Annotated in this window: 48 protein-coding genes, 2 tRNA genes and 1 pseudogene (2 of these 51 only partly in view); 16 read left to right on the top strand and 35 right to left on the bottom strand. The window is 56.4% G+C overall.

All coding sequences use genetic code 11. The features are described from left to right. On the top strand, positions 1-635 hold the 3' portion of the coding sequence (locus FMN52_RS00680) for a cupin domain-containing protein (RefSeq protein ID WP_148606803.1). The gene continues 25 nt to the left of window position 1, outside the view; only the last 635 of its 660 coding nucleotides appear in the window; its start codon lies beyond the left edge, outside the window; it ends in the stop codon at positions 633-635. Positions 636-663: 28 nt separating this feature from the next. Here the strand turns inward: FMN52_RS00680 and FMN52_RS00675 are convergent, their stop codons facing one another. From FMN52_RS00675 to FMN52_RS00650, 6 genes are all read right to left on the bottom strand, one after another. After that, the gene (locus tag FMN52_RS00675; RefSeq protein WP_148606802.1) at positions 664-1,029 is read right to left on the bottom strand and encodes a hypothetical protein; all 366 of its coding nucleotides are present in this window, start codon (positions 1,027-1,029) and stop codon (positions 664-666) included. Between the two features lie 110 nt (positions 1,030-1,139). Next, on the bottom strand, positions 1,140-2,039 hold the full coding sequence (locus tag FMN52_RS00670) for a LysR family transcriptional regulator (RefSeq protein ID WP_148606801.1): 900 nt from the start codon (positions 2,037-2,039) through the stop codon (positions 1,140-1,142). A 20-nt stretch (positions 2,040-2,059) separates the two neighbouring features. Beyond that, positions 2,060-2,677, bottom strand: a complete 618-nt coding sequence (locus FMN52_RS00665) for a flavin reductase family protein (protein ID WP_148606800.1) — start codon at positions 2,675-2,677, stop codon at positions 2,060-2,062. Further along, positions 2,677-3,873, bottom strand: a complete 1,197-nt coding sequence (locus FMN52_RS00660) for an MFS transporter (RefSeq protein ID WP_148606799.1) — start codon at positions 3,871-3,873, stop codon at positions 2,677-2,679. The genes FMN52_RS00665 and FMN52_RS00660 overlap by 1 nt, the downstream gene beginning before the upstream one ends. A gap of 3 nt (positions 3,874-3,876) precedes the next feature. Then, on the bottom strand, positions 3,877-4,704 hold the full coding sequence (locus FMN52_RS00655; protein ID WP_148606798.1) for a protein-glutamate O-methyltransferase CheR: 828 nt from the start codon (positions 4,702-4,704) through the stop codon (positions 3,877-3,879). A 37-nt stretch (positions 4,705-4,741) separates the two neighbouring features. Next, positions 4,742-5,671 (bottom strand): chemotaxis protein CheV, encoded by a 930-nt coding sequence (locus FMN52_RS00650; RefSeq protein WP_148606797.1) that lies wholly within the window; start codon positions 5,669-5,671, stop codon positions 4,742-4,744. A gap of 188 nt (positions 5,672-5,859) precedes the next feature. On the opposite strand from FMN52_RS00650, the gene flgA reads away from it, so the two are divergent. The 3 genes from flgA (at position 5,860) to FMN52_RS00635 (ending at position 7,541) form a co-directional block, all read left to right on the top strand. After that, positions 5,860-6,561, top strand: coding sequence for a flagellar basal body P-ring formation chaperone FlgA (gene flgA / locus FMN52_RS00645; RefSeq protein ID WP_148606796.1), 702 nt, complete (start codon positions 5,860-5,862; stop codon positions 6,559-6,561). A gap of 175 nt (positions 6,562-6,736) precedes the next feature. Further along, a complete protein-coding gene (gene flgM / locus FMN52_RS00640) occupies positions 6,737-7,063 on the top strand; it encodes a flagellar biosynthesis anti-sigma factor FlgM (protein WP_148606795.1) in 327 nt (108 codons plus the stop codon). 7 nt (positions 7,064-7,070) lie between these two features. Further along, complete coding sequence (locus tag FMN52_RS00635; RefSeq protein ID WP_148606794.1) at positions 7,071-7,541, top strand: flagellar protein FlgN; 471 nt, start codon at positions 7,071-7,073, stop codon at positions 7,539-7,541. 30 nt (positions 7,542-7,571) lie between these two features. On the opposite strand, the gene FMN52_RS00630 is transcribed toward FMN52_RS00635, so the two are convergent. Then, positions 7,572-8,303 (bottom strand): pilus assembly protein PilB, encoded by a 732-nt coding sequence (locus FMN52_RS00630; protein ID WP_148606793.1) that lies wholly within the window; start codon positions 8,301-8,303, stop codon positions 7,572-7,574. A gap of 266 nt (positions 8,304-8,569) precedes the next feature. On the opposite strand from FMN52_RS00630, the gene FMN52_RS00625 reads away from it, so the two are divergent. The 3 genes from FMN52_RS00625 to FMN52_RS00615 all read left to right on the top strand — a co-directional run bounded on the left by FMN52_RS00625 (position 8,570) and on the right by FMN52_RS00615 (position 11,736). Further along, entirely contained in the window at positions 8,570-9,142 is a 573-nt protein-coding gene (locus tag FMN52_RS00625) for a peptidylprolyl isomerase (RefSeq protein WP_275898158.1), read from the top strand. 4 nt (positions 9,143-9,146) lie between these two features. Then, the gene (mnmC, locus tag FMN52_RS00620; protein WP_148606791.1) at positions 9,147-11,030 is read left to right on the top strand and encodes a bifunctional tRNA (5-methylaminomethyl-2-thiouridine)(34)-methyltransferase MnmD/FAD-dependent 5-carboxymethylaminomethyl-2-thiouridine(34) oxidoreductase MnmC; all 1,884 of its coding nucleotides are present in this window, start codon (positions 9,147-9,149) and stop codon (positions 11,028-11,030) included. Between the two features lie 73 nt (positions 11,031-11,103). Continuing rightward, on the top strand, positions 11,104-11,736 hold the full coding sequence (locus FMN52_RS00615) for a CBS domain-containing protein (RefSeq protein ID WP_148606790.1): 633 nt from the start codon (positions 11,104-11,106) through the stop codon (positions 11,734-11,736). Between the two features lie 12 nt (positions 11,737-11,748). On the opposite strand, the gene FMN52_RS00610 is transcribed toward FMN52_RS00615, so the two are convergent. The 5 genes from FMN52_RS00610 to FMN52_RS00590 form a co-directional block, all read right to left on the bottom strand. Then, entirely contained in the window at positions 11,749-14,499 is a 2,751-nt protein-coding gene (locus FMN52_RS00610) for a hypothetical protein (RefSeq protein ID WP_148606789.1), read from the bottom strand. Between the two features lie 144 nt (positions 14,500-14,643). Then, entirely contained in the window at positions 14,644-16,680 is a 2,037-nt protein-coding gene (gene ligA / locus FMN52_RS00605) for an NAD-dependent DNA ligase LigA (RefSeq protein WP_148606788.1), read from the bottom strand. A gap of 73 nt (positions 16,681-16,753) precedes the next feature. Then, a complete protein-coding gene (zipA, locus tag FMN52_RS00600; protein WP_148606787.1) occupies positions 16,754-17,761 on the bottom strand; it encodes a cell division protein ZipA in 1,008 nt (335 codons plus the stop codon). 122 nt (positions 17,762-17,883) lie between these two features. After that, positions 17,884-21,378 (bottom strand): chromosome segregation protein SMC, encoded by a 3,495-nt coding sequence (smc, locus tag FMN52_RS00595; RefSeq protein ID WP_148606786.1) that lies wholly within the window; start codon positions 21,376-21,378, stop codon positions 17,884-17,886. A 1-nt stretch (position 21,379) separates the two neighbouring features. Then, positions 21,380-22,063, bottom strand: coding sequence for a GntR family transcriptional regulator (locus FMN52_RS00590; RefSeq protein ID WP_148606785.1), 684 nt, complete (start codon positions 22,061-22,063; stop codon positions 21,380-21,382). A gap of 286 nt (positions 22,064-22,349) precedes the next feature. Here FMN52_RS00590 and FMN52_RS00585 point away from each other — a divergent pair, with 286 nt between their 5' ends. Next, positions 22,350-23,276, top strand: a complete 927-nt coding sequence (locus FMN52_RS00585) for a GGDEF domain-containing protein (protein WP_148606784.1) — start codon at positions 22,350-22,352, stop codon at positions 23,274-23,276. 5 nt (positions 23,277-23,281) lie between these two features. Here the strand turns inward: FMN52_RS00585 and rluB are convergent, their stop codons facing one another. From rluB to sdhC, 13 genes are all read right to left on the bottom strand, one after another. Continuing rightward, complete coding sequence (gene rluB, locus FMN52_RS00580) at positions 23,282-24,265, bottom strand: 23S rRNA pseudouridine(2605) synthase RluB (protein ID WP_148606783.1); 984 nt, start codon at positions 24,263-24,265, stop codon at positions 23,282-23,284. A gap of 39 nt (positions 24,266-24,304) precedes the next feature. Then, entirely contained in the window at positions 24,305-24,943 is a 639-nt protein-coding gene (scpB, locus tag FMN52_RS00575) for an SMC-Scp complex subunit ScpB (protein ID WP_148606782.1), read from the bottom strand. Between the two features lie 42 nt (positions 24,944-24,985). Next, a complete protein-coding gene (locus tag FMN52_RS00570) occupies positions 24,986-25,819 on the bottom strand; it encodes a ScpA family protein (RefSeq protein ID WP_148606781.1) in 834 nt (277 codons plus the stop codon). Positions 25,820-25,879: 60 nt separating this feature from the next. Next, a complete protein-coding gene (locus tag FMN52_RS00565) occupies positions 25,880-27,094 on the bottom strand; it encodes a tryptophan--tRNA ligase (RefSeq protein WP_081449827.1) in 1,215 nt (404 codons plus the stop codon). Positions 27,095-27,214: 120 nt separating this feature from the next. Then, positions 27,215-28,087, bottom strand: a complete 873-nt coding sequence (gene sucD, locus FMN52_RS00560) for a succinate--CoA ligase subunit alpha (protein WP_008174394.1) — start codon at positions 28,085-28,087, stop codon at positions 27,215-27,217. Next, positions 28,087-29,253 carry an ADP-forming succinate--CoA ligase subunit beta gene (sucC, locus tag FMN52_RS00555; RefSeq protein ID WP_148606780.1) on the bottom strand — a complete coding sequence of 389 codons (1,167 nt, stop codon included), beginning with the start codon at positions 29,251-29,253 and terminating at the stop codon, positions 28,087-28,089. Before sucC ends, sucD begins: the two co-directional genes overlap by 1 nt. Positions 29,254-29,289: 36 nt before the next feature. Continuing rightward, a complete protein-coding gene (gene lpdA / locus FMN52_RS00550) occupies positions 29,290-30,732 on the bottom strand; it encodes a dihydrolipoyl dehydrogenase (RefSeq protein ID WP_148606779.1) in 1,443 nt (480 codons plus the stop codon). 36 nt (positions 30,733-30,768) lie between these two features. Continuing rightward, positions 30,769-31,995 (bottom strand): 2-oxoglutarate dehydrogenase complex dihydrolipoyllysine-residue succinyltransferase, encoded by a 1,227-nt coding sequence (gene odhB / locus FMN52_RS00545; protein ID WP_148606778.1) that lies wholly within the window; start codon positions 31,993-31,995, stop codon positions 30,769-30,771. 25 nt (positions 31,996-32,020) lie between these two features. Beyond that, positions 32,021-34,858 carry a 2-oxoglutarate dehydrogenase E1 component gene (locus FMN52_RS00540; RefSeq protein ID WP_148606777.1) on the bottom strand — a complete coding sequence of 946 codons (2,838 nt, stop codon included), beginning with the start codon at positions 34,856-34,858 and terminating at the stop codon, positions 32,021-32,023. A gap of 312 nt (positions 34,859-35,170) precedes the next feature. Next, positions 35,171-35,875 carry a succinate dehydrogenase iron-sulfur subunit gene (locus FMN52_RS00535; protein WP_148606776.1) on the bottom strand — a complete coding sequence of 235 codons (705 nt, stop codon included), beginning with the start codon at positions 35,873-35,875 and terminating at the stop codon, positions 35,171-35,173. 14 nt (positions 35,876-35,889) lie between these two features. Next, positions 35,890-37,662 carry a succinate dehydrogenase flavoprotein subunit gene (gene sdhA / locus FMN52_RS00530; RefSeq protein ID WP_148606775.1) on the bottom strand — a complete coding sequence of 591 codons (1,773 nt, stop codon included), beginning with the start codon at positions 37,660-37,662 and terminating at the stop codon, positions 35,890-35,892. Positions 37,663-37,665: 3 nt separating this feature from the next. After that, complete coding sequence (sdhD, locus tag FMN52_RS00525) at positions 37,666-38,010, bottom strand: succinate dehydrogenase, hydrophobic membrane anchor protein (protein WP_008174380.1); 345 nt, start codon at positions 38,008-38,010, stop codon at positions 37,666-37,668. Then, positions 38,004-38,378, bottom strand: coding sequence for a succinate dehydrogenase, cytochrome b556 subunit (gene sdhC / locus FMN52_RS00520; RefSeq protein ID WP_148606774.1), 375 nt, complete (start codon positions 38,376-38,378; stop codon positions 38,004-38,006). Before sdhC ends, sdhD begins: the two co-directional genes overlap by 7 nt. Positions 38,379-38,855: 477 nt before the next feature. Between sdhC and gltA the strand changes: the two genes are divergently transcribed. Both gltA and FMN52_RS00510 read left to right on the top strand, forming a co-directional pair. Continuing rightward, a complete protein-coding gene (gltA, locus tag FMN52_RS00515; RefSeq protein WP_148606773.1) occupies positions 38,856-40,130 on the top strand; it encodes a citrate synthase in 1,275 nt (424 codons plus the stop codon). Positions 40,131-40,246: 116 nt separating this feature from the next. After that, positions 40,247-41,119, top strand: a complete 873-nt coding sequence (locus FMN52_RS00510) for an NAD(P)-dependent oxidoreductase (RefSeq protein WP_148606772.1) — start codon at positions 40,247-40,249, stop codon at positions 41,117-41,119. Positions 41,120-41,175: 56 nt separating this feature from the next. Here FMN52_RS00510 and topA read toward each other — a convergent pair whose 3' ends face one another. The 3 genes from topA to fadB form a co-directional block, all read right to left on the bottom strand. Then, positions 41,176-43,818, bottom strand: coding sequence for a type I DNA topoisomerase (gene topA, locus FMN52_RS00505; protein ID WP_148606771.1), 2,643 nt, complete (start codon positions 43,816-43,818; stop codon positions 41,176-41,178). Positions 43,819-44,088: 270 nt separating this feature from the next. Next, positions 44,089-45,264: an acetyl-CoA C-acyltransferase FadA gene (gene fadA, locus FMN52_RS00500; protein WP_148606770.1), complete on the bottom strand. Its 1,176-nt coding sequence runs from the start codon at positions 45,262-45,264 to the stop codon at positions 44,089-44,091. A 33-nt stretch (positions 45,265-45,297) separates the two neighbouring features. Then, positions 45,298-47,445 (bottom strand): fatty acid oxidation complex subunit alpha FadB, encoded by a 2,148-nt coding sequence (fadB, locus tag FMN52_RS00495; RefSeq protein ID WP_148606769.1) that lies wholly within the window; start codon positions 47,443-47,445, stop codon positions 45,298-45,300. Positions 47,446-47,881: 436 nt separating this feature from the next. Between fadB and FMN52_RS00490 the strand changes: the two genes are divergently transcribed. Next, positions 47,882-48,700, top strand: a complete 819-nt coding sequence (locus FMN52_RS00490; RefSeq protein WP_148606768.1) for a hypothetical protein — start codon at positions 47,882-47,884, stop codon at positions 48,698-48,700. A gap of 155 nt (positions 48,701-48,855) precedes the next feature. Further along, complete coding sequence (locus FMN52_RS00485) at positions 48,856-49,287, top strand: universal stress protein (RefSeq protein WP_148606767.1); 432 nt, start codon at positions 48,856-48,858, stop codon at positions 49,285-49,287. Positions 49,288-49,345: 58 nt separating this feature from the next. Here the strand turns inward: FMN52_RS00485 and FMN52_RS00480 are convergent, their stop codons facing one another. The 6 genes from FMN52_RS00480 to FMN52_RS00455 all read right to left on the bottom strand — a co-directional run bounded on the left by FMN52_RS00480 (position 49,346) and on the right by FMN52_RS00455 (position 54,500). Continuing rightward, complete coding sequence (locus FMN52_RS00480; RefSeq protein WP_148606766.1) at positions 49,346-50,014, bottom strand: hypothetical protein; 669 nt, start codon at positions 50,012-50,014, stop codon at positions 49,346-49,348. Next, positions 50,011-51,963 (bottom strand): ATP-binding cassette domain-containing protein, encoded by a 1,953-nt coding sequence (locus tag FMN52_RS00475; protein WP_148606765.1) that lies wholly within the window; start codon positions 51,961-51,963, stop codon positions 50,011-50,013. Before FMN52_RS00475 ends, FMN52_RS00480 begins: the two co-directional genes overlap by 4 nt. 8 nt (positions 51,964-51,971) lie before the next feature. Beyond that, a complete protein-coding gene (locus FMN52_RS00470) occupies positions 51,972-52,766 on the bottom strand; it encodes an MOSC N-terminal beta barrel domain-containing protein (RefSeq protein WP_148606764.1) in 795 nt (264 codons plus the stop codon). 135 nt (positions 52,767-52,901) lie between these two features. Next, positions 52,902-52,977: transfer RNA gene (locus FMN52_RS00465), tRNA-Gly, on the bottom strand. Between the two features lie 58 nt (positions 52,978-53,035). Further along, complete coding sequence (locus tag FMN52_RS00460; protein ID WP_148606763.1) at positions 53,036-53,752, bottom strand: murein L,D-transpeptidase catalytic domain family protein; 717 nt, start codon at positions 53,750-53,752, stop codon at positions 53,036-53,038. 145 nt (positions 53,753-53,897) lie between these two features. Beyond that, on the bottom strand, positions 53,898-54,500 hold the full coding sequence (locus FMN52_RS00455) for a DUF924 family protein (RefSeq protein WP_148606762.1): 603 nt from the start codon (positions 54,498-54,500) through the stop codon (positions 53,898-53,900). Positions 54,501-54,602: 102 nt separating this feature from the next. Between FMN52_RS00455 and FMN52_RS00450 the strand changes: the two genes are divergently transcribed. From FMN52_RS00450 to FMN52_RS00440, 3 genes are all read left to right on the top strand, one after another. Then, positions 54,603-54,977: a CbiX/SirB N-terminal domain-containing protein gene (locus tag FMN52_RS00450; protein WP_148606761.1), complete on the top strand. Its 375-nt coding sequence runs from the start codon at positions 54,603-54,605 to the stop codon at positions 54,975-54,977. A gap of 53 nt (positions 54,978-55,030) precedes the next feature. Then, a complete protein-coding gene (locus tag FMN52_RS00445) occupies positions 55,031-55,948 on the top strand; it encodes a TIGR01777 family oxidoreductase (protein ID WP_148606760.1) in 918 nt (305 codons plus the stop codon). A gap of 139 nt (positions 55,949-56,087) precedes the next feature. After that, positions 56,088-56,163: transfer RNA gene (locus FMN52_RS00440), tRNA-Glu, on the top strand. Between the two features lie 109 nt (positions 56,164-56,272). On the opposite strand, the pseudogene ccoM reads toward FMN52_RS00440, so the two are convergent. Continuing rightward, positions 56,273-56,365: pseudogene (gene ccoM / locus FMN52_RS20135) on the bottom strand (cytochrome c oxidase subunit CcoM); the annotation flags it as partial. 238 nt (positions 56,366-56,603) lie between these two features. On the opposite strand from ccoM, the gene FMN52_RS00435 reads away from it, so the two are divergent. After that, positions 56,604-57,671, top strand: partial view of an EAL domain-containing protein gene (locus FMN52_RS00435; RefSeq protein WP_148606759.1) — the beginning only. Its footprint extends 1,344 nt past the window's final position; the window shows 1,068 of its 2,412 coding nt (coding positions 1-1,068); the start codon lies at positions 56,604-56,606; its stop codon lies off the right edge, out of view.

Here is a 57,671-nt window from a genome sequence, read left to right as displayed (position 1 = left end):
AAGTCATCATCCGCACCGAAGAGCAGGATTGGGTGCCCAGCCCTGCCGGTGGAGTTCTGAGGAAGCCTCTAGCCCGCGAGGAAGCGGAGCGTGGTCATGCGACCAGTGTGGTCCGGTACGAGCCTGGCGCCTCCTTCAACCGACATGAGCACCCCCTGGGAGAAGAAATCCTCGTTCTGGATGGGGTGTTTTCCGACGAGACCGGCAACTACCCGGCCGGTACTTATCTACGGAACCCGCCAGGCAGTGGACACGCCCCTTTCAGCAAGGAAGGCTGCACTCTGCTGGTGAAGCTGCATCAGTTCGACGAACGCGATCTGTCAACGGTGCGCATAGATACCCTCAACACGCCCTGGCTGCCCGGTATCGGCGGACTTGAGGTCATGCCTTTGCACGAATTCGAGCACGAGCATGTGGCCCTGGTGAAATGGCCGGCGAGCGAGGTTTTTCAGCCCCATCGGCACTTCGGGGGAGAAGAGATTTTCGTCCTGTCCGGAGAATTCTGCGACGAGCATGGCCGTTACCCCGCAGGAACCTGGATTCGAAGCCCCCATTTGAGCCAACATCATCCGTTCGTAGACAAAGAGACCGTCATCTGGGTAAAAACCGGCCATCTACCGATCGAATCGCAATAAAAAAGGGCCCCGAAGGGCCCTGAAGTGGCTAGGAGGTAGCCGTGTGTTGCCAGTTGTGCCTGCTGTAAGCGTCGTTACTCGCTCCCTCTGAGACCGGTCCGAAGAATGTTTCCTCTTCCGCGGGAACGGCGAACACGTGGTACGCCTCAGGGCCAAATGGATCCAATGCCGTATCAAGGTACTCGAAGCTGTCGGGCACGGGTTCTCCCGAGAAAGCGACTCGAAACTGCCGCTCAAGGGTTGATGTGGTGACGTTCAGGGGCTGCTCCACCCAAAGGTAAACGGCCTTGTGGGGCACAATGTATTCGCTGCGCACCACCCTGTAACCCTCTTTGAGCGTGAGCGTGGTCGGCTCTTTGCCCGGTTCCAGACGGAATTTGTGGATGGTTTTCATAGCTGCTGCTCCTCTTTGGGTTGCTGCCTTTCACAACGCCATAATGGACAGGAACAGAGCTCGATAAAATAAGCTTTTGTGAGCTTTTACCATCGGTAATTTCGATGTTTTCAGGCTTGCTCGTTGACGGCGTGAGCTTGAATAATCGAGCGGACGCCTTCATGGGCGGTTTTTCGTCCCCGGGTAATGGCAAACAGCTCATCCATTACATCATCGATTGAGGCAATCTGCTCAACCTCATACTGACGACAGACCTCCTCGCGAATTGATGTCGGGGCGGCGAAAACGCCGTAGCCCTGGCTGCCAAATACTTTTATCAGGGCGCTGTCGTCCACCCGCGCAACGAGCTTCATACGAACCCCATTCAAGGAAAACCAGTTCATCAGTCGCTCGAAATAAGGCGCATCGGTGGCGTTGGCCAGCAGCGGCTGACCATTCAGGGATTCCGGAAAACCCTTTTTCAGTTTTTTCGCCAGCTCTGGCGCAGCAAACAGACTCATGCTGGATCCCGCCAGTGGGTGTACCGTCAGATTGCCCTCTTCCTGCAACTTGGGCATGCGGTCCGTCAGCACCAGGTCCAGCTCCTTGCGTTTCAGGCTCAGCACCAGATCTTCCGTACGGCCCGTCTGACACTCGAGCTGGATCGAGCGCTCGCCCGCCATGGCCGGCTGCAGCAGGTAGTAGGCAATCAGTTTGTGGATGGAAGCGGATACGCCGGCGCGCAGCGTCAGCGGGCGCTCGGAAGGATCAAGCCGAAGGGTTTCAGCAAGCTCCCCGGTCAGGGCGAAAATGTCGTCAGCGTAGCCGAGGATCAGCCGCCCGAGGTCCGTTAGAATCAGCTTTCGCCTTTCACGGGAAAACAGGCGCCCACCCACGGAGGCTTCAAACGTGGCCAATTGGCCGCTGAGGGTCTGAGGTGCCAGTTCGAGAACCTCGCTGGCGCGGGCAATAGAACCTTCCCGGCTGATCACCCAGAAATAGTAAAGATGGCGTAGATTAAGCTGTTCCATTGCCTTGCCCTACCACCGATTCAGGATGGCCGCGGGATCTTGAGAATCTCACCGAAGGTGACATATTCGCTTCCGCCCAGACGGCCAATCGGATCAATGGCAGCGCCATCAAAGGTCAGACGATTCTTGTCATCGTACTGGGCTGCCGCATCCGATACCCAGACCCGGGTGACTTTTCCGAAGACCAGCGACTGTGGCCCAGCACCAATTTCCTTGATGTCGTAAAGCTCACAGGCAAAGGCCACGTGGCAGTCCTTGAGGCGCGGTAGACTGAAACCCTCGAAATCCACCAGTTCCAGGTCAAGATTCTTCAGTTCGGATTCGCCATGGGGCAGAGTTCGGGAGGATTCGGTGACCGCGGCAGCGAGATCCCGATGAGCGATATGAACGACAAAACGCTTCCTCGCCTCAATGTTAACCCGGGTATCCTTGGATACGCCCTCGGCCGGCTTTTTGCCGACGGAAATCATCAGCAACGGCGGATTACTGGTGATGGGTGTAAAAAACGAGAACGGCGCCAGGTTGAAGTCGCCGTCGGGGTTTTCACTCAACACCCAGGCCACGGGCCGAGGAATAACCGTCTGGGTCAGGATGTGGTAGGCATCCTTCGGATCCATACCCTCGAAATCTATAAGCACTATTCTCTCCCGTTAACTGCAGTTTCGGGCGCTCGCTCCCGCAACAGCCACAAAATCATCAGCAGAGCGTGAAGTATGAGGAACGGCACGGCGACCATGACCAATCCGCCCCAGCCCAACCAACTCAGAATGGCACCAGCAGAGAGCGCGGCGGTGGCCTGGGAGCCAAAAACCATGATGTCGTTCAGGCCCTGGACACGAAAACGTTCCGCATCCCGATAGCCCTGAGGCAACAGCGTTGTACCGCCAACAAAAAGGAAATTCCAGCCAACACCGAGCAACAGTAGGGCGGAAAGATAATGGTGAAAACTCACGCCACTGGCCGCCAGGGCAATACAGCCAAGATACGCCAGTAATCCTGCTGCCATCATCACGGGAATACCTATAACACGGGTGAGCCAACCGCTGATTAGCGACGGAAGGTACATGGCCATAATGTGAAGCTGGATCACGCGCTTGGCATCATCAAGGTCATGCCCGGCCATCTCGGTCATGCTCAGTGGCGTTGCCGTCATAATAAAACTCATCACCGCATAGCCAATGGCCGCAGCACTGATAGCCGCCCACACCACCGGATTCGCCAGGATTTCCCGCAGCGGACGCCCGCCCCCCGCGCGTGATTCCTGTACCCGCTCAGCCCCAGCCCGGTAGCCGGCGCCGAGTATCAGCAAGGCTACGCCCTGAATCACCGCCAAACCGATCCAGCTGATCAGAAACGGGTATTGCTCCGCAGCGCCACTGCCCAGACCGGCCACTTCCGGCCCGAGCCAGGCCGCGACCAACCCGCCCAACAACACGCGTGCAGCGGCAGAGCCAGCCATACCCGGAGCCACGGACTCCATGGCAGCAAACCGATATTGGTGAACCACGGCAAGACCGGTGCCACCCACCACAGCCGCCAGACACAACAACGAAAACAGACCGGTCCATGACGCGAGCGCTCCCAGAAGGCCCGCCACAACGCCCATAACCGCGCCCAGCAGCATCACACGCTTGCGCCCGATGCGCTCCATCAACCAGGTTGCCGGCTTTATGGCCAGCACGGTACCGACCACCACCAGGCCAACAGGGAGCGTTGCGTACTCGGGCGCCGAGGCGAGCATTCGGCCCTGAATGCTGCCGATGAAAACAATAAAAGGCGCTGTACACATGGCCAGCGCCTGGGCGGCAACCAGGACCCAGACATTGAGGGGCATGGGTTACTTTTTCCTGTAGATGATACCGGGATGGCACTGAACCATCTCGTAAAGGTGGGGCAAACCGTTGAGCGACTCGGAAGCACCCAGAACAAGGTAGCCACCAGGGTTCAGGGTAGCGTGCATCCGTGTCAGGATATCCTTCTTCAGATCCGCCGAGAAATAGATCAGAACATTCCGGCACATCACAATATCGAATTTACCAAGCATGTAGCGCTCGAGCAGATTCAATTCCTTGAACTCTACCATGCTCTTGATTTGCGGCTTGATCTGCCAGCCCCCGTTCAGGGAAGGCGTGAAAAACTGCTTCTGCCGCTCCGGTGACAAGCCACGACCAATGGCGAGCATTTCGTACTCGCCCTTGCGGGCCACATCGAGGACGCTTTTGGAAATATCCGTGGCGGTGATTCGCACGTCACGAAGCTTGCCGGGTCTTGCCCGCCGAAACTCCTCCACTATCATGGCGATCGAGTATGGTTCCTGGCCGGTTGAACAGGCTGCAGACCAAATGCGGAGTGGCTGCCCCGAAGCTCGCTCAGCGAATTCAGGAAGCAGTTTTTCCTGGAGAATCCGGAAAGGGTGATTGTCACGGAACCACAGAGTTTCGTTAGTTGTCATCGCATCGATGACGACCTCTTTGAGGCCGCCTCGTCCGGGACGCTTGAGGCGCTCAAGGAGCTCACCCAGGGTGTTCAGGCTGTTCTCTTCAAGAATCCTGCGTAACCTGCTTTTTACCAGGTATTGTTTATTTTCGCCCAGTAAAATCCCACAGGCATCCTGCAGGAACGATTTGAAGGCTTCATATTCCTGTGGCGTTATTTCCGCTTTCATTGGATCTCTGTTCTAAGTGAATCTTTGAGCGGCTCCATCAACCCTGGTCGATGATTTCCATCACCCGCTCTGCCAGCTCGTCCGGACTGAACTTTGCCATAAAGTCGTCGGCCCCGACCTTCTTCACCATAGCCTGATTGAAGACACCACTGAGTGAGGTGTGAAGCATAACAAACATATCAGACAGGGCTGGATCACCTTTTACTTTGGTGACGAGGGTGTAACCATCCATTTCCGGCATCTCGACATCAGAGATGATCAATGAGAAGTGATCTTTGGCCCGGGAACCGTCCCCCGTTATTTCTTTCAGATATTCGAATGCCTGCTTGCCGTCATTTTTCAGCACTACTTCCATGCCAATCGCGGTGAGACACCGCTGTATCTGGCGTCGGGCTACAGAAGAATCGTCCACGACCAGTACTGGAAGGTGTCCTGGCACTCGCTCCGCGCTTTTGCTCAGTACGGCCTCGGTTACGTCCTCACCCAGCGGAGAAACTTCCGAAAGAACCTTTTCTACATCTATGATTTCTATAAGCTTATCATCTATCTTCGTAACAGCGGTAAGATAGACATCCTTGCCTGCCCCTTTCGGGGGCGGCAGGATCTCCTCCCAGTTCATGTTCATGATCCGCTCAACACCGGTGACCAGGAAGCCCTGCGTTTTACGGTTGTATTCAGTGATGATAACGAAACTGGTCGCTAACTCTTCCTGGGGAATGCCGGGCAGACCAATAGCCATACTCAAATCGATAATGGGGATGGTCTCACCGCGGCTGTGAGCAACACCGCGAACGACCGGCCGACTATTGGGCAACGAGGAAAGCTTGGGGCACTGCAGGACCTCTTTCACCTTGAAGACGTTGATGCCGTAGATCTGACGTCCCCTCAGGCGAAAAAGAAGGAGCTCAAGACGGTTCTTCCCGACCATCTGAGTGCGCTGGTTAACACTGTCCAATACCCCTGCCATTTTGATTCTCCTGGCCTGCCGAAATTACACCGGCATATATCTTGCTTTTAACTGAATAATAGCCTGATCGACGGAAACCCGTCATATCAGCGGCGGATCAGCCAATTTAACGGCCACTTTTCCCGAATCCTTAGCCCGATTCGGGCTTTTCTGGCCTTTTGTTGACAGCATAGGACAAACTGATACGTATGCGCATCACCAATTTCGCCCTACTACTGCTAATGTCTGGCCTGAGTGGCCCGCTCCTGGCTGAGACGACCGCCGAACAGATTCAGAAAGCGACCCTGGCTTTTCTCGATAACTTCGCGTCTGAACAGGCCGACAAAGGCTACACCGTTTCCTTCGAACCTGGCTCGATCGACAGTCGGCTTGCCCTTGCCGAATGCGACCAGCCTCTGAGTGTCGAGTTCAGCGGTGATCCCTGGAAAAGTACCAGCCCTTCGATGCTGGTGGCCTGTGAGGCGTCACGTCCGTGGCGGATGTTTGTCACCGCTTCCGTTTCTATACACGGCCCGGCCCTGGTGGCAACACGACCACTCACGCGCGGAGAACGAATTACCGGAGACTTGCTGACCCGGCAGTCCGTTGAACTCAATGCCTCCAGACGCGGCGTTATTACCGCCACCGACCAGGCCATTGGCATGCAGGTGCGGCGGGCGGTGAACGCCGGCTCGCTGATCACCCCTGACATGCTCTCGGCTCCGAATGCGGTTGAACGGGGCGACCATGTTATCATTACCGCCAAAACGGGCGGTTTTTCAGTACGTTCCCGGGGCAAGGCCCTGGCAAGTGCAAGTGTGGGCGAACAGGTTCTTGTAGAAAATCTGCGATCGTCCCGCACAATAAGGGCCAGCGTTGTTGCGCCCGGCCATGTCGAAATTCCGATGTAAGACGGGCTCGGCAGGAGCTTGCCGGAGCGGCAAACCCCTGCCGCAAACCTGGCCGTAAAAATAGACGAAAAAACTACTGAAAATTACTAAAGGTTTTCGCGGCGCCGCCGTTAAGAAGACATAAACTCGAGTAAGCGCCGCATTTTCGTGGCGCGACAGGCAAGCAGGTACAGATATGTCAGTTGACTTAAATGGAATTGGCCCCGGCCAGGTCAACACCCAGAGAACCACGGCCGACAAGAGCTCCGGCACTCAGAATACCCAGCCGGCGTCCAACGAACAGGCGAAGACACAGGCCCAGGGTGCCCGTGGAGAAAACGTCAGCCTGAGCAGCCAGGCCAAGAATCTGAAGCAGCTTGAACAGAAGCTGGGCGATTATCCGGAAATGGATGACGACCGCATTGAGCAGATCCGTTCCGCCCTGGAGAATGGCACTTACAAGATTGACGCCGAGAAACTGGCCCAGAAAATGCTTGAGATGGATGAAAGCATTTTCGGGTGAGTAAACCATGGCCGCAATTGATGATCTGAAGACCCTTCTCTCGCAGGATATCAGCCAGCTGGAAACACTGGCTGATATTCTCGAAAGGGAAAAGACCTGCCTTGCAAGTTCCGACCTCCGCCAGCTTGAAGCTCTGACCAAAGAGAAGAACGAGCTTCTGGGTGCCGTTCGGGAACGCGCCAAACAGAAAATCCGGACACTGGTCCAAATGGGGTACCGCCCCGAAAGCGGTGAGCCTTCCCGGTTTATCCGCAGCGCCGGTTTTTCTGAGCTCTTCCAGCTCTGGCAGGAAGCCGACCAGAAACTGCGAGCCTGCCAGACGCTAAACCAGACCAACGGTCGGGTGATCAGCCATCTTCAGAAACGCCTGTCGAAACTTACCGACATTTTCCGTGGCGCCACCGGCCAGCAAAAGCTTTACGGCGCCCAGGGGCAGCAGACCACAGTATCCAGCAGCAACGTGCTTGCCAGCGCCTGACGATGGCCCTGGCGAGCGGTGCCGGCAGACTCATCGGGTATAGATGGTCATCTGGGAGTCCGGATGAAACCGGATGTCATGGATACTCACGTTACCCAGTGAAGCACCCTGACTGCCGCTGACCCGGATATTGTCCATCCGTATTTCCTCGATACGCTCCGGGAACGCCAACATCAAAGCTCCATCCTCCCTGACCCGGTAACGCGGCTCCCCCTCACGGTAGTGCACACCGGAAATAGTCAGATCTGAGTCGAGAAAGTTCAGAACCGGTACGAAGATGTTGGTGGTAAGCTTCAGGCCCTCGATGACATCCGCCGATCCGTCGCCAGTCGGATTCTCCGCCATACTGCTCACAATGCCGATACGCTGAAGCAGGCTCGGGTCTCCCTGACCGGAAATGGCCGCCAGCTCAGTTTCAGTCAGTGGGGCAAGATTCCCTCTCTCATAGAGCTCTCCCGCTTCCAGTGCCGACTGCGACGCTTCCGCCGAATTGCTCGCCGCAAAGGTAACGAGAGGCTGAAAGGGCAGCGTCACCATCGTAACCAGGGCTGCCGCATTACGGTAACGGGATTGGTGCTTGAGAACCCGGTGGAGTTCCTTTTCACTGATCCATCCGGCCTGGATGAACACCTCACCCAGGCGCTGCCCGGTTTCACGCTGAAGTCTCAGCCCCTCATCCACCTGCCCTTCGGACAGATAGCCGCGATTGATAAGCAGTCGCCCAAGGCGTGATTTCTCTTCAAATCCCTGACGGATTCTCACCCAATATCTCCTTTTAAACAGTGAAAACCGTACAACCCGGCCCGGCTTGTGTGATCCATGACTTCCGATACCTGGGAGATTAGCTGATCACACCAAAGTGTGCGTGGATACAGTCCCCGTTTTACCATCACCTTCTGGTAAGATCTGGCACCTGGTAACAGAATTCGCTGAATTGTCTCAGGAAAAACACCTGCGAATAACATAGAGAGCGGTTGCAAATGACAAACAAGGTAAAACCCCTGAAAACTGTGACTCCCGTACTGCTTATGGCCCTCACTTTGCTGATGCCGGCCTCCAGAGCGTTGGCCCAGAGCAATGACGAGCCCGCCAATGATCCTCGTCCAACGGTCCGCATGGTAACCAGCGAGGGCGCCATTGAGCTGCAGCTTCGACCGGATGTCGCCCCGGATACGGTTGCCAATTTCCTGCAGTATGCCAAAGACGGCTTTTTCAACGGCACCATCTTCCATCGCGTCATTCCCGGATTCATGATCCAGGGCGGTGGCTTTACCGAGGACCTCTCCCGAAAATCGACTCGGGCCCCCATCCGCAATGAAGCGACAAAAACGCTGCCGAACCTTCGTGGAACCATTGCCATGGCCCGGACCAGTGCGCCGGATTCAGCAACGTCCCAGTTTTTTATCAACCTCTCGGATAACGGGTTCCTGAATGCAGGCGTCCGAGGTCCTGGCTATGCGGTTTTTGGCAAGGTTACCCAGGGCATGGGCGTTGTCGATGCCATCGCCCGCAAACAGACCACCCGGAAACAGGGCATGGCCGATGTGCCTGTTGAACCTGTGACCATCGAAACCGTCTCCGTGGTCGAATCCGAAGACTGACAACGTGAACCGTCCACCCCTGCCCCCCGGGATCGAGCCCGCTGAACTTGCCTGGCACGACGGTGTCCCGGAATCGATGCGGTTTGGCGACGTCTACTTCAGCCGTGACAATGGCCTGGAGGAAACGCGCCACGTTTTTCTGCAGCATAATCAGCTGCCGGAACGTTTCTCGCGGATTCCGGAGGGCGGCAGCTTCGTTATTGCCGAAAACGGCTTCGGGACAGGACTGAACTTTCTGGCAGCCTGGCAGGCCTGGAAGACCTTCGGTCCAGAGCATACCGCAACCCTGCATTTTGTTTCCGTTGAACGTTTCCCACTCACTCGGGAGGACCTTACAAGGGCCCTGGCTTTGTGGCCGGAACTAAAGGCGCTGGCCAATGAACTACTCCTGCATTACCCACCCCTGGTGCGCGGAGTTCACAGACTGGTTCTGGACGGGGGACGGGTTCGATTGACGCTGTTTTTCGGGGACATCAATGACGCGTGGCGAACCCTGGAATTTCATGCCGACGCCTGGTTCCTCGACGGGTTTGCCCCCGCCCGCAACCCGGACATGTGGCTGGAGAACACCATCAGCCAGGTCCGCGCCCACAGTAAGCCGGGCACAACCCTGGCAACTTTCACGTCGGTGGGGCGGATTCGTCGCGCCCTGATGGAGGCCGGATTCCGCATGGAAAAAACCTCCGGATACGGACGCAAACGGGAAATGCTGAAAGGTGTTCTTGAGGGGGAGAAGCCGGCTCAACCGGAACGACCTGGGACCCTGGCCATCATTGGGGCGGGCATCGCCGGCTGCACCCTGGCAAGAAACCTGGCGGAACGGGGCTATCCGGTCACATTAATCGACACCAGTGGTCCTGGAACCGGAGCCTCCGGAAACGCCCAGGGCGCCCTGTATGTGAAGCTGGGGGTGGAGTTCAACGACCAGACAGAACTGGCCCTTACATCCCTGACCTTCGCCCAGCGTTTCTACAGCACCTGGCGCGACCAGTTCTGGCATCCGACCGGCCTGCTGCAGCTGGCTCACAGCCCGCAGGAAGAAGACCGACAAGCGAGATTCCTACAGCGCAATGAATACCCTCGGGATATCCTTTGGCCCGTTAACCGGGAGCAGGCCAGTGCGATCTCAGGCGTACCCACACAATCCGGCGGGCTCTGGTTTCCCGGCAGTGGCTGGCTCGAACCCGGGAACCTTTGCCGGGAACTGGCGGACCATCCACTGATATCCACAGAATATGATGTGAAAGTGAAAAGACTGCTGCCCTGCAACGGAAAATGGCACATCTCCGTGGACGAAGGCACCTCCATTGCGACCGACCGGGTGGTCATCTGCTCGGGCCATCTAAGCCCGGGACTAATTCCGATTAAGGGGCGCTTCCGGCTGAAAGCAATTCGCGGCCAGGTCACCCATCTTCCTGCACCAGCCGTCATCAACCCGAAGACCGTTATCTGCGGCAACCGGTATCTAAACCCGGTCCTTGGCGATATCGCCGTAACCGGCGCCACCTTTGACCTTCGCGACAACAACCCTTTGCCCACCACCGAAAGCCATGACGAGAACATCCACGAACTCAGCTCAATGCTGCCGTCCGTTTTTGCCCGGGAAGTCGGCAAGCCCAGTGGCGAGAATCTGGATGGCCGGGTAGCCTTTCGCTGCACCACCCACGACTACCAGCCCGTGGCCGGCCCAGTCTTCGACGGCGACAACGCCGATCTGGATGACCTTTATCTGCTAACCGGCCTGGGAAGCAAAGGCCTGACCTACGCGCCGCTCCTGGCCGAATATCTGGCCGACCAACTTACTGGGCAACCTGCCTGTCTTCCGGCGAACCTGGCCAGGCGTCTGGAAACCCGACGCCTGTACCAGACCGATGTGGCGGCTTCGTAATAAACTACCTCTGAAGTTTCCGGTCAGACTGCCGATAACCTCCCAAAGAGTGGCATAGTCACGGAGAAAGCCCATGTCAATTTATGTCAGCGAACCCGGCCGCCCGATCGGAACCCGGTTGCCGGAGATATTCCGGGCAAGGCCTGTGGGCGACGTTACTGAGCTGGCAGAAACCCAGGCGATCAATCCGGGCCGAAGTGAGGCAACGGACGCCGAGTTTCAACAGGCGGCCAATGCCGGTCGGTATAAAGCGCTGGAAGAGTACGGCGCAGCCGGAGCCGGAGAGCGCCGTGAGGACCGCCCTTACCTGCCCGTATCCAGCATTTCGTCGCCGACCCTGTATACAGTGCCGGCATCTGCAACCATTTCCGAAGCCTTATCAGTGATGGATGAGCATCAGGTTCACCATCTGGTGATCATGGCGGAAAACAACGTGGCCGGTCTCGTCGATCTACGCTGGCTGCTCGGCTGGCTTCACCAGCACGAGGCCAATGCCATGAGCCAAAGCCTGGTGCACATCGAGCTTCCCGCCTTCCTGACGGCGTCCCCCGAAACAGATGCCCACCAACTTGCAAGGCTGATGCTGGCCCACCAGCTCAACGCGGCGCTGGTGGTAGACGCCAAGGGTGCCGCCGCGGGCATTGTGACCAGCACAGACTACCTGCGGCTATACGCCAGCGCCGGCCGTCACCAGGGAACCGTCTAATCCCCGCGCTGGCTAGTTGAGGGGCGTCAGCAGCTGCCCCTCTGGGCTGAACAGGAGCACGTACGAGTCGCTACCTAGCCTGGTTAACGCCGGGATCTCGTCATCCCGGTAATTATCAAGATCAAGAATTTCCGAGTTGTCCAAGGCTAGCTGATAGCGCCAGTTGTTTTTGAAGACTGATTCTTCATCCTCGGTCTCCGCCTCAGGAACCAGCGATACCCGGGCAATAATGCCCTGCTCCATGCCGGACACAACGCTCCCGCTGGCAAAGTCTCCGGTCGTGGTACCCGCAACAACCATGTCGCCATCAAAACCGGTCAACCCCTGAAGAGTATCTGCGGCCTGATCGTTCTCGTCATTGAGGGAGAAGGCCCGGCTCACGATACCTGAAGAGGAATATCCCAGAAGAAACCCTGCGGTGCTTGAAAGCGTCTCCCGCTCCAGCGTGGGATCCTCATCCTCCTGCTCCAGCACCGAGTACAAGCCATCACTGCTGCCTATCAGCCAGAGCGTGCTGCCCTTAAACAGCCCATTGGAAACCGGTTCGTCACCGATAGTGCCGACCTGGCTAACACTGAGCTCGCTGGTTGCGCTGGACGCATTGAAGAAGAAGGCGTCAATGCCGCCTATGACTGGCGCCCCTTCCACAGAGCCCGCCGCGGAACCAAACAACGCCGGCCTGATGGACTCGGTACTGCCACCGGCGACACTGTCATCGGCGGCTGAGCCGGCCTGGCGGGCCCAGGCAACCGCGGGCTTCTGGGTATTGCCATCAAGCTCGGTATCAATGCGTTGAAGGAAGCTGTCTACGCCACCGGACGCCTGCTGCTGATCAAAAACGCCATCGGTCTCGCCTGCCAACACCACATAGCCGGTGTCCCGGTTGATTCCGGCCCAGCGCACCTGATCGTCGGCGTCCGTCCCGGTCCGGATGGTCCAGGTTGGAACGTACTCACCACCGTTGGTGGCGGAATCAAACCAGTAAAGCGATGTCACTACATCCAGACCGCCAAGACCGGACGTTCCCGCCACAGACTGATCGGTGCTGTAGGCAACGACAAACTCGAATCGGTCTACCCTGGCCCCGCCCTGGGTCACCTTACGCTGCACAACATTGATGACCGGATCTGGCACGATCAGACTATCACCGGCAGAGGATATGGCGACTTGCTGCAGCTGGGCACCACGTTGGTCGAAAATCCGGACCAGCACCCTGTCGTTATCCTGAGTGTCGTAGCCGGCAACAAACAGTCTGCCGTCATGTCCCATGGCAATATCTGTGGCAACAAAGCCATTACCGTCATTCAACGCGAGAGGCGATGTCAGTTCGTTGAGGCTGATCCGGATCAGGTTTTCAGATTCAGCCCGGGCGTAGTCCTCTCTGCCGGCCTGGAAGTTCTCATTGATGCCCAGCAATATGAATCGGTCACTGAAGGCCGGGTTGGCGTAGCTGCCCGCGGGTACCCGGATCCGGAAGGGCACTTCATCGGTTCCTTCAGGAAAAACGAGTTCGTCATTCTCAACCCAGTTACCATCTTCCAGCCGCTCGATAACGAACTCGGAATCGAGCCGAGCCGTGGAGTCTTCGGTATGGCTGAGCTTGGCGAAAATATCGCGGTCACGGTCACCGGAGAGCCTGGCGACGTATTCACGCACAGCACCAACGTTCAGGGTGTCCCTGCCGCCACCTTTTACAGTTTCCAGTGACAGGACCGGCTCGTTGTCCTGAATGGACAAATTGGTAACGACACCACCGTTACCGCTGCCAAGACCGGCGAGACCGGAACGCACCTCGGTCAGTGCCAGTTGAAGGGATTCCACGGGCTCGGGAAAACTGTCCTCAACCACCTCAAGTGGCAGGTAACACTCGGTAATACCCGGTTCGAGTGTAATGACGCCCCGCGTGTAGAAACCCTGTTCATCAAGCTCATAATCGATATAGTCCAGCTCGCTTTCCCCCGTCTCATCGCGAGGCATAGAACTGTTGCTACCCAACCCGACAATGTCCGTGCCGAGAATGGCATCACCGGCGTTGGAGGCACTGTGATCGCAATTCTGGTGCGGGGGTGAGAATCCAACATCGCAGCTGGACGCGTCGTAATCAGACAGAAGCTCAAAGGCTACCGCAACTCGGGTTACCGACGGTTGATCCAGGATAACCTTGACGAAAACGCGGCGCGTCGGAAGTGTCAGATCCTTGGTGCCGGACACCGAGCCGTCATCGTTGTACAAGTTGACCGTAAAGTTGTGCTCACCTTCGGTTTCCAGATCCGGCAAGGCGCACTGCTCACGGTTGCTTGCAGGTATTTCAGGGCTCTCCCCCTCCGTGAACGGCTCGGCATCCAGAGACATAACGTTGTATTTCACATCGATATCGAACGGCTGGACGCCGGCCATGCGGCCGTCAGTAGTCACCAGGTTGATGCCCTCGGTTTTGCCCAGATCCGCCTCTCCTCTGCCTCCGCCGGTGAGGCCGGGAACGCCGCGCATAATGATGCCCTGGCGGGCCTTGTTGCTGGTGTCCTCAAGCGCCAGCCAGGACGGCGCGTTGGTGAGTGAGTAATCAAGGATAGCCTCGCCACCGTAGGCCCCGAAATTGTAAGAGTACTCAACGCCAAGATAGGCAAACACCGGGGGTACGCCAAGAATGGTGGGCTGATCGGGATCCTTTTCGGTTTTGCAGGCAGACAGCCCGAGCGAAAACAGGACCAGCACGGCAATATGGCGAACAGGATGAATGCGGGAGTAAAAATCGGCGCCCATGAAAAAATCCGTTTCAATCGTTGTTGTTATGGCAGCGCTCGCCCGGTTCAAGCAGAAACTCCGGGCGATTTACACACCGTTACAGAACAACGCCATGGTAGCCAATTTGATACGCAGGGGATCTGCGCGAGTTCTCAGATTCGGTTAGCCCACCTTCAGGCCATGCTCTTCCAACAAAGCAACCAGGCCTGCCTCATCCAGGACAGGAACCTCCAACTGTTCGGCCTTGGCCAGCTTGGAACCGGCGGCCTCGCCGGCAACCACACAGGCGGTCTTCTTAGAGACGCTTCCGGCCACCTTGGCGCCCAGGGCTTCCAGCTTCTCTTTAGCTTCATCCCGGGTCATACCGGAAAGCGTGCCAGTCAGCACCCAGGTTTGGCCTTCCAGCGGCTTGCTCCCCTGCTGGATTTCCTCTTCCTGCCACTCCACACCAGCTTCACGCAGGGCGTCCAGAGTTTCCCGATTGTGGGTCTGTTCGAAAAAGCTCCGGATGTGGCCGGCAACAATAGGCCCGACGTCCGGAACTGTCTGCAGCTTTTCCTCATCGGCTTCTGCAATGGCCTCCAGAGTTCCGAAATACGCCGCCAGGGACTTGGCGGTGGCCTCCCCGACCTCGCGAATGCCAAGGGCATACAGGAAACGCCAAAGAACCGGGTTTCTGGCCCGATCAATAGCAGAAACCAGATTGGCGGCCGACTTTTCCCCCATCCGCTCAAGTTTGACCAGGTCATTGGTTGTCAGGCGATACAGGTCGGCAACGGTTTCCACCATGCCCTGATCCACCATGATATCGATCCATTTGTCTCCCAGCCCTTCGATATCCAGGGCTTTCCGGGAGGCATAGTGGCGGATGGCTTCCTTTCGCTGGGCGGGACAAAACAGGCCGCCGGAGCAGCGCGCAACTGCCTCCCCTTCGATCTGGATGACATCCGAATCACACACCGGGCACTGAGAGGGCAATTCCACTGCTCTGGCGTCTGCAGGGCGTTTTTCGAGAACCACCTTGACCACCTGCGGTATCACATCACCGGCGCGGCGAATAAACACGGTATCGCCAATATGGACATCCAGGCGGCGGATTTCGTGCATATTGTGAAGGGTGGCATTGCTGACGGTCACGCCGCCGACAAACACGGGTTTCAATCTGGCCACCGGCGTAACCGCACCGGTTCGACCAACCTGGAACTCCACGTCCTCTATAACAGTCAGCTCTTCCTGTGCCGGGAACTTGTGGGCAATCGCCCAGCGTGGCGCCCTGGAGACAAAACCCAGGGCATTTTGCTGGTCAAGACGATTCACCTTGAACACGATGCCATCAATCTCGTATGGCAGAGTGTCCCGTTTTGCCATTAACTCGCTGTAGGCCTCCAGGCATTCCTCCACACCTGTCGCCTTGCGCATCTCCGGATTGATCCGAAAACCCCAGCTTTGAACCCGCTGGAGGCCGTCCCACTGGGTATCGGGTAACAGGCTTTCGTCAGTGACCGCAACACTGTAGGCGCACATTTCCAGCGGACGTCTGGCCGTTACCGTGGACTTTTTCTGCCTGAGGCTGCCGGCCGCCGCGTTGCGGGGATTGACGAAGGTTTTCTCTCCACGCTCCGCCAATCGGCGGTTAAGTTGCTCGAAACCGTCCTTGGGCATATAGACTTCACCACGGACTTCCACCAGATCCGGCACATCGTCTCCGCGGAGCTTCAGTGGTACCGACGGAATCGTCCGGATATTGGCAGTAATATCCTCCCCTGAGTAGCCATCACCCCGGGTAGCGGCGGTGGTCAAGGCGCCATTTTCGTAGTGCAGACTGACCGCCAGCCCGTCGAGCTTGGGCTCGCAAACGTATTCCACGCTTTCACTGATACCAAGCCGGTCCTTTACCCGCCTGTCGAAGTCACGGAGTTCGTCTTCACTGAAGGCATTGTCCAGCGACAGCATCGGCAGCCGGTGAACCACCTCTTCAAAACTGGTTTCCACGACACTGCCGACCCGCCGGGTGGGCGAATTGTCATAAGCCAGCTCCGGGTAATCGGTTTCCAGAGTCTGCAACTCCCGGAACAGCCTGTCGTACTCCGCGTCGGGAATACGGGGGTCATCCAGCACATAGTACCGGTAGTTGTGGTCATTAATAACCGAACGGAGTTCTTCTACACGCTGGATAATGTCGGGCGTGGCTTTGCTCATGGACTGGCACTCTCGTCTCTCAAAAAAATGCCCGGAACAAACCGGGCATCTGGCCGTCTTTTACCACCTGGATTCAGACCTTCTGGGAGCGCTGCTTACGCTCAAACTCCCGGATTCTCTGGCGGCAATGCTCAATGGTTTGAGGGGTCATCACGCTGCGGCGCTCATCTTTCAGTTCGCCGCCAAGGTTACGAACCACAGCCTGGGCTGTCTCGAGCATGAATTCAAACGCCTGCAGCGCATTGGTGGGCCCTGGCATACTCATGAAAAAGCTGATCCCCGGCGTGGTCAGAGCCGGCATATCTCCGGGCTTGAAAGTGCCGGGCTCCACGGCGTTGGCAACACTGAACTGAACGGGGCTTGTCGTGTCGGATTCTTCATGGCGATGGTAAATATCCATGTCTCCATGTTCGAGACCGCAGGCTTCAAACAACTTCTTAAGGGCCGGCCCCTTGAAGTCCTCGCCACTCTTCGCCAAGACGTTGATCACAATAACTTCCCGAGCCTCAGGGCGATTCGCGCCCGCCAGAGGCTGACCACTGACCGGACGGGAGGTCTCGCGCCGGGCTGTGTCTTCTTCTACTTCGGTCGTGACCGTCGGCGGGACGGCTTCCACCTCGTCTTCGATGGCACCCCAGCCTGATTCGAACTCGGTTTCATCGGGCTCATGGCTGGACAGTCCGAAATCGGGATCTGATTCAACCGGCTCTTCTTGGCGTTCGGCAACTGACTCCGCTTCCGTCTGCAGGTCCGGTTCTGGCGACTCCGGCTCTCCGGATTTGGCAGCGGCGTTGACCGGACGGGTTGGCTTGGGTTTTGGAGACCCGAAACGGCTGGGCTTTTCACGCTTTACATAGCCGCGTTCTTCAAGAGTGTCACGAGAAATGGTCCGTGCGCCGCCATTGGGCAGCTCGGGGTTGTATTCGTCATCAAGTGGCGAATCCTCCAGATCGTCGGCGCCCATGCCGGATGAAATCGCCATGGATTCCTTCCGGGCGCGCCGCATCCGGCGCACACCATCAATGACAATGCCGATAATGACCAGGGTACCGATGGCAATTAACCATTCCCTAAGTGACATAGTGCTGCTGTCCTGTTTGCAGATCCCGTAACGTTGCTACTCTAAGAAAAGCCCGTAACGAATACAACGCACACCCGGGCCAGATGGCGTTTTTGTCATGGTTGCCCGTTTTCTGAACAGCCTCAAGCCTCTGCGAGCGCCGCCGCTTCGTCCACGTCCACCGACACCAGGCGCGAACAACCCGGTTCATGCATGGTTACCCCCATCAACTGATCCGCCATCTCCATGGCAATCTTATTGTGGGTAATGTAGATGAACTGAACCTGCTTCGACATCTCCTTGACCATATTGGCATAGCGGCCCACGTTGGCATCATCCAGCGGCGCATCCACCTCATCCAGCATACAGAAGGGTGCCGGGTTCAGCTGGAAAATCGAAAACACCAGGGCGATGGCCGTGAGGGCTTTTTCACCACCTGACAACAGGTGGATGGTACTGTTCTTCTTGCCGGGCGGCCGAGCCATGATTGCAACGCCGGTTTCCAGAAGATCCTCGCCGGTCAACTCGAGATAGGCGTTGCCGCCCCCGAACACCTTTGGAAAGAGCGCCTGGAGACCACCGTTGACCTGGTCAAAGGTTTCCTTGAAGCGTTGTCGGGTTTCGCGGTCTATCTTCCGTATCGCGTTGTCCAGTGTTTCCAGGGCTTCCATCAGATCTTCGTGCTGGGAGTCCAGGTAGGTTTTCCGCTCACTTTGAACCTGGTATTCCTCAATCGCCGCCAGGTTGATCGCACCGAGCCGCTGTATGCGATTACCGATCCGCTCCAGCTCGTCCGCCCAGTCTTTCTCGTTCGCACCCTCAGGCAGCTGTGACAGAATGTCCTGCAGCTTTACGTCCAACTCCTTGAGCTGATCAATGTGGTTACCCGAGCGGATTTCCAGGGCCTGGGATTCCATTTTCAGTTTTTCCAGCCGGGACCGGACTTCCTGAATGCGATGGTCCGTGCCGCTTCTGCCCTGCTCTTTTTCCCGGACCTCCCGATCAATTTCTTCAAGGGAATCCCGGGCTGCGCCGAGCTTTTCCTCTTCGGCCAGTCGACGGTCCAGCAGCCCTTCAAGCTGCATCTGCAGATCTTCAATGGGCTCCTCGGCGCTTTCCCGGGATTCCCTCAGAATCTCCAGGCGCTCATCAATGCGCTCCTTCTGAAGCTGCATCCGATCAATGGTCTGCCTGAGGCCCTCCCGCTGACTGTGCAGAGTCTGAAGTTGAAGCTGCAACTGATGTGCGTGATCACGGTCGTGCCGGGCCTCCTGACGGAGACGGTCAAGGTTCTCGCGCAGGCTGTCGCGCTGCTCGAGAAGCCGTTCTTTCTCTTCATCGCTGTCTTCGGTGGACGCCAGCGCCTGCTGCCACTCTTCCCTGGCACCCTGCAGACTCTCTTTCTGGCCCTCAAGGTTTTCAGAGACATCCGCAATATCGTCCCGGATTCGCTGCAAACGGGCGTCGATCTGCTCAGCTCGGGCTCGCAGACCGCTGACCCGGGACGACAAGGTACTCAGCTCACGGTCTGCCTCGCTCAAACGGCTCTGCGCGTCATCCCGGGCGGATTCGGAGCGCTCGGCGCGTTCCTGAAGTTCCTCCAGTCGCTCGCTGGCAGCCTCCAGCGCCTCCTCGGCTTCTGCCAACTGCGAGGACAGTTCGGTCACTTTCTTCTGTCGCTCAATCACCCCGACCTGACCGGCGTCCGAGTCGGGCATCAACACCCAGTCCCGGGATACCCAGACACCTTCCGGTGTCATCAGGCTCTGTCCGTCCTGAAGGCCGGATCGCATACCCATGGCGTCAGAGACAGTTTCTACCGCATCAATGCCACGAAGCAACGAGGCTATTCCCGGCACGCCGGAAACTTTGGCGGCCAGGCCAGTATTACCAGTATCAGCGACAGCCCCGGCTTCAACCAGGGCCAGCCCCCTCGGTGCCTCTCTCATAGCCGATGACAGCTGTTCAATCTCTGGGAGGCAAAGACCCTGGGTAAAACGCCCGATAACCTGCTCAACCGCAAATTCCCAGCTATCCGCTATCTGAAGCTGACTGGCTACCCGGGGCATGTCGCTTAACCCGTTCTGTGAAAGCCAGGATTGCAGAACGTCATCCCCTGCCCCCATCTGCTCATCCAGCAACGCCTGCTGAGACTCAAGGGACGCGCGAAGGCTCTGCACCCGTTGACGCTCGTCAGAGGCGGTCTGCTCGGCATCCCGCTGGTTCTGTCGGGCTTCGTAGAGGTCGTCCTGAATTGCCGCAATGCGCTCGGCCGCGTCTTCGCGCTTCAGTTCAAGAGTTTCCTGCTGTTCCAGCAACTCCTCCAGCTCCGCACGATCCATCTGGCCTTCCAGCAATGCCTGCTCATCCTGGAGCTTTCGTTGACGAGTCAACAGTTGTTCAATGGCATCCTCAAGGGAACGAATCCTGGACTGGGCCAGCTCGGCCTGGCGCCGTGCGTCCGACGAACGCGCGCTGAAATCTTCCCACTGGTGCTGCCATTCACTCATGGCGTCTTCAGCCTGCTGCAGTTTCTCGCCCGATTCCTCGGAACGAATTGCCAGCGCTTCCTGTTCAGGCTCAATCATGTCGAGCTCTTCCTGGATACCCGCCAGCTTGTCCTCGTCCTGCTCCAGCTCCCTGGCCAGTTCGCGCTGGTTGGCCATTGCCTGGTCCAGCTCCGAGGCCATTTGCCGGCTTCGTTCCCGCTGATGCTCAAGGCTCTGCTCAATTCGGGCGATATCGGCACCGGCTTCGTAATAGCGGGCCTGGGCCCGATTGAAATGCTCGGTACGCTCCTGATGGTTGTCTCTCAGGGATTCCAGGGAGGTCTCCAGGCTGACACGCTCGGTGAGGTATTTTTCGAGCTCAAGTTCGGTATCCCGGATCTTGCCGCGCCAGGTCTGCAGGTCATTGTCCAGGGATTGCCAGCGAAGTACCGTCAGTTCGGCTTTTTTCTGGCGTTCTTCCTGTTTGTACGCCTTGTACTTTTCGGCCGCTGCCGCCTGGCGCTCCAGGTGTTGCAATTGCCGGCCCAGCTCTTCCCTCAGATCCGTCAGCCGCTCCAGGTTTTCCTGGGTGCGACGGATACGATTTTCGGTTTCCCGACGCCGCTCCTTGTATTTCGAAATGCCGGCCGCTTCCTCAATGTAGATCCGAAGTTCCTCCGGCTTTGCCTCAATCAGCCGGGAGATCATGCCCTGCTCGATGATGGCGTAGCTCCGCGGGCCCAGACCGGTGCCCAGGAACAGGTCGGTAATGTCGCGGCGCCGGCACTTGGAGCCATTCAGGAAATACTCGGACTGCCCTTCCCGGGAAACCCGGCGACGAACGGAGATTTCGTTGAATTTCACGAATTCACCGGGCGCGGAACCATCGCTGTTATCAAACACCAGTTCGATGGAGGCCTGCCCCACGGGCTTTCTTGCGCTGGAACCGTTGAAGATAACGTCTGTCATGGATTCGCCGCGCAGGTACTTGGCGGAGCTCTCACCCATCACCCACCGAACCGCGTCGATGATGTTGGACTTGCCGCACCCATTGGGGCCGACCACGGCGGTCATATTGGAGGGAAACGGCACCGTGGTGGGGTCAACGAACGATTTGAAGCCGGACAGTTTGATGGACTTCAGACGCATATCAGGCGCTCGCTTCCTGCCGGAGAATCGTCAACACCTGCTGCCGCTGGTGCTCCCCAAAGGCCTGGATGACCGCTTGCAGACGTTCAGTGTCGTCATTGATGGCAGCGTCTGCCAGTTGGCGAAAGAAGGTCGCTGTTTCACCGATTTCTTCCCTGAAGTGTTCCAGCGCCACAAAATAGGTGCGGCTGATGGCTGGTCGGAAATTCTCCAGGGTTTCCTCGAGAAAGGGGTTTTCAACCAGACCGTAGGCGTAGCGCATCACCCCGAAACCGGCGTCAATGACCTGCTCAGCGGCGTCCGAGCTGGTGGCGTTGAGGGCGTCAATCACCGCCTGCAATTCGCGAACCTGGCCCATGACACCACCAAGCTCCTTGCCGGACCAGCGTTCAAGCACCTTTCGCCCAAGCATGCAAAGCAGATCAATGTAGATGTCATAGAGGCTGTTGACACTTTCTGGCGTCAGACTGGAGACCACCGCGCCCCGCCGGGGGAAAATCTCGATCAGATGCCGCCGCTCAAGAATGAGCAGTGCTTCCCGCACCGACCCGCGACTGACGTTCAGTTCTCCGGACACCTTCAGTTCCTGAATGCGTTCGCCGGGCTTGAGATCTCGCGTGATGATCCTTTGCCCCAGGTGCTGGGCAATTTGTTCAGACAGACTTTCCGGGGCCTGAAACCTCATAAAGTTGGTCACTCATTCCTGAAGACGGCACAATTTCAAACGCAGAAGTTTACCACAGGGAATCTATTGCCCCATCCCCTTGTCTGACATTTTGCGCAGGGCACGATCAGTCGCGGCAAATCACTGCCGGTTTTTTGACAACAACCCGTGGACCAACGCTAAGGACTCGAGTGAAGGATGAGGTTTAGTCCCTTACCAACTGTTTTTATTATATTTTATTGACTAGGCACGGTTTCTGCTAATCACAACGAAAGCACTGTAAACTTCTGCGACAGAGTGAACCGTAGTGAAAAACATACCGTCGATCCAACAGTCTTCCTCCCAGCCCCAGAAACTGGCTGCGCTGCGTCAGGCACATCAGGACTGGAACAACACGCCGGATGTGCTCACCAGGCTGACCCGCCGGCTTTCCACCACCCTGTCGCTGGAACAACAGCTGGCCATCCTGGCTGAAGAGCTGGTGGCTATCGTGCCGTTCACTGCGCTCAATTACCGGCATCGGATCGGCAAACAGGATTTCGTCTACGCCAGTGGCATGGGTGGCCCCCACCGTTGTGAATACCGGCTGGGCCTGGAAGGCGTCAATTATGGGACACTGGTCCTGCAACGCCGCCAGAGATTCTCGGAACAGGAACTGGAAGGCGTCGAGATGATGCTCAGTGCGGCAATCTGCCCGATTCGCAACGCCTGCCAGTATGTTGCAATTGAGCAGGCGTCCCTGACAGATGCACTGACCGGCATTCCCAACAAGCGCGCCCTGGACGACGCCCTGCAGCGTTCAAGTCTGCTGTCTGAGCGTCATGGCGAACCCTACTCTCTTGTGCTCTGCGATCTGGATCACTTCAAGACAGTCAACGACACGCACGGTCATGTGGTGGGCGACCATCTTCTACAAATTGCGGCGACCGAGATAGAGAAGTCGATCCGAACGTCTGATTCAGTCTATCGCTTTGGTGGTGAGGAGTTTGCCATCCTGCTCCCCCATACCTCAGAACAGGATGCCAGAGACGTAGCAGAAAGGGTTCGAGAGGCTATCGCGGCCATCCGGGTGGATGGCGGGGAAAAGGAACTCAAGGTTACAACCAGCTGCGGCGTAGCTACCTTCTTGTCAAAAGAATCACCCCAGGCGTGGTTAGCCAGGGCTGACGAGGCGCTCTACCGCGCGAAACACCAGGGCCGGAACTGCACCCGGGTGTTTGCCACTATTTCGTAACGATATCAACCTCGGGGCGTTTTGCTTCGGGCTCTCTCAGGCTTGGTTGTGCGTCCGGCCGGCTTGGCAGGCCTGGTGTCACTGACCGCCCATTTATTCCCGGGTGTCTTCTTGCCCGAGCGGCCAGGGCTTTTTCGGCGCTGACGGTCGAGGGCCGCTTTCTCATTCGGCGTCTTCTGGGGGATTTCAACTGCCTCCAGACCAACAGTCCGGCTCAGGGTATCTACAGCCCTCTGATCCAGCTCTTCCCATTTGCCTACGGTGAGCCTGCTTGGCAGGAAGACCGGCCCGTAGCGCACGCGCTTGAGCCGACTCACACGAACACCCTGGGATTCCCACAGGCGCCGCACTTCCCTATTCCGCCCCTCCAGCAGGGTAACGTGGAACCAGCGATTAATGCCGCTACCGCCGGCCGGGGAAATATCGGTAAACTTCGCCATGCCGTCTTCCAGGAGGACACCCTGAAGCAACCGCTCAATCATGGCATCGTCCACTTCCCCGAAGATCCGAACCGCGTATTCCCGGTCAATCTGGTTGGAGGGATGCATCAGCCGATTGGCCAACTCACCATCCGTCGTAAAGAGGACCAGACCGGTGGTGTTGATATCAAGCCGACCAATGGAAATCCACCGATGCTCTTTCAGCCTCGGTAGGCGATCGAACACTGTCGGTCGGCCCTCGGGGTCCTTTCGAGTGGTGACTTCACCCTCTGGCTTGTTGTAGATCAGCACACGGCGCATCACTTCCGCAGCCCCGGAAACTTCCAGGCGCTTGCCGTCGAGCTCGAAACGGTCTTCCACGGTTGCTTTCTGGCCGGGCGCTACCGGCTGACCGTTGACCATCAGGCGCCCGGCTTCCATCCAGCCTTCAATTTCCCGGCGCGAACCGATACCCGCCCGGGCGAGCAATTTCTGAATACGCTCAGGGCCACCCTGGCTGACTTTGTCCTGGGCTGGCCTGGCTGGTTTTTTGGGGCGTTCTGCCGCCATGCAATCAATCCTTAATTTCTGACTGACACCCGAATGGCATCAGTGAAGTGTCTGGCTCGAAGATTCGTCGTCGTTTTCGGCAGCCGTTGATTCGAACTCGATCTCCGCCTGCATGTTCTTTTCAATTTCCCGGCCGATCTCTTCAAGATCCCGGACTTCATTCAGGGGCGGCAGCTGGTCCAGGCCCGTGAGGCTGAAGTAGTCCAGAAATTGCTTCGTGGTTGCGTACATGGCCGGTCTACCCGGAACATCCCGATGTCCAACAACTCTCACCCACTCTCGCTCAAGCAGGGTGCGAATGATATTGCTGCTTACCGTAACACCCCGTATGTCCTCGATTTCACCCCGGGTGATGGGCTGCCGGTAGGCGATCAAGGCGAGGGTTTCCAGCAAAGCCCGGGAATAACGCTGGGGCTTCTCCTCAAACAGGCGACCCACCCAGGGTGCGAATTCCTCGCGCACCTGAAGGCGATAACCACTGGCGACCTTCTTCAACTCGAAGCCCCGCCCCTCACAGGCCGTCTCAAGAAGCACCATGACGTGCTCCATAACCTGGCGCGCCGGTCGCTCCTCCTCACTGAACAATTCTCTGAGCTGGTCGAGAGACAGCGGTTTTCCCGCTGCCAGCAAGGCTGCTTCGGCAATAGCCTGGATTCTCAACAAGTGCTCTTCGTTCATGGTCTCTAACCCGTATTTCCGTGCTTTGGACTGTCGCAGGCCTTAACTGGCGGCCCTGGCCCGAACGTGAATCGGCCCGAGAACTTCCGCCTGGACAACCTCGATCAGCTGCTCCTTGACCAGTTCAAGAGTCGCCAGGAAGGTCACCACAACCCCGAGACGGCCCTCTTCCAACGTGAACAGCCTCTCGAAGGTCACGAAATGATCATCCTGAAGCACCGATAGAATCGCGGACATGCGCTCACGGGTGGAAAGCCGTTCCCGCTCCACATGGTGGCTGGTAAACAGGTCCGCCCGCTGCAGCACACCCTGCAGGGCCAGCAGCATTTCCCGAAGGTCCACATCCGGATGCGGCTGGCTCGAAGGCATCTTCGGCAGTGCCGCGGAGGCGACGAAACTATCCCGCTCCAGGCGCGGCATTTCGTCGATATCTTCCGCTGCCTGCTTGAACCGCTCGTACTGCTGAAGCCTGCGAATCAGTTCAGCCCGCGGATCGACTTCTTCCTCGTCGTCGGTCTCCTGTCGGGGCAACAGCATTCTGGATTTGATTTCCGCCAGCGTGGCTGCCATCACCAGGTATTCGGCGGCCAGTTCGAAGCGCATTGCCTCCACGGCACCAATATAATCCATGTATTGCCGGGTAATCTCGCTGACATCAATATCCAGAATGTTCATATTCTGGCGACGAATGAGATACAGCAGGAGATCCAGCGGACCTTCAAAAGCTTCGAGGAAAACCGCAAGCGCGTCAGGCGGAATGTACAGGTCCTTGGGAAGATCCACCACCGGCTTGCCGGAAACCCGCGCCAGCGGTGACTGCTCAGGTGCGGTGTCCTGAGCTTCGGGCGTTGCCTGATCGGTGGATTCTTCCGACATAACCTTTCACTCCGGACCGGGGCCGGGGCCTATCAGGGCCCGGCGCCGGTTCCTGCGGATTCAGCGGTAATGAAGCCCCATGGCTGCCCGGACTTCCTCAAGGGTATCGCGAGCGGCATCGCGCGCGTGTTCACGGCCTTCCTGGAGAATGGAGTGAACCAGATCCGGATTGCCTTCATATTCCCGGGCGCGTTCGTGGAGCGGACGCTGCTCCTCGACAATCGCGTCAATCAACGGCTTCTTGCAGTCCAGGCAACCAATTCCGGCGCTTCGACAACCGTTTTGCACCCACTCCTGAGTGTCGGCGTCAGAATAGATCTTGTGCATACCCCACACCGGGCATTTTTCCGGCTCACCGGCATCGGTGCGACGGACCCGCTGGGGATCGGTCTGCATGGTGCGGACTTTCTGGGCAACGCTGTCCGGTTCTTCCCGCAGGCCGATATAGTTGTTGTAAGACTTGGACATTTTCTGGCCATCCAACCCTGGCAACTTGGACTCCGGCGTCAGCAGCGGCTGCGGCTCCGGCAAAATCACCTTGCCGCCGCCTTCAATGTAACCGTACAGCCTCTCACGATCTCCCAGGGAGATGTTCTGCTGCTCTTTCAGCAGAGCACGGGCCGTTTCCAGGGCGTCCATATCGCCCTCTTCCTGATAACGCCTCTTGAGGTTTCGATAGAGTTTGGCGTTCTTCTTGCCCATCTTGACGATGGCGCCTTCCGCCTGCTCTTCAAATCCCGGCTCACGACCGTAGATGTGATTAAAACGGCGGGCGATCTCACGGGTGATTTCGACATGCGAAACCTGATCGGCACCCACTGGCACTTTCCCTGCCCGGTAGACCAGGATGTCCGCACTCTGCAGCAACGGGTAACCCAGAAACCCGTAGGTCGCCAGATCCTTCTCCCGCAGCTTTTCCTGCTGGTCCTTGAACGTAGGCACACGTTCCAGCCAACCGAGGGGCGTAATCATCGACAGCAGCAGGTGCAGTTCGGCATGCTCGGGCACCTGTGACTGAATGAACATGGTGGACGAGCCCGGGTTCACGCCGGCCGCGAGCCAATCGATGACCATATCCCAGACGCTCTGTTCAATGCCGGAGGGATCGTCGTAATTGGTGGTCAGCGCGTGCCAGTCTGCCACAAAGAAGAAGCATTCGAATTCATGCTGGAGTTTAACCCAGTTTTTCAGGACACCGTGGTAGTGGCCAAGGTGAAGCTTGCCGGTCGGACGCATGCCGGACAAAACCCTTTGCTGGGAATCTACAGAACTCAAAGCACGAACTCCTTATTTGGTATTGGAACCGCCATCATAGTTCAGGCGACCCGGCATTATAAATAAAAAACCCCCGCTCTGCAGGGCAGAAACGGGGGTTTTTACTGAAAGAAGGCCAGCTTACCAGCCAGTGACTTCCTTCAGGGCCTGACCGATCTCGGCCAGACTGCGTACAGTGCGAACACCAGCGTCTTCCAGAGCGGCAAACTTGTCGTCTGCTGTACCCTTGCCACCGGAAATGATGGCGCCAGCGTGGCCCATACGCTTGCCCGGAGGCGCAGTAACACCAGCGATGTAGGAAACCACCGGCTTGGAAACGTTCTGCTTGATGTATGCTGCAGCTTCTTCCTCGGCGGTACCGCCGATCTCGCCGATCATCACAATGGCTTCTGTCTCAGGGTCTTTCTCGAGCAGGGCCAGAATGTCGATGAAGTTGGAGCCCGGGATCGGGTCACCACCGATACCGATACAGGTGGACTGACCATAGCCGAAGTCAGTGGTCTGCTTGACCGCTTCGTAAGTCAGGGTGCCTGAACGGGACACGATACCAACCTTGCCCTTCTTGTGGATGTGGCCAGGCATGATGCCGATCTTGCACTCGTCCGGAGTGATAACACCCGGGCAGTTGGGACCAATCATGCGAACGCCCTTGCGATCCACGTATTCCTTGGCGTACAGCATATCGATGGTCGGGATACCTTCAGTGATACATACGATCAGCTGAATGCCGGCATCCGCCGCTTCGATGATGGCGTCTTTGCAGAACGGCGCCGGTACGTAGATAACGGTCGCTTCTGCGCCAGTTGCTTCAACGGCGTCACGCACGGTGTTGAACACCGGCAGGCCCAGATGCTCGGTACCGCCTTTGCCGGGGCTAACGCCGCCAACCATCTTGGTGCCGTAGGCAATCGCCTGCTCTGAGTGGAAGGTGCCCTGTGCGCCGGTAAAGCCCTGACAGATAACCTTGGTGTCTTTGTTAATCAGGATGCTCATTATTTACCCCCTGCGGCTTTAACAACTTGCTCTGCCGCATTCGACAGACTGGTAGCGGCAATGATGTTCAGACCGCTCTCGGCGAGTACCTGAGTACCCTTCTCCGCGTTGTTGCCTTCAAGGCGAACCACAACAGGAACCTTGACGCCGACTTCCTTCACGGCACCGATGATGCCCTCTGCAATCATGTCGCAGCGAACGATACCACCGAAGATGTTGACCAGAACCGCCTTGACGTTGGAGTCAGACAGAATGATCTTGAACGCTTCGGAAACACGCTCCTTGGTTGCACCGCCACCAACGTCCAGGAAGTTGGCAGGCTGGCCGCCGGACAGCTTGATGATGTCCATGGTACCCATGGCCAGGCCGGCACCGTTGACCATGCAACCGATGTTGCCTTCGAGGGCTACGTAGTTCAGTTCCCACTTGGCCGCTTCCGCTTCCCGGGAGTCTTCCTGGGAGGGATCGTGCATTTCGTGAATTTTCTTCTGACGGTACAACGCGTTGCCATCAACACCGACTTTGGCATCCAGGCAGTGCAGATCACCGGCCGGGGTAATAACCAGCGGGTTGATCTCGACCAGTGCCAGGTCGCACTCTTCGAACAGCTTCGCCAGACCAACGAAAATCTTGGTGAACTGACCGATCTGCTTGCCTTCCAGGCCCAGCTTGAACGCGAGTTCGCGGCCCTGGTACGGCTGTGCGCCAACCAGCGGGTCGACTTCCGCTTTCAGGATCTTCTCGGGCGTTTCTTCGGCAACCTTCTCGATCTCAACACCGCCTTCGGTAGAGGCCATGAACACGATACGACGGGTACCACGGTCAACGACCGCACCCAGGTAAAGCTCCTGGTCGATGTCGGTGAGGGATTCAACCAGAATCTTGCTGACCGGCTGGCCATTCTCATCTGTCTGATAGGTTACCAGGTTCTGACCCAGCCACTTCTCGGCAAACTCACGGATCTCGTCTTTGCTCTTGACCAGCTTTACACCGCCAGCCTTACCACGGCCACCTGCGTGAACCTGGGCTTTTACAACCCAGGCATCACCGCCGATTTCACCAGCTGCGTCTACAGCTTCCTTCGGAGTATCACAGGCAATGCCCTTGGATACTGGCAGGCCATATTCAGCGAAAAGCTGTTTGCCCTGATATTCATGCAAATTCATAGTTAATGTCCCGAATTAAAAAATTCCTGGTTTGCGTTACTTCTTCTTGCGGCGGTTGGCGATATGGATCGCGCCACCACCGACGGCCAGAGCTGCTTCGTGCACGGACTCTGACAGAGTCGGATGTGCAAAGCAGGTCAGGGCCAGATCTTCGGCGCTGGAACCGAACTCCATGGCGATTACGCCCTGGGCAACGATTTCAGAGGCCTGGGGACCAACTACATGGAAACCGACAATACGGTCAGTTTTTGCGTCAGCAATGATCTTGACCAGACCGGTCGCCGAGTTTGCAGCCATTGCACGACCATTGGCCGCAAACGGGAAGGTACCTACATTGTACTCTTCACCTTCTGCCTTCATCTGCTCTTCGGTTTTGCCAACCCAGGCAACTTCCGGGAAGGTGTATACAACGTTCGGGATGCAGTCGTAGTTCACCTGGGGCTTGTGCCCGGCGATACGCTCCGCAACCATGATGCCTTCTTCAGAGGCCTTGTGGGCCAGCATGGGTCCACGAACTACGTCACCGATCGCCCAGACACCCGGGGCTTCGGTTTTACAGTTGTCATCGACAAAGATGAAGCCGCGCTCATCCATCTGGACGCCGGAGTCTTCCGACAGCAGGTTGTCGGTGTAGGGCCGACGACCGACAGCGACAATGAGCTTGTCGAACTTGGCTTCGTGCTTGCCCTTGGAATCTTCATAGTTCACGTTAACCAGCTTGCGCTTCACTTCCGCGCCGGTCATGCGTGCACCCATGACAATATTCAGACCCTGCTTCTGGAATTGCTTGAGGGCATCCTTGGCGACCTGCTGGTCAACGGCCGGCAGGAACGTGTCCTGAGCTTCCAGGACCGTCACTTCAGCGCCAAGACGAGCCCATACGCTACCGAGCTCAAGGCCGATAACGCCGGCACCGATAACGCCAAGACGCTTGGGCACTTCGGTAAATTCCAGAGCACCCTCGGAATCGACGATGTATTCGCCATCGAACGGAGCGGGTGGGATCTGAATCGGCTTGGAGCCGGTGGCCAGAATGATGTTTTCGGCTTCGTAGGTTGTCGACTTGCCGTCCTTGTCCGTCACTTCCACCTTGCGACTCGCCAGCAGTTTGCCGTGGCCGTGGATGGAGGTAACACCATTGGACTTGAACAGACCGGCAATACCACCGGTCAGCTGCTTAACGATGCCGCTCTTGCGCTCCATCATCTTGCCGATGTCCATTTTGACATCTTTGGCGATGATGCCCTGCATTTCGAAGTCGTGACTGGATTCTTCAAACTTATGAGAGATTTCCAGCAACGCCTTGGAAGGAATGCAGCCAACGTTGAGGCACGTACCACCAAGCACCTGTGCCTTGCCGTCTTCAGCGGTCCAGGATTCGACACACGCGGTCTTGAGACCCAGCTGTGCCGCTTTGATGGCAGCTACGTAGCCCCCGGGGCCTGCGCCAATGACAATGACGTCGTACTTATCAGACATACTTTTATCCCGTTTTCCGATTCGTTAAATGTCGGCTCAGACGTCCAGCAGAATACGTGCCGGGTCTTCAAGCATTTCCTTGATGGCAACCAGGAACTGCACTGCCTCTTTGCCATCAATCATCCGGTGGTCGTAAGAAAGCGCCAGGTACATCATCGGCTGAATTTCCACCTTGCCGTTCACGGCCATCGGACGCTCCTGGATCTTGTGCATGCCCAGGATCGCAGTCTGCGGCGGATTCAGGATCGGCGTGGAAATCAGCGAGCCGAAGATGCCGCCATTGGTAATCGTGAAGGTACCGCCGGTCATATCTTCAATGGCCAGCTTGCCCTCTTTCGCCTTGGTGCCGTACTCGACGATCTTCTTCTCGATGTCTGCCAGGCCCATGGCATCGGAATCACGCAGGACTGGAACAACCAGGCCGCGATCGGTGGAAACCGCCACGCCGATATCCTGATAACCGTGGTACACCATGTCGTTACCGTCGATGGACGCGTTCACTGCCGGGAAACGCTTCAGGGCTTCGGTGGCCGCCTTGGTAAAGAAGGACATGAAGCCAAGCTTGATACCATGACGCTTCACAAAGCTGTCCTGGTACTGTTTGCGCATCTCCATGATCGGCGCCATGTTCACCTCGTTAAAGGTGGTCAGCATGGCTGCGCTCTGCTGGGCATTGACCAGTCGCTTGGCGATGCTCGCACGCAGGCGGGTCATCGGTACACGCTTCTCTGGACGCTCACCCTGGCTGACGTTGACTTCCGGCATATCGGCTGCCGGCTGAGGCGCAGAAGCACCGCCGGAGGACTTGGCACTGTCGACGTGGCTCTGAACATCTTCTTTGGTTACGCGGCCATCTTTGCCGGTACCCTTGATGCTGTTCGGATCAACGTTATTTTCCTCAGCCAGCTTGCGGGCCGCCGGGCTCAGGATCGCCTCGCCGGAGGAGGCTTCGCTCTTGGCTTCGTCTTTTGGAGCTTCTTCCTTGCTCTCTTCTTTGCTCTCGGCAGGCTTGGATTCGCCCTTTGCGCCTTCCTTGAACTTGCCGACTACCTCGCCGCTCTCAACGGTATCGCCTTCATTCTTGAGGATTTCCTCGATCACGCCATCAGCCGGCGCAACAACCTCAAGAACAACCTTATCGGTTTCGATATCGACAATCAGCTCATCGCGTGAACAGGCTTCACCCGGCTGCTTGTGCCAGGTCGCGACGGTACCCTCTGCGACCGACTCCGGGAAAACGGGGGCTTTAATCTCAGTTGACATTACAGATCCTTAGTTCGGTAGCTCGTCAAATTTCAAACGCGTCGTTAACCAGTTTCTTCTGCTCTTCGATGTGGACAGACATATGGCCACAGGCAGGAGCAGCCGAAGCGTCACGACCGGCATACTGAAGGTACAGCTTGGGATTCTTGCGATGCAGCGCATTACGCATATGATGCTGACTGCAGTACCAGGCACCCTGGTTCATCGGTTCTTCCTGACACCAGACAACGTGCTTGAGCTTGGTGTATTCGCTCAGCAATTCGTCAAGGTCGTCTCCGGGGAAAGGATACAGCTGCTCGATCCGAACGATGGCAACGTCATCGCGCTCGTCAGATTTCTTCTTCTCCAACAGATCGAAATACACCTTGCCAGAGCACAGAATCAGGCGGGTGACTTTCTTCGGATCGGACGGCTCTTTCTCTGGCAGCACGGTCTTGAAGGTACCTGAGGTCAGGTCATCAAGATCAGACGTCGCTTCCTTGTGCCGCAGCAGGCTCTTGGGAGTGATCGCTACCAGCGGCTTACGCAGCGGGCGCTTGACCTGCCGACGAAGCATGTGGAACACCTGCGACGGCGTGGTCGGCACACAGACCTGAATGTTGTGCTCGGCACTCAGTTGCAGGAAACGCTCGAGGCGCGCGGAGCTGTGCTCAGGCCCCTGCCCTTCGTAACCGTGGGGCAGCAGGAGGGTCAGACCGCAGAGACGCCCCCACTTGTGCTCACCACTGGTCAGGAACTGATCGATTACAACCTGGGCGCCGTTGGCAAAGTCACCAAACTGGGCTTCCCAGACCACAAGACCGTCAGGAGCGGTCGTGGAATAGCCGTATTCGAAGGCCATAACGGCTTCTTCAGACAGCAGAGAGTCGTAGATCTCGAATTTCGGCTGATCCTCGGCCAATTCCGCCAGGGCAATGTGGGTGGAACCATCCTTCTGATTGTGAAGAACCGCATGCCGATGGGAGAAGGTTCCCCGGCCAATATCCTGGCCGGTAAGACGGATGGGGTGACCTTCATTCAACAGGGTCGCATAGGCCATGACTTCGCCGTAGCCCCAGTTGATGGGCAAGGCACCGGCCGTCATCTTCTCCCGGTCCGTAACAATTTTGGAGACCTGGCGCTGAATGCTGAAACCTTCGGGGACTGAGGTCAGCTTCTTGCCCAGCTTCTGAATCGTCTTCAGAGCAACGCTGGACTTGCACTTGGCGGTCCACTCGTGACCGAGGTACGGAGTCCAGTCAACATAGAGCTCTTTGTTGGGCTCCTTGACCAGGGATTTGACCACGTGTTCGCCATTGTCCAGGGCGTCACGGTAGTCATTCTCCATCTGTTTGGCTTCTTCTTCGGTAATCACACCGGCTTCCACCAACTGATCCACATACAGGTTCCGAGTGGTTTTCAGCTTGCGGATCTTCTCGTACATGACCGGCTGGGTTGCGGCCGGCTCGTCCGCCTCGTTGTGGCCACGACGACGATAGCAGACCAGATCGATCACGATGTCGTTCTTGAATTCGTTGCGGTAATCCATGGCCATCTGCGTCACGAACATGACAGCCTCGGGGTCGTCTGCATTCACGTGCAGAATCGGCGCCTGGATCATCTTGGCGACGTCGGTACAGTATTCCGTGGACCGGGCGTCTTCCTGCTTGCTGGTGGTGAAACCAACCTGGTTATTGATGACGATGTGAATGGTACCGCCAACCCCAAAACCACGGGTCTGGGACATCTGGAAAGTTTCCATCACCACGCCCTGACCGGCAAATGCCGCGTCACCGTGCATGATAATCGGGACTACCTTGGTGCCCTCATCATCATTGCGGCGGGTTTGCCGAGCCCGCACGGAACCCTCAACTACCGGAGAAACGATTTCCAGGTGAGACGGGTTAAACGCCATCGCCAGGTGAACTTCACCACCCGGGGTCATCACGTTGGATGAGAAACCCTGGTGGTATTTCACGTCACCGGAGCCAGAATCCGCAAGTTTCTTGCCTTCAAACTCGTCAAAGAGCTCTCTCGGGTTTTTGCCCAGGGTGTTGACCAGAACGTTCAGGCGACCACGGTGAGCCATACCCAGGACAATTTCCTTGGCGCCGTATGAACCGGCACGCTGAATTAGCTCGTCCAGGCAGGGGATCAGGGTCTCACCACCTTCAAGACCAAACCGTTTAACGCCCGGATAACGGGATCCGAGGTACTTTTCAAGACCTTCGGCAGCCGTCAGACGCTCAAGGATGTGCTTACGGGTGCTATGTTCGTAGGCAGGGCGTGAGCGAACCGGCTCCATGCGTTGCTGGAACCAACGCTTGATGCGGGTATCGACCACATGCATGTATTCAGCGCCGATGCTTTCGCAATAGGTTTGGCGCAAGCCATCGACGATGTCTCCGAGCTTCATGGTCTCGGAACCAAGATTCAGGGAGCCGGTCTGGAATTCCAGGTCACGGTCAGAGTCCGATAACTCATGGAATTCGGGATCGAGGTCTTCGACCCTGGGGCGCTGCCATACGCCGAGCGGGTCCAGCTTCGCTTCCTGATGACCGCGGAAGCGGTAAGCGTTAATCAGCTGAAGAACACGAATCTGTTTTTTATCCGCATCAGACGTTGCACTGGCGGGTACGCCGCCGCTGGCAAGAAAACGCTGGTTACGGGAAATGTGTTCAAACTGTTCACGGATGGAAGAGTGGACAATGTCACGGCCCTTGTAGCCATCGACACTGGGAAGCTTGTCGAAATAGCTGCGCCACTCTTCGGGAACGGCATTGGGGTCTGTCAGGTAGGTTTCAAAAAGCTGTTCAACATAGGCAAGATTTCCACCCTGAAGGTGGGAAGTCTGCCATAACTGCTCCATTATGCTTTCGTGCATCTTGAATAGCTCACCTTGGGCTGGTGCGGGGAGCCCGATATGGTCGGCCAGGGGTATTTCTCAGTCAATACGGGTTTTTACGGGATCGACTTTGGCCACCACACCCGACATGGATGTTTTCCATTCCCCGGTGGTTTTTATACTCAGCAAAACAGGGAGAAAACTTTATAAGTTCCCGCCACGGCTTGCGTAGTGTGCACCCGGGTAAGACCTTTGACTATAAGCCTTTGGTTGAAGGCCCCGCAAACTTGCGGGGCCTTCCGGGTGCTAACCTGATCAGAACAGTATAGCGTCTGTCGTAAATCCTGCTGCTCAAGTAGCCCTTTGCAGCAGAAGATTCCGAATATGGCCGATAGCCCTTGTGGGGTTCAGACCTTTCGGGCAGACACTGACACAGTTCATGATGCCCCGGCAGCGGAATACACTGAACGGGTCATCAAGGTTGGCAAGTCGCTCATCCTGAGCCGTATCCCGGCTGTCGGCCAGGAAACGGTAGGCCTGAAGCAGACCGGCAGGACCGATAAACTTGTCCGGGTTCCACCAGAATGACGGGCAGGACGTGGAACAGCAGGCACAGAGAATACACTCGTACAGGCCGTCCAGCTTCTGGCGGTCTTCCGGAGACTGCAGACGCTCGATCGCGGGAGCAGGCTTGTCGTTGATCAGGTACGGCATGACCTTTTCGTACTGCTTGTAGAAAAGGCTCATATCAACAACCAGATCACGAATAACCGGCAGGCCCGGCAGCGGACGAAGAACCAGCTTGTCGCCCTTCACCACCTGGGAAACAGGCGTGATACAGGCCAGTCCGTTCTTGCCGTTCATGTTCATGCCATCAGAGCCACAAACGCCCTCCCGGCAGGAACGACGGTACGCCATTGAAGGGTCCCGCTCCTTGATCAGGTTCAGCACATCAAGAACCATGAGATCCTTGCCTTCCGGAATCTCGACATCCACGTCCTGCATATAGGGCGCGTTGTCAGTCTCCGGGTTATAACGATAAAGGCTTACTAACATTTTCAGCGTCCCCCTTAGTAAGTCCGGACCTTCGGCTCAAACGTGTCCACAGTCTTCGGCGAGAAATTCACGTCACGTTTACCAACACGCTTTTCCAGCGGGAAGTAGATGGAGTGCTTCAGCCAGTTTTCGTCGTCACGCTCGGTGAAGTCGTTCCGTGCGTGCGCTCCACGGCTTTCCTTGCGCTCAAACGCAGAAATAGCGGTGGACAGGGCAACCTCGTAAAGGTTATCCAGCTCGAGCGCTTCAATACGAGCGGTGTTGAAGGCGTTGCTGGTGTCAGCCAGCTTGGTGTTGCGAACACGCTCACCAATCGCTTCCAGCTTCTTCAGGCCCTCTTCCATGCTCTTGCCGTCACGGAACACACCGAAGTAAAGCTGCATGCAGTTCTGAAGATCCTTCCGAACCTCTGCGACGCTTTCACCCTCGGACGCATTATTCAGGCGGTCAAGCCGCGCCATAGCGCGCTTGATGTCGTCTTCACTGGCACCGTCCACTTCAAAGCCGCCACGAAGCTGCTCCTCGATGTGCAGACCCGCTGCGCGACCAAAGACCACCAGATCCAGCAGGGAGTTCCCACCCAGACGGTTGGCACCATGTACAGATACACAGGCGGCCTCACCACAGGCGAAAAGCCCTGGAATCGGCTTGTCCTTTCCATTCTCGTCCTGAGTCAGAGCCTGGCCGCCAACGTTGGTCGGAATACCGCCCATCATATAGTGACAGGTCGGCACTACCGGGATCGGCTCTTTAACCGGATCAACGTGAGCAAAGGTACGGGACAGCTCACAGATGCCCGGCAGGCGCAGATTCAGAGTTTCTTCACCCAGATGATCAAGCTTTAGCAGAACATGATCCTTGTCAGGACCACAACCACGGCCTTCCAGGATCTCAATAACCATGGCCCGGGCAACAACGTCCCGACCCGCCAGATCCTTCGCGTTCGGAGCATAACGCTCCATGAATCGCTCGCCTTCGGCGTTGATCAGGTAACCACCCTCACCCCGGCAACCTTCAGTAACCAGTGTACCAGCACCGTAAATACCGGTCGGATGGAACTGCCACATCTCCATATCCTGCATCGGGAACCCGGCGCGCAGCGCCATGCCGATACCGTCACCGGTGTTGATCAGGGCGTTGGTCGTGGAGGCGTAAATACGACCCGCACCACCGGTAGCCAGAACGGTTGCCTTACATTTGATATAGGCAACTTCGCCAGTCTCTACTTCAATGGCAACTACACCAACAACTTCGTCTTTGCTGTTCTTGACGAGGTCTACCGCGTACCACTCGTTCAGGAAGGTAGTACCGCCCTTGATGTTGGCCTGGTAAAGAGTGTGGAGAAGCGCGTGACCAGTACGGTCAGCCGCCGCACAGGTACGTGCTGCCTGGGTGGGATTATCCGGCCCCTTGGACTGGCCACCGAAAGGACGCTGATAGATGCGGCCCTGCTCGGTACGAGAGAACGGAAGACCCATGTGCTCAAGCTCGAATACCGCCTGAGGACCCACGGAACACATGTACTCGACGGCATCCTGGTCGGCGATGTAGTCCGAGCCTTTTACCGTGTCATACATGTGCCAACGCCAGTCGTCATTCGGATCAGCACTGGCAATCGCACAGGTGATGCCACCCTGGGCAGAGACCGTATGAGACCGCGTGGGAAAAACTTTTGTGATGCACGCGGTATTGACGCCGGACTCGGTCAGCTGAAGAGCGGCACGCATGCCAGACCCGCCACCGCCGATAACAATTGCGTCAAAAGACATGGTCTTGATATTAGCCATCGATTAAAGCCCCCAAAGAATCTGAATGCCCCAAACCACATATACGAACATGGTCAGCCCACAAGCCGCCTGCACGATAAACCTGGGACCCATAGCCTTGATATAGTCCGTGGTTACCGTCCAGAGCCCTACCCAGGCGTGAGCACCAATGGAAAGAAGTGCCATGAGGGTAAAGATACGGAACCAGGTCTGGTCAAACAGCGCGTTCCAGGTGTCGTAGTTGACATCGGTAGTCAACATGTAACCGAGCAGGAAAATTGTATACAAAGCAAGTACGTAGGCGGTTACCCTCTGGATCAGCCAGTCAAAGACACCACTGCGACCCAGGTTCGTGACGCTGTTTACCATACCCAGACTCCTGCCAGAACGATGAGAATAACGGAAACCACAATCGTGATCTTCGAGGCGAGGCGACCGCTCTCGAGTTCTTCACCAATGCCCATATCCATGAACAGGTGCTTGATACCGGCAACCAGGTGGTACAACAGAGCAGACAAGATGCCCCAGATAATCAGCTTGGCAAGGAAGCTGTCCAGCAGTTCACTAACACGACTGAAGCCCTCTTCCCCGGACAGGGAAAGCTGAAGTCCGTAAAGCATGAACGCAACACCAACAAAAATGATGATGCCGCTGATACGGTGCAATATGGACGTAATGGCTGGCAGCGGAAAATGAAACTTGCCGAGATCGAGATTTACTGGTCGTTTGCTATTCACAGCGCTCTCACACTCTCTCTTGGTTCCGCGGGACCGGAAGACCGGGTGCGGATGGTTGGTATGTAAGGATCGGCGTGCAGATACGAAACCGGCACACGATTGGCTCAGAAGGGAGGAACCCTCACCGGCAACCCGCTATTTACAGGCAGCGGGAAAAGGTTTCTCCCCGATTCCGGGCTAGGGATTATAAGGAGTACCCTAACCAATTACAAACCCGCAACGTCGCTCAGGCCGCGTAATTCAGGGGGTTAAGCAATCTATAAGGATTATTGACAAACGCTTTTTCTACGCCAATCCGTTGTTATTCGGGATATCCCTCATTTACAGCGAGTGTCAAATTCTGCCTTTTCCCGACTATTCCATTGACAAAAAAAGCCAACGCCCTATATTTTGCCGCCAGTTTTGCGATAATACGCGCCTTCTAGCGCATCTATAACTGTAGATAAAGCTGTCAAAGCTGATAAATAGGAGAGCACCATGACCGACAGGAAAGCCACGCTCTCGGTGGGGGACAAGTCCATTGAGCTACCGGTTTATTCAGGCACCGTCGGCCCTGACGTTATCGACGTACGAGGCCTAGTCCAGGAAGGCGTTTTCACATACGATCCCGGATTCGTATCCACAGCAGCCTGCGAATCGGCCATCACCTACATCGACGGTGCGAACGGCGTTCTCCTGCACCGCGGCTACCCGATTGAACAGCTGGCCGAACATTCCGACTACCTTGAAGTCTGCTACCTCCTGCTTCACGGCGAGCTTCCCAGCGCCGAAGAAAACAAGCGCTTTCACGACACCATCAAAAACCACACCATGCTGCACGACCAGATGCGGAACTTCTTCCAGGGTTTCCGTCGTGACGCACACCCAATGGCCATCATGTGTGGCGTTGTAGGCGCTCTTTCCGCGTTCTACCACGGTGAAATGGACGTCGCCAGCCAGGAACAGCGAGAAATCACTGCGCATCGTCTGATCGCAAAAATGCCGACTATTGCAGCCTGGTGCTATAAATACGCCATCGGCCAGCCTTTCATCTACCCCCGCAACGACCTCTCGTACTCCGAGAACTTCCTGCAGATGATGTTTGGCGTTCCCTGCGAGGAGTACAAGCCGAATCCGATCCTGGCCAAGGCCATGGACAAGATCTTCATCCTGCACGCGGACCATGAACAGAACGCATCCACCTCCACGGTGCGCCTGGCCGGCTCTACCGGCGCTAACCCCTACGCCTGTATTGCCTCCGGCATTGCCGCTCTGTGGGGGCCTGCTCACGGCGGAGCCAACGAAGCAGTGCTGGACATGCTCGCCGAGATCGGCGACGAGTCCAACATCGAGAAATTCATCGCAAAGGCCAAAGATAAAGATGATCCGTTCCGCCTGATGGGCTTTGGCCACCGGGTTTACAAGAACTTTGACCCGCGCGCCAAGGTGATGGCAGAAACCGCTCACGAGGTTCTGACCGAGCTGGGCCTGGAGAACGACCCGCTGCTGAAAATCGCCCAACGCCTCGAGAAAATCGCGCTGGAAGACGAATACTTCGTCAAGCGCAAGCTCTACCCGAACGTGGATTTCTACTCCGGCCTGATTCTCAAGGCAATCGGAATCCCGACCTCGATGTTCACAGTGATCTTCGCCCTGTCGCGGACCATTGGCTGGTTCTCGCACTGGAACGAAATGGTCAGCGGCGACTACCGCATCGGTCGTCCGCGTCAGCTCTATACCGGCTCGGACTCCCGGGACTATCCGGAGGACTAAACGCGATTCTTCGGGTAAGACATGCAAAGGCCGCTGATTCAGCGGCCTTTTTTATTCCATCCTACCCTGCTCTTCTGTGCTAAGTTAATCCGATAAAAACATCAGAGGAGAAAGCAATGACTACAGCAGCATTTATCGGTCTTGGCGTTATGGGCTACCCCATGGCCGGCCACCTTGCCAATGCTGGGCTCACCGTCAGGGTCTGGAACCGGACCACCGCCAAAGCCGAGCAGTGGACCACTGAATACTCCGGAACCAGCTGCTCCACCATTGCTGAAGCGGTGAAAGGGGCAGATATCGTGCTGACCTGTGTTGGCGCCGATACCGATCTGAAAGCGGTTTATGAAGGCGACGAAGGCATCCTCTCCAATGCCTCCGAGGGTGCAGTTCTGGTCGACCACACCACCGCCTCCGCCGGCATCGCCGAATATCTGGCCGATGCCGCCAAGAGCAACAACATGGGGTTTGTCGATGCACCGGTTTCCGGCGGCCAGCAAGGCGCTGAGAATGGCAAGCTGACCATCATGTGTGGCGGCTCCGAACAGGACTACGCCAAGGCCGAGCCAGTGATGGAACACTATGCGCGGGCACTGAATCGGATGGGCCCCGCTGGCAGTGGTCAGAAAACAAAGATGGTAAACCAGATTGCCATCGCCGGTCTGGTACAGGGGCTCTCAGAGGCCCTGCACTTTGCCGAGCAGGCTGAACTGGACGTGGCAAAAGTGGTGGACGTTATTTCCAAGGGCGCGGCTCAGTCCTGGCAGATGGAAAACCGCTCAGGAACCATGATTGCCGGTGAATTCGAACACGGTTTCGCGGTTGACTGGATGCGAAAGGATCTCGGGATATGCCTCGAAGAGGCCAGAAAAGTGAACGCCTCTCTGCCGGTTACCGCACTCGTCGATCAGTTCTATGCGGATGTACAGTCCATGGGCGGTAAACGCTGGGACACGTCGTCCCTGATTCAGAGGCTGAGGAAGTTCCGGTAAGCTATCGAGTTCGGGGTCAGTGGAAAGCGTTTAACTGACCCCGAGCTCGATCTGAGTTATTTTTTCTTGTCCTGCGGCTGCCACTTGCCGTTCACGTACCACGCAGACCAGCCCGTCGCCTTGCCGTCCTTCTCGGACATGACGTACTGCTCCTTAGTCTTCCTACTGTAGCGAATCACCGTCGGATTGCCCTCAGGGTCACGCTCAGGTGCATCCATCAGGTAATCGTGCTTCGGATCAATCTCCTTGCGGTGCGGTTTGATTTCCATCACCAGGGGCGGCCGCGTTTCCCGGTTCTTCGGGAATTTACTGGCAGCCAGGAATAATCCGGACGCACCATCCCTCAGAACGTAAGTATCATCAACTTTCTGGCACTGAAGCTCCGGCATAGGCACCGGGTCCATCTTGGGCGGAGCGGGCTCACCATTTTTCAGCAACTTACGGGTATTTTTGCACTCGGCATTGGTACATCCGAAATACTTGCCAAAACGCCCCGTTTTAAGCTGCATCTCGGAGCCACACTTGTCGCACTCGAGAGTCGGCCCATCGTAGCCTTTGATTCGGAAGGTGCCCTTTTCCACCTCGTAACCTGAGCAATCAGGATTGTTACCACAGACATGCAGTTTACGGGTTTCGTCAACCAGGTAACTGTCCATGGCGGTGCCACACTTGGAGCAGCGCCGCTTCTTGCGCAGCAGGCGGGTTTCACCCTCGCCTTCCACATCATCGTCCGCGCTGACCACTTCATCACCGGAGACCAGGTTAATGGTGGTCTTGCAACGCTCCTTCGGCGGTAACGAATAGCCGGAACAGCCCAGGAACACGCCGGTACTGGCCACACGGATCTGCATGTTCCGGCCACAGCTCGGGCATGGAATATCGGTTTCAGTGGGCATATTGGCGCGCATCCCACCATCCTCACCACTCTCTGCTGTTTCCAGTTGCTGCCGGAAACGGCCATAAAAATCGTTCAGAACTTTTTTCCACTCGACATCGCCTTCGGCAATCTCATCGAGCTCATCTTCCATCTTCGCAGTAAAGTCGAAGTCCATCAGGTTCGGAAAAGACTCCGACAACCGCTCGGTAACAATCTCGCCCATCTTCTCAGCATAAAACCGGCGATTCTGTAGCCGTACATAACCCCGATCCTGAATCGTCGAAATAATCGAGGCATAGGTCGACGGCCGGCCAATACCCTGCTTCTCAAGCTCCTTGACCAGGCTGGCCTCAGTGTATCTGGGCGCTGGCTTGGTGAAGTGCTGACTGGGGTCGAGCTTCTTCAGATCCAGAACTTCATCTACCTGGATATCTGGCAGAGCGATGTCCTCATCTTTCTTGGCAGCCTGGGGCGCCGCCTTCAGGAAGCCATCAAATTTGATGATGCGGCCCCGGGTCCGCAACTCATAATCGCCGTTGGCCACAACGATAGAGGTACTCAGGAACTCCGCATCCGCCATCTGACAGGCTATGAACTGGCGCCAGATCAGGTCATAGAGCTTCTCAGCATCCTTCTCAAGGCCACTAATGTCCGAAGGCCTGCGGCTCACTTCTGTCGGCCGGATGGCCTCGTGGGCCTCTTGTGCGCCCTCTTTACTTCCGTAAACGCGAGGTTTCTCGGGAAGGTACTTGTCACCGAACTGCTTTTCGATAAAGGTCCGACAACTGGAAATCGCATCCTGACTCAGGTTGGTGGAGTCAGTACGCATATAGGTAATAAAGCCTGCCTCATAGAGGCGCTGGGCGAGCATCATGGTTTTCTTGACGCTGAAACCCATGCGATTGCTCGCGGCCTGCTGCAGCGTCGAGGTGATAAAGGGAGCCGACGGACGTGACCGTGTCGGTTTGTCCTCGCGCTTGGCAACCTTGAACGTGCCGGCTTTGAGACGGCTGACATGCTCGCTGCTTTGCTGCTCGTTAACCGGTCGGTACGGTTTGTCATCGTGCCGGGTCACCTCAAAACGGACCGGCTGGTCAGCCTTGGCAGACGCAAGATCGGCATGCAACTGCCAGAACTCCTCCGGAACAAACTTCCGGATTTCCCGCTCCCGCTCGACGATCAGCCGCACAGCGACTGATTGTACACGGCCGGCAGACAGGCCACGGGCAATCTTGGCCCAAAGCAGAGGTGACACCATATAGCCCACAACCCGATCGAGGAAGCGACGGGCCTGCTGGGCATTCACACGGTTATTGTCCAGATTGCCGGGATCCTTGAAGGCTTCCTGAATGGCACGCTTGGTGATCTCGTTGAACACGACGCGCCGATACTTCTCGGGTTCGCCACCAATGGTCTGCTGAAGGTGCCAGGCGATCGCCTCCCCTTCACGGTCCAAATCCGTTGCCAGATAGATATGGTCTGCTGATTTGGCCAGACGCTTGAGTTCACTGACCACCTTCTCTTTGCCGGGAAGGATCTCGTAACGGGCACTCCAGTCCTGGTCCGGGTCGACACCCATCCGGGCGACCAACTGTTCACGGGACTTGCGCTTTTTATGCACCGCTTTTTCTTCAGGACTCATCTTCCGGGTGATAGCAGCCTGCTTTGCACGCTCCTTGGGATCGGACTGAGATCCGCTGCCACTGACGGGAAGATCACGAATATGCCCGACGCTCGATTTGACGATGAAGTCAGAGCCCAGGTACTTGTTGATGGTCTTCGCTTTCGCTGGTGACTCGACAATTACGAGACTTTTACCCATATCGGAATTCTGTATCCTTGGCGATAAATCGGTCAATTAATCAGCAAACCGTAAACTCGCTGTAAAATCAGTCGGCTAGAAAACACATACGCCGCCATCTTGTATAGGCTCACTGTTTTACAGGGTCAAGAATAGCAAGACAACCCATTCTTTGGTTTCAATCCTGCTTTTTTTCACATTCGGGAACCCTGTTGGGGCCGCCCGCTGAAACAGAAAGGCCCGGCATTTGCCGGGCCTTCTGAAACCGCTTACTGCAATCCGGTTAACGGATTACAGACGCTCCCAGACCGTTGCAATGCCCTGGCCCAGACCGATACACATGGTGGAAACACCAAGCTTACCGCCTTTGGCCTGCATTACGTTCAGCAGGGTTGTGGAGATACGTGCACCAGAGCAGCCCAGCGGATGACCAAGGGCAATCGCGCCGCCGTTCAGGTTCACTTTTTCTTCCATAACGCCCAGCAGCTTCAGGTCCTTGAGGACCGGCAGAGACTGGCCTGCAAAAGCTTCGTTCAGTTCCCAGAAATCGATATCTTCGACTTTCAGGCCTGCACGCTTGAGGGCTTTCTTGGTAGCAGGCACCGGGCCATAACCCATGATCGCGGGATCACAGCCAGCAACGGCCATGCTGCGGATCTTGGCAATCGGCTTCAGCCCCAGGGCTTCAGCACGCTCTGCGGACATCAGCACCATTGCAGCCGCACCGTCGGTCAGCTGCGAGGAGGTGCCCGCAGTAACAGTACCGTTCTTAGGATCAAACGCCGGCTTGAGCTGGCCAAGTGACTCGGCGGTGGTCTCTGGACGGATGGTCTCATCCTGCTCGATCAACACCTTGAAGCCATTCTCGTCGTGACCTTCAATAGGCACGATTTCGTTCTTGAAACGGCCTTCTACGGTCGCTTCATGGGCCAGACGGTGAGAGCGGGCACCAAACTCATCCTGCTGCTCGCGGGTAATCCCGTGCATTTTTGCCAGCATTTCCGCGGTCAGGCCCATCATGTTGGACGCTTTTGCGGAGTACTTGGACGCGGCCGGGTTGTGATCGAAACCTTCGGTCATGGGCACGTGACCCATGTGCTCGACACCACCCACGAAGAATACATCACCGTTGCCGGTCATGATGGCCTGCGCTGCAGTGTGAATCGCACTCATGGCCGAACCACACAGACGGTTCACGGTCTGCGCGGCAGACTCGTGGGGAATGCGGGTCAGAAGGGAAATCTGACGCGCCACGTTGAAGCCCTGCTCCTTGGTCTGGTTTACACAGCCCCAGATAACATCTTCAACTTCTTTCGGGTCGAGCTTCGGGTTGCGCTCAAACAGTGCTTCAATCAGATTGGCGGACAGGGTCTCTGCACGCACGTTCCGGAAACAACCGTTTTTGGCACGACCCATCGGAGTCCGCACGCAATCGACGACGACAACGTCTCTCGGATTAAGGCTCATAGATCTTTCTCCGTTCGGAAATCTCGTTCAGGGTTAACCAAAGAACTTTTCGCCAGTCTTGGCCATTTCACGCAGCTTCTCGGTCGGGTGATAAAGAGGACCAAGGTCTGCAAACTTGTCTGCCAGTTCGACGAACTTGTCTACACCCATATCGTCGATATAGCGCAGGGCACCACCACGGAACGGCGGGAAGCCGATACCGAAAATCAGGCCCATATCAGCATCTGCCGGATCTTCGACAATGCCGTCTTCCAGGCAGCGAACGGTTTCCAGGCACAAAGGCAGCATCATACGGGCGATGATGTCTTCGTCACTGAAATCGTTCTTACCCTGAACAACCGGCTCGAGCAGCTTGTAGGTCTCTTCATCGACAACCTTCTTCTGCTTGCCCTTGCGGTCCAGTTCATATTTGTAGAAGCCCTTGTCGTTCTTCTGTCCGTAACGGTTGTTATCGAACATCACGTCAATGGCTGTTGTACCTTCGTGCTTCATGCGATCCGGGAAGCCGTCTGCCATCACTTCACCGGCGTGTTTGCCGGTATCCATGCCGACAACGTCCAGCAGATACGCAGGACCCATGGGCCAGCCGAACTTTTCCATGACCTTGTCAACGTGCTGGAAGTCAGCACCGTCACGTACCAGGCCGATAAAGCCGCCGAAGTACGGGAACAGAACGCGGTTTACCAGGAACCCCGGGCAATCGTTAACAACGATCGGAGTCTTGCCCATGGCCTTGGCATAGGCCACGGTGGTCGCGATGGCGCGATCACTGGTCTTCTCGCCACGGATTACCTCAACCAGCGGCATCATGTGCACCGGGTTGAAGAAGTGCATGCCGCAGAAGTTTTCCGGACGCTTCAGGTTCTTGGCCAGCAGGTCGATGGAAATCGTCGAGGTGTTGGAGGTCAGGATGGCATCCTCGCGAACCGCATCTTCGGTTTCACGCAGAACCGCATCTTTCACCTTCGGGTTTTCAACAACCGCCTCAACCACCAGATCGACGTTCTTGAAATCGCCATAGTTCAGGGTCGGCGTGATGCTGTTGAGCACATCGGCCATCTGATCCGGCTTCATCTTGCCTTTTTCAACACGCTTGGACAGAAGCTTCTTGGCTTCCTTCAGGCCCAGGGCGATACCGTCCTGGTTGATGTCCTTCATGATGATCGGCGTGCCCTTCAGGGCAGACTGGAATGCAACACCGCCGCCCATGATACCGGCACCCAAAACGGCAGCCAGGTTCACGTCATTGGCTTCTTTTTCCCAGGCCTTGGCCTTCTTCTTCAATTCCTGATCGTTCAGGAACAGGCCTACGAGGCAGGCCGCCACATTGGTCTTGGCCATCTTGGCGAAGCCTTTGGCTTCCACTTCGATTGCCTTGTCACGGGTCATGCCGGCATGCTTCTGCATGACCTTGATGGCCTCGACAGGAGCGGGGTAGTTCTTGCCAGCCTTGCCAGCAACGAATGCCTTGGAAATCTCGAATGCCATCATGCTTTCCATGGCATTGAGCTTGATCTTGCCCTTCTTCTCTTCACGACGGGCTTCATGGTCCAGCTTGCCTTCGTTGCACTGGTTGATAATGGCAACGGCAGCATCGACCAACTTGTCGGACTCGAGCACGGCATCCACGGCGCCAACTTTGAGAGCCACATCTGCGCGGTTCTCAGTACCACCGCTGATCCACTCAACGGCATTGTCGACACCCACCAGACGGGACAGACGCACGGTACCGCCGAAGCCCGGGAAGATGCCCAGCTTCACTTCCGGAAGACCAACCTTGGCCTTCTTGTCCATAACGCGGTAGTCGGTTGCCAGACACATCTCGAAACCGCCACCCAGCGCCATTCCGTTGATCGCGGTAACGGTCGGGAACGGCAGATCTTCAACAGCGTTGAAGACTTCGTTGGCCTTGAGGTTGTTGGCTACCAGATCCTCTTCCGAGCCCGCAAACAGCTCGGTGAATTCGGTAATGTCGGCACCAACAATGAAGCTGTCCTTGGAGCTGGTGACTACCAGACCCTTCAGGTTCTTTTGCGCTTTCAGTGCGTCAGTCGCGGCGCGGAGCTCTTCCATAGTAAGACGGTTGAACTTGTTTACTGACTCGCCCTGCAAGTCGAAGTTCAACTGAGCGATCCCGCCTTCGATCTCTTTAACCGTGATGGCTTTACCTTCGTAAATCATCAACTGATCTCCAGTCTGTGTTTGGAACTGCTTCCAACCGAGCGGTACTTTTTGATTCACCAGCGCGGCTGTTTGTGCAGCGAGATTTCGGTCACTGCCCGATCTTCCGATTCAAAAATTCATACAGTCGTTTGAATCGTGAGGGCACACGATGAAAAAAAACGGCGCATTTGTCAATTTGTTTCTTTCGGAGGGGCTGCAAAAGTCCTCGAAAATCCGAGGGCAACCGGAAAAAGGTGGAGCGGAATTGTTATGTTTCAGTGAACTGGAAGCCACTGCTCAGGAAAAATCGGAACTTCGTCACGCAAATTTCAAAGTTGTTTACATTTACGTGCAACAACGCCACCAAAACTGCTTGATTGGCCGACGCAGTTACTTTACCTTCGATCTACGACTTTGGTCCACAATAATAAAACGTATTACGGAGACCCATCCGATGAAAGACGCTAACCTGCGGATACGTTCCCTTGTAGCCGCGCTCATTCTCCTTGCATTTACGTCCATGGGGGCTCGCGCCCAGGACAGCGCCGACGGATTCCTCTCCGATCTTCACAATTTCCGGGTCAGTAACTACATGGCTCTGGATGCCTACTACCGCTTCAGCGGAACCGGAGACACCAATACCCTGAACGAGATTGTGCAGGGCATTAACTCGGCGAACGACTCCATGAACTCCATTGCTGGCAGCGATTCTGGCGTGCTGTCTGCCGAACAGGTCGAGGGACTCAACCAGGAGTTCGACAAATTCAAGAACCTGATGCGCGACAACATCAACGACGTGCGCAATCAGGGTTATCCGGATCTGCGCCTGGTCTCGGACATGGCCAACCAGGCACTGACCATGAACGAGAAAGCCACTGAGCTTTATCGGGTGGCCCAGGAAAGCTCCCAGACCGCGACCAATCCGAGGGTTGAAGCCGCCCGTTCGGCTGCCGTCAAAATGGCCCAGATGATGGCCAAATACTCCGTGAGGACCAATTCCTCTGTCGCCCAGACCTTCCAGGGATCTTCTACCGAAACCCCGCTGGACGAACAGGCCCGCGAGCTGGACCAACTGCTGGCATCCGTTATCAAGGGCCAGGGAACACCGGAACTCAAGGCGGCACTCAACGACATCTCCTCCAAGTGGCAGTTCATCCGTGGTTCCTACATCAACTACAACGAAAACAACGTAGGCTTTGTGATTGATCGGTACTCCAAGGGTATCCTGCAAGGACTGGCCACAACCATCGAGCTCCTCAAAGGTAACGCCTAAGTACCTGCCCTACTTTTCTGGCAGGCCTAATTACCTGCCAGAAAAGAATTTTTCCGCCACCCTTTTTGATGCCCGTCAGTTTCCCGCTACACTTTCCCGACCGGATTTGAGGTACTATCCTCAGAACAATACCCCGTGTGCGAAGGAGCGATACGATGTCTGCCTATAAGAAAATGCTTGTTGCAATTGACCTCACCGAAGAGGCCCCACAGGTGCTGGACAAGGCAAAAGCCCTAAGCGAGGCCCACGGAGCCGAGCTTATGCTGGTTCACGTGGTTGAGCCTGTCGGGTATGCCTATGGTGGCGATATTCCGATGGATCTGACCGAACTGCAGGACCAGCTCGACAAAGCGGCCCGCGAACAGCTGGGAACCTACGGCGATCAGTACGGCGTGGCAAAGAACAATCAGGTGGTAACGGTCGGGCGTCCGGAGTCGGAAATTCACAGGCTCGCCAAGGAGCAGGAAGTGGACCTGGTGATCGTCGGCAGTCACGGGCGAAAGGGTTTTCAGCTATTGCTGGGCTCAACCGCTAACGGGGTTCTGCACGGGACCGAATGCGATGTGCTGGCCGTTCGAATTCATTAGCGGTTGCTGAACACAGGCCCGGGCATTGGCCCGGGCCTGTGTTCAGGGTAAGTAGCTATCAGGCTCCCTCCCCGCTCATTTTCGCCTCCAGTTTGCGTAGCTGACTTTCCAGGGAAAAGCTGACGCTCGACGCCATCGAAAAGAAGTTCAGTAGCGCCTTCAGGTTGCTGTCCCCCTTGCAGACCGAGTGAATACGCTGCCACAGGGCCTGATTAACCAGCTGCAGCCTTTGATTCCGCTCCACAAGCCCCTTGAGCTCCCAGTCCGGAGTCTGGTGATTCCGTTTGGCAAAGTATTGCTGTAACAGGTAGTGAGAAACACTGCGCATGATAAATTCATCGGTGTTTGCAAACGGCAAATGGTGGACGGCCATCGGCTTGAGCTCTGAAAGAACCGGGCAACCGCTGGTTGCCATTTTAAGCCCAAGCAACGACCGAAGCGCCTCTTCAAGTGCCGTCTGTTTGACATAGCTGCGACGGTCGTCCGTTACCCTCACCTCAACCTTCTGATAGGCGTCTTCATCCCGGAAGGCATCCACCACGGGCAGTATTTCCGTTGCCGCGGGGCAGTACGGAGAGTCCGACGTTTTTAACGGGCAGTTGCTACACTGGCAATGCTCCAGTTTTGTCCATGACGCAAGCGAGCCCGAAGGCCGGGACGGCTTGTCCGTAACCTTGAATTCGACGGTACGACCGTCCTGAAATCTGAAATCGTAATGTACGTTCATTGATTTGCCTGTTCTTCCAGCTCCATCCACCGCTCAATGACCTTCTCCAGACGGTTTTCCTTTTCCGTCAACGCTTCCAGAGTGGCCGAGACTTCATCCGGTGGGCCTGAATAAAAATCAGCCCGGGAAATCTTTTCCTGCAGACCGGCGACTTCCTGCTCGAGCCCCTCGATCTGTCCTGGCAACTGTTCCAGTTCGAGCTTGAGCTTGTAACTCAGCTTCACGGGTTTGGCCTTTTCAGGCTGCGCCCGCGGTTTTGCACTTTCTGCAGGTTTCTGTGATACGACCTTGTCGGTGCTACCGGATGTCTTGCTGGTTTTATCCTGCTTATCCGGTCGGTTACCCGTCGCTTCTGACGGGAAGCAACCGCCCTGACGACGCCAGTCGGTGTAGCCGCCAACGTACTCACGCACTTTGCCCGAACCATCCAGGAAAACCGTTTCGGTGATCACATTATCAAGAAACTCACGGTCGTGACTGATCACGATCACTGTGCCGGCAAATTCCGCCAGCTGTTCTTCCAGCAACTCCAGCGTTTCCACATCCAGATCATTGGTTGGTTCGTCGAGCACCAGGATATTGGCTGGCTTGCTGAACAGCTTAGCCAGCAGCAATCGAGCGCGCTCGCCACCCGAAAAAACGCTGACCGGAGATCTGGCTCGTTCCGGCGTAAACAGGAACTCCTGCAAATAGCCGAGCACATGCTTGCTCTGGCCATTGATGTCGATGAACTCCCGGCCCTCGGAAAGGTTATCCAATGCGTTCCGCGTCAGATCGAGCTCTCCGCGCAACTGATCGAAATAGGCAACCTGCAGATTGGTTCCAAGACGAATGGAACCCTCAGTTGGTTCCAAATCCCCCAACAGAAGGCGAACAAGCGTGGTCTTGCCTGTGCCATTTTCCCCAACAAGCCCGATCTTGTCGCCCCGCAGAATGGTGAGATTCATGTCTCTGATAACCGGTGCGCCATCCGGGTAGGCAAAGCCCGCGTCCCTGGTTTCAACCACGAGCTTTCCTGAACGGGCCGCATCTTCCACCGCAAAGGTCGCGGTTCCCCCGCGCACACGGCGCTGCCTGTGCTCCTCACGCATAGCCTTCAGGGCACGAACTCGCCCCATATTACGGGTTCTGCGAGCCTTGATGCCCTGGCGGATCCAGGCCTCTTCCTGCTTCAGCCGCTTATCGAACAGCGCGTTCTGCCGCTCCTCCTCCTCAAGCGCTTTTTCCTTGAGGTCCAGGTAGCGGTCGTAGGTGGCAGCAAAGCTCACCAGTTTCCCCCGATCCAGCTCTACAATCCGGGTCGCCATCCGCCGGATAAATGCGCGATCGTGGCTGACAAAGAGCATGGCGCCCCGAAACTGACCCAGGGCCTCTTCCAGCCAGGCTATTGCCGGTACGTCCAGGTGGTTTGTCGGCTCATCCAGCAACAGTATGTCCGGATCGGCAACCAGTGCTTTTGCCAGGAGAACACGGCGCTGCCAGCCCCCAGAAAGGGTATCGAGGGTCTGATCCGGATCAACGCCATACTGACCGAGAATGGTGGTTACCTTCTGATCCAGTCGCCAACCGTCCAGGGCTTCAAGACGCTCCTGGACTTTCATCAACCGGTCCAGGCTCGCCTCGTCGCCCTGCTGCGACAACTGATGGAACTCTGCCAGCAACTTGCCGGTTTCCGGAAAGGCTCCGGCGACGACTTCATAGGCCGTGCGGGTGTCCTCGGACGGCAGGTTCTGTGGCAGCACCGCCAGAACCGCGCCATCATCGAGACGCACCACGCCACCATCGGGTGTCACCTCTCCGCTGACAATTTTCAGCAGGGTCGATTTTCCCTCGCCGTTTCGTCCCAGCAAACACACACGCTCTCCGGCATCGATAACCAATGAGGCCTGATCCAGCAGCGGATGCATTCCATAAGCCAGGGAGACTGAGTCCAGCGTTAACAGTGGCACGTTTGGTTTTACTCCGTTTGATTGACAGTAACGGGTTCACCGACCCGGATAAGTCCTGGTGATTCATGAATCGCGTTCTGGCCGAAGATCACGCCCTCCCCGGTCCTGCGATAGCGGGACAGGGTTCTGAGCGGCTGTACGGCAGCATCCTTCAGGCCGGTCGAAGGGTCGACGGTTGTCATTACGCAGCGTGAACAGGGTTTTACGATACTCAGACGGTTATTGCCAATGCTCAAGCTCTGCCAGCGGTCCTCATCCCAGGCATTCGCGCCCTCAATGACGATGTTGGGCCGGAACCTCCGCATCTCCACGGGCAGCTCCAGCCGGGTGTTGAGCTCTACCAACGAGGCGATATTGGTAACGAGGAAAGGAAAACCATCAGCAAAGCCCACTCGCCGGTACTCGTCGACCCGGCCCGCATCAACCCGGCGGAAGGAGCTGTCCGGCATGAATACCAGACGAACGGACTTGCGACAAAACCGACTCAGAGCATCACTGGCTTCCTGCAAGCCTGCCAGAGCCTTCACCCAGTCCCGCCACACCAGTACCCGAAGCTCATCATTGGAGGGCGTCAGGCCAAACTCACCTTCACCGGGAATGGTGATAACGACCTGATCACCATCCAACCGTGTTTCCACCCGGGCAAGTTCGGGATGCTCTCTCTGGGTAACAAACCGCCGCTCATCATCAACGATCATCCATCGCCTGTCGCCGACTGGACCGAAATCGTCGGTATGAAAACTGGTCACCTCAATACCGGAAAGAGATTTGACGGGGTATACGAACAGCGAATGGACCTTCATGGAGGCAGCCTCCCACAGAGAATCGGGACTCGAAACAGGCTGATGAGTATACCTGACCGCACACCCCGGCGCCGAGGTTGCAGGTGCCCGAAAACGAAAAAACCCGGCCCTTTTCAGGACCGGGTTTTCGAAATCTGGAGCGGGAAACGAGATTCGAACTCGCGACCCCAACCTTGGCAAGGTTGTGCTCTACCAACTGAGCTATTCCCGCAATGCTGATCGGCTGTTACCGACAACGGAGGCGTATTCTACGGATCCCGACGAAGCCGTCAACCACTTTTTTGCAGGTTTTTTCCAGCCAGTGTCTTGTTGTCACATTTCAGGAAACCGGAACTGTGCAGCCATTCCTGATCGGGGTAGTACTTGAACACCAGTTGCCCCCCTTTCAGATTATCTACCACGCGTTTGATGATCTGGCTATCCACGGCTGGGCACCCGTGGCTGCGACCAATACGGCCGTATTTACTGACCCAGTCATCATTGACGTAATCGGCGCCATGAATAACGATGGCGCGCTGCCTGGCAAGATCATTGATTCCCGGTTCGAGACCATCCAGCCTGAGCGAATACCCGTGCTTACCGTAATAGGATTCCCGGGCCTGGAAAAGCCCGATACTGGACTGGTGGCTGCCCTCGACGTTGGAAAAGGCAGTCGATTCAAAATTCCCAGAATTCTTACCATGGGCGACCAGGTCGCGCAGCACCAACTCACCCTTGTCAAGGTCAAAAATCCAGAGCCGCTCCTGACTGGACGGCAACGAGAAATCGATAACCGCGAGCCGCTCGGGCATTTCCACGCCACTCGAGACAGCGCAGCGAGAAGCGTTGATCGCTGTTTTGAGAACCGCTGTATCAAGTTTCGGTGCGGCTGCGCTGAGGCGACCTAGAAGCTGATCATCCAGAGAGGCGCCGAACGTTGAAAAAGGTAGCGAAGCACACGCAGCCAAAAGCAGGCCAGCGGGCGTAAAACGCCGCGTTTTTTGCATTACATTCCCCGAAAAAATGATTGCAGGCCTACAGCCGAATCGCCAGCCTGTCAGAAGTCAGTGTTGCGCATTTTATCAGGGAAAATTGCTAACCCCGTCAGAATGTACGTTTTTTATACAAAACTTTAAGGAAACAGCGATCACCCTACTGACCGAACCGGCGCCCACCTTTCAGGTAATCCCTCTCCTCTGGCGTTGAAGTTCTGCCGAGAGCCTTGTTGCGGTGTGGAAAACGACCGTACTCCTTAATGATGGCCCGGTGATCCCGTGCAGACTGTAGAAAGCTGCCCATGAAATCAGCAAGAATCCCCTGGGTCGACCGCGCAAGCTGTTCATAACACTCCACGGACATGTCCTGATCGTCTTTGAGCTCGGAATGCTGCATGGGCATATAAAGAAACGCTCTGTGGACCGGGGCCAACATCATATCCTGCCCTTTCTGCATCGCTTGCCGGCAGAGCTTTCTGGCCTGACGGTCCTGATCAAATGCCATGGCACTGCCGCGGAAAATGTTCCGTGAAAACTGGTCGAGCAGGATGATCTCGGCGAGCATCCCGCCGGCCTCACTTCTCCAGTGGTCCAGCCCCTGTTCGGATGCAAACAGCACCATCGACAGGAAACGCCGCCGGATTTCCTGGTCGAATCTGCGATCGGACCGGAACCACTTGTTCCGATGATCGCTGTCAGGCAATCCATATTCGTCCAATTCGCCAAACCAGAAATCCAGAATCTCTTTCCAATCGAACATTCACCGTCACCCTGTTACTTTAGATATTGCCGGGCCTCGAACAGCGCCTGGCACACCGGACTTACGACAGGCCCTATTAAATTGACTACTTCAGGAGCGGCAATGAAAAGCCCCCGCATTATTCTGTTGGCACATGGAAGCAGTGACAAGCGCTGGTGTGAAACCTTTGAACAGCTTGCTGCGCCAACGCTTGCATCTGTCAACAACGCTCAGGTTGCCTATATGGAACTCGCCGAACCATCCATGGATACCGTTATCAAGGAAGGCGTTGCGGAAGGCACAACCGAGTTTAGGATCGTACCCCTGTTTCTCGCAGCCGGACGTCACTTGCGCAAGGATGTTCCAGCGATGATCGAAGAGCTGGAAAAAGTTCATGGCGCAACGATTCAGCTGGCGCCTCCGATTGGTGAAAATCCTTTGCTCGGACAGGCAATTCGAGACGTTGTTATGCTTCAACTGGAAGAGACGCCAGCCTGAGCCCGGCGTTTTGAAAAAGATTCGGCGGGACAAGCGCGAAAGGAGCAACAATTATGTCGAAAAGGATTCTGATTACCGGTGGTACCGGATTTATCGGCCATGTTCTGTGCCGTGAACTGCTGGCACGGGATTACGAGCTTACGGTTTTCAGCCGGCAACCGGCAGAAACGGTCAAGTCCAATTGTGGTCGGGTCGAAGCAATCCGCGATCTCCAACAGCTCCGTTCCCACCCGGGGTTTGATGCAGTGATCAATCTTGCCGGTGAAGGAATCGCTGACAAACGTTGGTCCGAAGCCCGCAAACAGGAACTGCGGGACAGCCGGATTGGGGTAACCGAAACGCTTGTTGAGGTCATCCGCAGCTGGGAACAAGCGCCGGATGTATTGGTCTCCGGATCGGCTGTAGGCTTCTACGGTGACCAAGGGGCTGCGACGGTAACGGAAGAGACCAGCCCCAATGATGAATTTACCCACCGCCTTTGCCGCGACTGGGAAAACGCCGCCAAACCTCTCGCAGACGATGGCGTGAGAGTATGCTTCTCCCGAACGGGGGTTGTGGCAGGCCCGGGCGGTGGCTTCCTTGAACGGATGCTCCTGCCCTTCAAACTGGGACTTGGTGGGCGGCTCGGCAGCGGAACCCAATACATGCCGTGGGTCCACCGCGACGATGTCGTCGGCGCTGTTATCTGGATGATGGAAAACCCTGACGCCTCTGGACCGTTCAATGTGGTAAGTCCTAATCCGGCAACCAACGCAGAATTCACCCGGAGTCTGGGAAAGGTTTTGCGCCGCCCCACTCTTTTTCCGGCGCCGGCACCAGTACTTAAGGTCGCCCTGGGAGAAATGGCGCGCCTTCTGCTCACCGGGCAGAAAGCTATTCCAGAGAAACTTACGAGGGAAAATTTTGAATTCCGGTATCCCGATCTGGAGCCAGCATTGGCTCAATGCATTGCTCCGGGGTCATCCCGGTGAAACGGCTTCTGCTAGCGACCGGCGTCGAGGAAGGCATCGATCAACGCCGCTGATTTTTTTCAAAAAAGGCGTTGACAGTGTTCCGAAGCTTTCTTAATATACGCGCCACCTCGACGAGGCAAGGTGTTGAAAACGTTGCGTCCCCTTCGTCTAGTGGCCTAGGACTCCGCCCTTTCACGGCGGCAACAGGGGTTCGAACCCCCTAGGGGACGCCAATTTCTCTACCTTGATGTTGTGGGAAGCCAGAATTCCCCGACAGCACCCTTAGATCGGTTTCTGACCGTGCTTATCTTCTTTTCTGCCCTGGTGTCCGTGCTCCTTCTGATCTTTCATCACGAAGATGCCTACACCTACAAAAAAGCCAACCATCAGCAATACGGTGGCAATACCCGCGATCACAACGGCATCCATATACATTTTGCTTCTCCTTCCGGCAATTAACTTGATGAAACTCAGGTTACGCCCGGCACGCCCGCTTGGTATTGATCCAGGTCAACGTATTTAGCAGGCCCGATGTACGCATAAATACTGAACCACAACACGTTTCCTTCGATTTTTCCTGCATTTGCAAGGCATTTGAAAGAGACTACTGCTATAGTCGGACTCAAGGGAATTGTCCGATCTCTAACCGGTCTGGGTAGCTGAAGTTCAAGACATGCCAAAACTGTCGACGCGTCTTCAACGTTTTCGAACGGGCTCGCCCCTGTCTTTCAGGCTGCTGGCCTGGATTCTCCTATTTAGCTCCGCTTTTACACTCGTAGCGTCCGCACTCCAGATCTACTCCGATTATCGAAAAGACCTCTCGCAGATCGACAACCGTATGCAGGTGGTTGAGGCCGGCTACGCTTCCAGTCTGGCCCGCAGTCTATGGGCCCTTGACCAGAAACTCCTGCAAACCCAGATGGAGGGTATTCTCAGCCTGCCCGATGTGGTTCATCTTCGGCTGCGAATCGAACCGGATTCCGAGCTGGTCATCGGTGAATTGCCCAGGGACACGAAAACCACATCCCACAGCTTCAGTCTCATTCATCAAGGCGATGAAATGTTCAAACTGGGTGAGCTAACAGTGACTGCAGACCTGGACCGGGTCTACGATGAACTCAAGCGGAAGGTGGGGGTCATTCTCCTGACCCAGTTCCTCAAGACATTCTTTGTTTCGATTCTGATTATCTGGATCTTCCAACACTTCGTTGCACGCCATCTGACGACCATGGCGAATTACGCACGGGACTTCTCCCTGAAAACCACCTCCAGTCCCCTCACTCTGGATAGACCCGACACTCCATCAAACCGCAACGACGAGCTCGGCCGGGTTAAAGAAGCCATCAATCAGATGCGCGAGCGACTCAATGCAGATATGGAAAGGCAACAAAAAGATGCTGCCGAAATCCGCAAATTCTCCAAAGCCATTGAACAAAGTCCCTCTTCCGTTCTGATCTGCGACCGGCAGTGGCGCATCGAATTTGCCAACCAGAAATTCACCCAGTTAACCGGGTACGAAGCCGGATCGATTATTGGTAAACACCCGGGCTCACTCGGGAACAACGATATAGAAAACCGTGATAACCGGCACCTCTGGCAATCTATCCGCTTGCAGGTTCAGCGGGTCGGGGTCTGGCAGGGGGAAGTGAACAGCGTGCGCCGTAACGGCGAACGCTTCTGGGAGCAGCTGATAGTTACCCCCATCAAGGACGATTCCGGGGGCACCACCGGTTACCTCATT

This window comes from Marinobacter sp. BW6 (assembly GCF_008107725.1).
In the GTDB taxonomy this organism is placed as follows: domain Bacteria; phylum Pseudomonadota; class Gammaproteobacteria; order Pseudomonadales; family Oleiphilaceae; genus Marinobacter.
Note: the sequence above shows the minus strand (reverse complement) of the source record. Positions and strands in the feature narration are given on the sequence as shown.

What these genes read in the sequence shown, in the direction of transcription:
- FMN52_RS00675 (WP_148606802.1), bottom strand. Translation starts at nt 1,029, where the DNA reads ATGAAAACCATCCACAAATTCCGTCTGGAACCGGGCAAAGAGCCGACC.
- FMN52_RS00670 (WP_148606801.1), bottom strand. Translation starts at nt 2,039, where the DNA reads ATGGAACAGCTTAATCTACGCCATCTTTACTATTTCTGGGTGATCAGC.
- FMN52_RS00660 (WP_148606799.1), bottom strand. Translation starts at nt 3,873, where the DNA reads ATGCCCCTCAATGTCTGGGTCCTGGTTGCCGCCCAGGCGCTGGCCATG.
- FMN52_RS00655 (WP_148606798.1), bottom strand. Translation starts at nt 4,704, where the DNA reads ATGAAAGCGGAAATAACGCCACAGGAATATGAAGCCTTCAAATCGTTC.
- FMN52_RS00650 (WP_148606797.1), bottom strand. Translation starts at nt 5,671, where the DNA reads ATGGCAGGGGTATTGGACAGTGTTAACCAGCGCACTCAGATGGTCGGG.
- flgA (WP_148606796.1), top strand. Translation starts at nt 5,860, where the DNA reads ATGCGCATCACCAATTTCGCCCTACTACTGCTAATGTCTGGCCTGAGT.
- flgM (WP_148606795.1), top strand. Translation starts at nt 6,737, where the DNA reads ATGTCAGTTGACTTAAATGGAATTGGCCCCGGCCAGGTCAACACCCAG.
- FMN52_RS00635 (WP_148606794.1), top strand. Translation starts at nt 7,071, where the DNA reads ATGGCCGCAATTGATGATCTGAAGACCCTTCTCTCGCAGGATATCAGC.
- FMN52_RS00625 (WP_275898158.1), top strand. Translation starts at nt 8,570, where the DNA reads ATGGCCCTCACTTTGCTGATGCCGGCCTCCAGAGCGTTGGCCCAGAGC.
- FMN52_RS00615 (WP_148606790.1), top strand. Translation starts at nt 11,104, where the DNA reads ATGTCAATTTATGTCAGCGAACCCGGCCGCCCGATCGGAACCCGGTTG.
- FMN52_RS00610 (WP_148606789.1), bottom strand. Translation starts at nt 14,499, where the DNA reads ATGGGCGCCGATTTTTACTCCCGCATTCATCCTGTTCGCCATATTGCC.
- ligA (WP_148606788.1), bottom strand. Translation starts at nt 16,680, where the DNA reads ATGAGCAAAGCCACGCCCGACATTATCCAGCGTGTAGAAGAACTCCGT.
- zipA (WP_148606787.1), bottom strand. Translation starts at nt 17,761, where the DNA reads ATGTCACTTAGGGAATGGTTAATTGCCATCGGTACCCTGGTCATTATC.
- smc (WP_148606786.1), bottom strand. Translation starts at nt 21,378, where the DNA reads ATGCGTCTGAAGTCCATCAAACTGTCCGGCTTCAAATCGTTCGTTGAC.
- FMN52_RS00590 (WP_148606785.1), bottom strand. Translation starts at nt 22,063, where the DNA reads ATGAGGTTTCAGGCCCCGGAAAGTCTGTCTGAACAAATTGCCCAGCAC.
- rluB (WP_148606783.1), bottom strand. Translation starts at nt 24,265, where the DNA reads ATGGCGGCAGAACGCCCCAAAAAACCAGCCAGGCCAGCCCAGGACAAA.
- scpB (WP_148606782.1), bottom strand. Translation starts at nt 24,943, where the DNA reads ATGAACGAAGAGCACTTGTTGAGAATCCAGGCTATTGCCGAAGCAGCC.
- FMN52_RS00570 (WP_148606781.1), bottom strand. Translation starts at nt 25,819, where the DNA reads ATGTCGGAAGAATCCACCGATCAGGCAACGCCCGAAGCTCAGGACACC.
- sucD (WP_008174394.1), bottom strand. Translation starts at nt 28,087, where the DNA reads ATGAGCATCCTGATTAACAAAGACACCAAGGTTATCTGTCAGGGCTTT.
- sucC (WP_148606780.1), bottom strand. Translation starts at nt 29,253, where the DNA reads ATGAATTTGCATGAATATCAGGGCAAACAGCTTTTCGCTGAATATGGC.
- lpdA (WP_148606779.1), bottom strand. Translation starts at nt 30,732, where the DNA reads ATGTCTGATAAGTACGACGTCATTGTCATTGGCGCAGGCCCCGGGGGC.
- odhB (WP_148606778.1), bottom strand. Translation starts at nt 31,995, where the DNA reads ATGTCAACTGAGATTAAAGCCCCCGTTTTCCCGGAGTCGGTCGCAGAG.
- FMN52_RS00540 (WP_148606777.1), bottom strand. Translation starts at nt 34,858, where the DNA reads ATGCACGAAAGCATAATGGAGCAGTTATGGCAGACTTCCCACCTTCAG.
- FMN52_RS00535 (WP_148606776.1), bottom strand. Translation starts at nt 35,875, where the DNA reads ATGTTAGTAAGCCTTTATCGTTATAACCCGGAGACTGACAACGCGCCC.
- sdhA (WP_148606775.1), bottom strand. Translation starts at nt 37,662, where the DNA reads ATGGCTAATATCAAGACCATGTCTTTTGACGCAATTGTTATCGGCGGT.
- sdhD (WP_008174380.1), bottom strand. Translation starts at nt 38,010, where the DNA reads ATGGTAAACAGCGTCACGAACCTGGGTCGCAGTGGTGTCTTTGACTGG.
- gltA (WP_148606773.1), top strand. Translation starts at nt 38,856, where the DNA reads ATGACCGACAGGAAAGCCACGCTCTCGGTGGGGGACAAGTCCATTGAG.
- FMN52_RS00510 (WP_148606772.1), top strand. Translation starts at nt 40,247, where the DNA reads ATGACTACAGCAGCATTTATCGGTCTTGGCGTTATGGGCTACCCCATG.
- topA (WP_148606771.1), bottom strand. Translation starts at nt 43,818, where the DNA reads ATGGGTAAAAGTCTCGTAATTGTCGAGTCACCAGCGAAAGCGAAGACC.
- fadA (WP_148606770.1), bottom strand. Translation starts at nt 45,264, where the DNA reads ATGAGCCTTAATCCGAGAGACGTTGTCGTCGTCGATTGCGTGCGGACT.
- fadB (WP_148606769.1), bottom strand. Translation starts at nt 47,445, where the DNA reads ATGATTTACGAAGGTAAAGCCATCACGGTTAAAGAGATCGAAGGCGGG.
- FMN52_RS00490 (WP_148606768.1), top strand. Translation starts at nt 47,882, where the DNA reads ATGAAAGACGCTAACCTGCGGATACGTTCCCTTGTAGCCGCGCTCATT.
- FMN52_RS00485 (WP_148606767.1), top strand. Translation starts at nt 48,856, where the DNA reads ATGTCTGCCTATAAGAAAATGCTTGTTGCAATTGACCTCACCGAAGAG.
- FMN52_RS00480 (WP_148606766.1), bottom strand. Translation starts at nt 50,014, where the DNA reads ATGAACGTACATTACGATTTCAGATTTCAGGACGGTCGTACCGTCGAA.
- FMN52_RS00470 (WP_148606764.1), bottom strand. Translation starts at nt 52,766, where the DNA reads ATGAAGGTCCATTCGCTGTTCGTATACCCCGTCAAATCTCTTTCCGGT.
- FMN52_RS00460 (WP_148606763.1), bottom strand. Translation starts at nt 53,752, where the DNA reads ATGCAAAAAACGCGGCGTTTTACGCCCGCTGGCCTGCTTTTGGCTGCG.
- FMN52_RS00455 (WP_148606762.1), bottom strand. Translation starts at nt 54,500, where the DNA reads ATGTTCGATTGGAAAGAGATTCTGGATTTCTGGTTTGGCGAATTGGAC.
- FMN52_RS00450 (WP_148606761.1), top strand. Translation starts at nt 54,603, where the DNA reads ATGAAAAGCCCCCGCATTATTCTGTTGGCACATGGAAGCAGTGACAAG.
- FMN52_RS00445 (WP_148606760.1), top strand. Translation starts at nt 55,031, where the DNA reads ATGTCGAAAAGGATTCTGATTACCGGTGGTACCGGATTTATCGGCCAT.